The sequence below is a fragment of the Caldimonas mangrovi genome (assembly GCF_023721835.1).
GTDB classification, from domain to species: domain Bacteria; phylum Pseudomonadota; class Gammaproteobacteria; order Burkholderiales; family Burkholderiaceae_C; genus Caldimonas; species Caldimonas mangrovi.
The window spans coordinates 1-56,282 of record NZ_JAMKFE010000016.1 but is presented as its reverse complement, the minus strand read 5'-3'; the positions used below and the strand labels follow the sequence as shown (position 1 = coordinate 56,282).

General features: G+C 67.3%; 51 protein-coding genes and 1 pseudogene (1 of these 52 running past the window's edge). 21 read left to right on the top strand and 31 right to left on the bottom strand.

Going from position 1 to position 56,282, the window contains the following annotated elements; genetic code table 11:
• Positions 1-459: the 3' portion of a rhodanese-like domain-containing protein gene (locus tag M8A51_RS21360; protein ID WP_251780567.1), read on the top strand. The gene continues 63 nt to the left of window position 1, outside the view; only the last 459 of its 522 coding nucleotides appear in the window; its start codon lies beyond the left edge, outside the window; its stop codon occupies positions 457-459.
• A gap of 70 nt (positions 460-529) precedes the next feature.
• Here the strand turns inward: M8A51_RS21360 and M8A51_RS21355 are convergent, their stop codons facing one another.
• The 8 genes from M8A51_RS21355 to M8A51_RS21320 form a co-directional block, all read right to left on the bottom strand.
• Positions 530-1,795: a phenylacetate--CoA ligase family protein gene (locus tag M8A51_RS21355; protein WP_251780566.1), complete on the bottom strand. Its 1,266-nt coding sequence runs from the start codon at positions 1,793-1,795 to the stop codon at positions 530-532.
• Positions 1,792-2,079, bottom strand: a complete 288-nt coding sequence (locus M8A51_RS21350; protein ID WP_251780565.1) for a hypothetical protein — start codon at positions 2,077-2,079, stop codon at positions 1,792-1,794. The genes M8A51_RS21355 and M8A51_RS21350 overlap by 4 nt, the downstream gene beginning before the upstream one ends.
• A gap of 14 nt (positions 2,080-2,093) precedes the next feature.
• Positions 2,094-2,906, bottom strand: a complete 813-nt coding sequence (locus M8A51_RS21345; RefSeq protein ID WP_251780564.1) for an ABC transporter ATP-binding protein — start codon at positions 2,904-2,906, stop codon at positions 2,094-2,096.
• A gap of 98 nt (positions 2,907-3,004) precedes the next feature.
• On the bottom strand, positions 3,005-4,333 hold the full coding sequence (locus tag M8A51_RS21340) for an ABC transporter substrate-binding protein (protein WP_251780563.1): 1,329 nt from the start codon (positions 4,331-4,333) through the stop codon (positions 3,005-3,007).
• 58 nt (positions 4,334-4,391) lie between these two features.
• Positions 4,392-5,456: a branched-chain amino acid ABC transporter permease gene (locus M8A51_RS21335; RefSeq protein WP_251780562.1), complete on the bottom strand. Its 1,065-nt coding sequence runs from the start codon at positions 5,454-5,456 to the stop codon at positions 4,392-4,394.
• 16 nt (positions 5,457-5,472) lie between these two features.
• Positions 5,473-6,402, bottom strand: coding sequence for a branched-chain amino acid ABC transporter permease (locus M8A51_RS21330; protein WP_251780561.1), 930 nt, complete (start codon positions 6,400-6,402; stop codon positions 5,473-5,475).
• Between the two features lie 138 nt (positions 6,403-6,540).
• Positions 6,541-7,371, bottom strand: a complete 831-nt coding sequence (locus M8A51_RS21325) for an ABC transporter ATP-binding protein (protein WP_251780646.1) — start codon at positions 7,369-7,371, stop codon at positions 6,541-6,543.
• Positions 7,372-7,403: 32 nt separating this feature from the next.
• The gene (locus M8A51_RS21320; protein WP_251780560.1) at positions 7,404-9,350 is read right to left on the bottom strand and encodes an AMP-dependent synthetase/ligase; all 1,947 of its coding nucleotides are present in this window, start codon (positions 9,348-9,350) and stop codon (positions 7,404-7,406) included.
• Positions 9,351-9,474: 124 nt separating this feature from the next.
• Between M8A51_RS21320 and M8A51_RS21315 the strand changes: the two genes are divergently transcribed.
• Together M8A51_RS21315 and M8A51_RS21310 are read left to right on the top strand one after the other, a co-directional pair.
• Entirely contained in the window at positions 9,475-10,194 is a 720-nt protein-coding gene (locus M8A51_RS21315) for a Crp/Fnr family transcriptional regulator (RefSeq protein ID WP_251780559.1), read from the top strand.
• Positions 10,195-10,325: 131 nt separating this feature from the next.
• A complete protein-coding gene (locus tag M8A51_RS21310) occupies positions 10,326-12,185 on the top strand; it encodes a M48 family metalloprotease (RefSeq protein WP_251780558.1) in 1,860 nt (619 codons plus the stop codon).
• A 268-nt stretch (positions 12,186-12,453) separates the two neighbouring features.
• Here M8A51_RS21310 and M8A51_RS21305 read toward each other — a convergent pair whose 3' ends face one another.
• Positions 12,454-13,362: a 5'-nucleotidase gene (locus M8A51_RS21305; protein WP_251780557.1), complete on the bottom strand. Its 909-nt coding sequence runs from the start codon at positions 13,360-13,362 to the stop codon at positions 12,454-12,456.
• Between the two features lie 111 nt (positions 13,363-13,473).
• Between M8A51_RS21305 and M8A51_RS21300 the strand changes: the two genes are divergently transcribed.
• Together M8A51_RS21300 and M8A51_RS21295 are read left to right on the top strand one after the other, a co-directional pair.
• The gene (locus M8A51_RS21300) at positions 13,474-14,442 is read left to right on the top strand and encodes a hypothetical protein (protein WP_251780556.1); all 969 of its coding nucleotides are present in this window, start codon (positions 13,474-13,476) and stop codon (positions 14,440-14,442) included.
• Positions 14,443-14,706: 264 nt separating this feature from the next.
• A complete protein-coding gene (locus M8A51_RS21295) occupies positions 14,707-15,642 on the top strand; it encodes a hypothetical protein (RefSeq protein WP_251780555.1) in 936 nt (311 codons plus the stop codon).
• 72 nt (positions 15,643-15,714) lie between these two features.
• Here the strand turns inward: M8A51_RS21295 and M8A51_RS21290 are convergent, their stop codons facing one another.
• From M8A51_RS21290 to gspG, 12 genes are all read right to left on the bottom strand, one after another.
• Positions 15,715-16,707 carry an AAA family ATPase gene (locus M8A51_RS21290; protein ID WP_251780554.1) on the bottom strand — a complete coding sequence of 331 codons (993 nt, stop codon included), beginning with the start codon at positions 16,705-16,707 and terminating at the stop codon, positions 15,715-15,717.
• 173 nt (positions 16,708-16,880) lie between these two features.
• Complete coding sequence (gene gspF, locus M8A51_RS21285) at positions 16,881-18,098, bottom strand: type II secretion system inner membrane protein GspF (RefSeq protein WP_251780553.1); 1,218 nt, start codon at positions 18,096-18,098, stop codon at positions 16,881-16,883.
• Positions 18,099-18,111: 13 nt separating this feature from the next.
• The gene (gene gspE / locus M8A51_RS21280; protein ID WP_251780552.1) at positions 18,112-19,533 is read right to left on the bottom strand and encodes a type II secretion system ATPase GspE; all 1,422 of its coding nucleotides are present in this window, start codon (positions 19,531-19,533) and stop codon (positions 18,112-18,114) included.
• Between the two features lie 5 nt (positions 19,534-19,538).
• Positions 19,539-21,794, bottom strand: coding sequence for a type II secretion system secretin GspD (gene gspD / locus M8A51_RS21275; RefSeq protein ID WP_251780551.1), 2,256 nt, complete (start codon positions 21,792-21,794; stop codon positions 19,539-19,541).
• A 2-nt stretch (positions 21,795-21,796) separates the two neighbouring features.
• Positions 21,797-22,720, bottom strand: a complete 924-nt coding sequence (gene gspN, locus M8A51_RS21270) for a type II secretion system protein N (protein ID WP_251780550.1) — start codon at positions 22,718-22,720, stop codon at positions 21,797-21,799.
• Positions 22,717-23,208, bottom strand: coding sequence for a type II secretion system protein GspM (gspM, locus tag M8A51_RS21265; protein WP_251780549.1), 492 nt, complete (start codon positions 23,206-23,208; stop codon positions 22,717-22,719). Before gspM ends, gspN begins: the two co-directional genes overlap by 4 nt.
• Positions 23,205-24,452, bottom strand: a complete 1,248-nt coding sequence (gspL, locus tag M8A51_RS21260; RefSeq protein WP_251780548.1) for a type II secretion system protein GspL — start codon at positions 24,450-24,452, stop codon at positions 23,205-23,207. The genes gspM and gspL overlap by 4 nt, the downstream gene beginning before the upstream one ends.
• A gap of 96 nt (positions 24,453-24,548) precedes the next feature.
• Complete coding sequence (gene gspK / locus M8A51_RS21255; RefSeq protein WP_259372112.1) at positions 24,549-25,520, bottom strand: type II secretion system minor pseudopilin GspK; 972 nt, start codon at positions 25,518-25,520, stop codon at positions 24,549-24,551.
• Complete coding sequence (locus M8A51_RS21250; protein ID WP_251780546.1) at positions 25,517-26,176, bottom strand: PulJ/GspJ family protein; 660 nt, start codon at positions 26,174-26,176, stop codon at positions 25,517-25,519. Before M8A51_RS21250 ends, gspK begins: the two co-directional genes overlap by 4 nt.
• Positions 26,173-26,553, bottom strand: a complete 381-nt coding sequence (gene gspI / locus M8A51_RS21245) for a type II secretion system minor pseudopilin GspI (protein WP_251780545.1) — start codon at positions 26,551-26,553, stop codon at positions 26,173-26,175. The genes M8A51_RS21250 and gspI overlap by 4 nt, the downstream gene beginning before the upstream one ends.
• On the bottom strand, positions 26,531-26,992 hold the full coding sequence (locus M8A51_RS21240; RefSeq protein WP_251780544.1) for a prepilin-type N-terminal cleavage/methylation domain-containing protein: 462 nt from the start codon (positions 26,990-26,992) through the stop codon (positions 26,531-26,533). Before M8A51_RS21240 ends, gspI begins: the two co-directional genes overlap by 23 nt.
• A 1-nt stretch (position 26,993) precedes the next feature.
• Positions 26,994-27,443: a type II secretion system major pseudopilin GspG gene (gene gspG / locus M8A51_RS21235; RefSeq protein WP_251780543.1), complete on the bottom strand. Its 450-nt coding sequence runs from the start codon at positions 27,441-27,443 to the stop codon at positions 26,994-26,996.
• A gap of 121 nt (positions 27,444-27,564) precedes the next feature.
• On the opposite strand from gspG, the gene M8A51_RS21230 reads away from it, so the two are divergent.
• Both M8A51_RS21230 and M8A51_RS21225 read left to right on the top strand, forming a co-directional pair.
• The gene (locus M8A51_RS21230; protein ID WP_251780542.1) at positions 27,565-28,098 is read left to right on the top strand and encodes a hypothetical protein; all 534 of its coding nucleotides are present in this window, start codon (positions 27,565-27,567) and stop codon (positions 28,096-28,098) included.
• 45 nt (positions 28,099-28,143) lie between these two features.
• Positions 28,144-30,039, top strand: a complete 1,896-nt coding sequence (locus tag M8A51_RS21225; protein WP_251780541.1) for a DUF294 nucleotidyltransferase-like domain-containing protein — start codon at positions 28,144-28,146, stop codon at positions 30,037-30,039.
• Here the strand turns inward: M8A51_RS21225 and M8A51_RS21220 are convergent.
• Both M8A51_RS21220 and ilvA read right to left on the bottom strand, forming a co-directional pair.
• Entirely contained in the window at positions 30,032-31,078 is a 1,047-nt protein-coding gene (locus tag M8A51_RS21220; RefSeq protein WP_251780540.1) for a nicotinate-nucleotide--dimethylbenzimidazole phosphoribosyltransferase, read from the bottom strand. The genes M8A51_RS21225 and M8A51_RS21220 overlap by 8 nt on opposite strands.
• 39 nt (positions 31,079-31,117) lie before the next feature.
• A complete protein-coding gene (gene ilvA, locus M8A51_RS21215; protein WP_251780539.1) occupies positions 31,118-32,683 on the bottom strand; it encodes a threonine ammonia-lyase, biosynthetic in 1,566 nt (521 codons plus the stop codon).
• A gap of 457 nt (positions 32,684-33,140) precedes the next feature.
• Here ilvA and M8A51_RS21210 point away from each other — a divergent pair, with 457 nt between their 5' ends.
• Positions 33,141-33,563 (top strand): OsmC family protein, encoded by a 423-nt coding sequence (locus M8A51_RS21210; RefSeq protein ID WP_251780538.1) that lies wholly within the window; start codon positions 33,141-33,143, stop codon positions 33,561-33,563.
• A 19-nt stretch (positions 33,564-33,582) separates the two neighbouring features.
• Here the strand turns inward: M8A51_RS21210 and coq7 are convergent, their stop codons facing one another.
• Positions 33,583-34,221, bottom strand: coding sequence for a 2-polyprenyl-3-methyl-6-methoxy-1,4-benzoquinone monooxygenase (gene coq7 / locus M8A51_RS21205; RefSeq protein WP_251780537.1), 639 nt, complete (start codon positions 34,219-34,221; stop codon positions 33,583-33,585).
• 244 nt (positions 34,222-34,465) lie between these two features.
• On the opposite strand from coq7, the gene M8A51_RS21200 reads away from it, so the two are divergent.
• The 8 genes from M8A51_RS21200 to M8A51_RS21165 all read left to right on the top strand — a co-directional run bounded on the left by M8A51_RS21200 (position 34,466) and on the right by M8A51_RS21165 (position 44,205).
• Positions 34,466-35,416 (top strand): porin, encoded by a 951-nt coding sequence (locus tag M8A51_RS21200; RefSeq protein WP_251780536.1) that lies wholly within the window; start codon positions 34,466-34,468, stop codon positions 35,414-35,416.
• Between the two features lie 214 nt (positions 35,417-35,630).
• Entirely contained in the window at positions 35,631-37,229 is a 1,599-nt protein-coding gene (locus M8A51_RS21195; protein WP_251780535.1) for an ABC transporter substrate-binding protein, read from the top strand.
• 109 nt (positions 37,230-37,338) lie between these two features.
• Positions 37,339-38,322 (top strand): ABC transporter permease, encoded by a 984-nt coding sequence (locus M8A51_RS21190; protein WP_251780534.1) that lies wholly within the window; start codon positions 37,339-37,341, stop codon positions 38,320-38,322.
• Between the two features lies 1 nt (position 38,323).
• The gene (locus M8A51_RS21185; RefSeq protein ID WP_251780533.1) at positions 38,324-39,529 is read left to right on the top strand and encodes a M20 aminoacylase family protein; all 1,206 of its coding nucleotides are present in this window, start codon (positions 38,324-38,326) and stop codon (positions 39,527-39,529) included.
• 105 nt (positions 39,530-39,634) lie between these two features.
• On the top strand, positions 39,635-41,203 hold the full coding sequence (locus tag M8A51_RS21180) for an ABC transporter substrate-binding protein (protein WP_251780532.1): 1,569 nt from the start codon (positions 39,635-39,637) through the stop codon (positions 41,201-41,203).
• 94 nt (positions 41,204-41,297) lie between these two features.
• A complete protein-coding gene (locus tag M8A51_RS21175) occupies positions 41,298-42,212 on the top strand; it encodes an ABC transporter permease (protein ID WP_251780531.1) in 915 nt (304 codons plus the stop codon).
• A 17-nt stretch (positions 42,213-42,229) separates the two neighbouring features.
• Complete coding sequence (locus M8A51_RS21170; protein WP_251780530.1) at positions 42,230-43,213, top strand: ABC transporter ATP-binding protein; 984 nt, start codon at positions 42,230-42,232, stop codon at positions 43,211-43,213.
• Positions 43,210-44,205 (top strand): ABC transporter ATP-binding protein, encoded by a 996-nt coding sequence (locus tag M8A51_RS21165; protein WP_251780529.1) that lies wholly within the window; start codon positions 43,210-43,212, stop codon positions 44,203-44,205. The genes M8A51_RS21170 and M8A51_RS21165 overlap by 4 nt, the downstream gene beginning before the upstream one ends.
• On the opposite strand, the gene ybeY is transcribed toward M8A51_RS21165, so the two are convergent.
• The gene (ybeY, locus tag M8A51_RS21160; RefSeq protein ID WP_251780528.1) at positions 44,202-44,654 is read right to left on the bottom strand and encodes an rRNA maturation RNase YbeY; all 453 of its coding nucleotides are present in this window, start codon (positions 44,652-44,654) and stop codon (positions 44,202-44,204) included. The genes M8A51_RS21165 and ybeY overlap by 4 nt on opposite strands.
• Positions 44,651-45,610 (bottom strand): PhoH family protein, encoded by a 960-nt coding sequence (locus M8A51_RS21155; protein WP_251780527.1) that lies wholly within the window; start codon positions 45,608-45,610, stop codon positions 44,651-44,653. Before M8A51_RS21155 ends, ybeY begins: the two co-directional genes overlap by 4 nt.
• Before the next feature lie 85 nt (positions 45,611-45,695).
• Between M8A51_RS21155 and M8A51_RS21150 the strand changes: the two genes are divergently transcribed.
• The 4 genes from M8A51_RS21150 to ruvB all read left to right on the top strand — a co-directional run bounded on the left by M8A51_RS21150 (position 45,696) and on the right by ruvB (position 50,022).
• The gene (locus M8A51_RS21150; RefSeq protein ID WP_251780526.1) at positions 45,696-47,561 is read left to right on the top strand and encodes a sensor histidine kinase; all 1,866 of its coding nucleotides are present in this window, start codon (positions 45,696-45,698) and stop codon (positions 47,559-47,561) included.
• 120 nt (positions 47,562-47,681) lie between these two features.
• A complete protein-coding gene (locus M8A51_RS21145; RefSeq protein ID WP_251780525.1) occupies positions 47,682-48,347 on the top strand; it encodes a response regulator in 666 nt (221 codons plus the stop codon).
• Between the two features lie 27 nt (positions 48,348-48,374).
• Positions 48,375-48,947 (top strand): Holliday junction branch migration protein RuvA, encoded by a 573-nt coding sequence (ruvA, locus tag M8A51_RS21140; RefSeq protein WP_251780524.1) that lies wholly within the window; start codon positions 48,375-48,377, stop codon positions 48,945-48,947.
• Positions 48,948-48,954: 7 nt separating this feature from the next.
• Positions 48,955-50,022: a Holliday junction branch migration DNA helicase RuvB gene (ruvB, locus tag M8A51_RS21135; RefSeq protein ID WP_251780523.1), complete on the top strand. Its 1,068-nt coding sequence runs from the start codon at positions 48,955-48,957 to the stop codon at positions 50,020-50,022.
• A 54-nt stretch (positions 50,023-50,076) separates the two neighbouring features.
• On the opposite strand, the pseudogene M8A51_RS21130 reads toward ruvB, so the two are convergent.
• The 5 genes and pseudogenes from M8A51_RS21130 to M8A51_RS21110 form a co-directional block, all read right to left on the bottom strand.
• Positions 50,077-51,156 (bottom strand): annotated as a pseudogene (locus M8A51_RS21130) (sterol desaturase family protein); the annotation flags it as partial.
• A gap of 109 nt (positions 51,157-51,265) precedes the next feature.
• The gene (locus M8A51_RS21125) at positions 51,266-51,937 is read right to left on the bottom strand and encodes a histidine phosphatase family protein (RefSeq protein WP_251780522.1); all 672 of its coding nucleotides are present in this window, start codon (positions 51,935-51,937) and stop codon (positions 51,266-51,268) included.
• 69 nt (positions 51,938-52,006) lie between these two features.
• Positions 52,007-52,633, bottom strand: a complete 627-nt coding sequence (locus tag M8A51_RS21120; RefSeq protein WP_251780521.1) for a YbhB/YbcL family Raf kinase inhibitor-like protein — start codon at positions 52,631-52,633, stop codon at positions 52,007-52,009.
• Positions 52,634-52,664: 31 nt separating this feature from the next.
• Positions 52,665-52,988 carry a DUF1840 domain-containing protein gene (locus M8A51_RS21115; RefSeq protein WP_251780520.1) on the bottom strand — a complete coding sequence of 108 codons (324 nt, stop codon included), beginning with the start codon at positions 52,986-52,988 and terminating at the stop codon, positions 52,665-52,667.
• Positions 52,989-52,990: 2 nt separating this feature from the next.
• A complete protein-coding gene (locus tag M8A51_RS21110; protein ID WP_251780519.1) occupies positions 52,991-54,226 on the bottom strand; it encodes a class I SAM-dependent methyltransferase in 1,236 nt (411 codons plus the stop codon).
• Between the two features lie 155 nt (positions 54,227-54,381).
• Here M8A51_RS21110 and ptsP point away from each other — a divergent pair, with 155 nt between their 5' ends.
• Entirely contained in the window at positions 54,382-56,157 is a 1,776-nt protein-coding gene (ptsP, locus tag M8A51_RS21105) for a phosphoenolpyruvate--protein phosphotransferase (protein WP_251780518.1), read from the top strand.
• Positions 56,158-56,282 lie beyond the last annotated feature (125 nt).

Sequence of the window (56,282 nt, the reverse complement as noted above, 5' to 3'; positions counted from 1 at the left end):
CAGCAAACGCTGGCACGCGGCGCGACGGCCTGGGACGTGCGCAGCGCCGCAGACTATGCGCAAGGCCACCTGCCGGGGGCCGTGCGCGCGGAGTGGGGCGGCGAGTTGACGCTCACGGCGCTGGAGGCAGCGGTGTCCCAGGCCGGCATCGACCTGTCGCGCGAAGTGCTGGTCTACGGCAGCGCCGGCGAACCGCGAGCGCGCCGGCTGTACGAGGTGCTGCAGCGTGTAGCGCCTGGCCGTGTGCACTGGCTCGTCGGCGGCGTGCAGGAGTGGGCGCTGGCAGGGCAGCCGCTCAGCCGGGTCCCGGCAGTTCGGGCACCGGTGCCGCAGCGACTGGTCGTGTTGCGCGAAGACGGGGTCGCCGGCGAATTGCGGATGGCGGCCGATGCGCTGCGGCGCAGCCGTCCCTGGCCGCAGCCGGAGTCGGTGGCGCTGATGCAGGCGCGTGCCGACTGAGAGAAGAAGCACTCGATTTCGAAGCCGAGGCCTGCGCTTGCAGGCCTTCGTTTTCTGTCCCCGGGAAGGCCTACTCGTAGCTGCGAGCGTCCTCGATCACCTTGCCGTCGTTCGGCAGGCTGCCGGGCGCCAGGAACTGCACGTCGCAGCGCAGCTTGGTCACGTCGCGCACACTGTCGGCGACTCGCTGGCCCAGTCCCTCCGGCGTGCCTTCGACTTCGGCGTGCAGCGTCATGCGGTCCTGCGCCATCGCGCCGCTGACCACCAGGCGCGCACGCTTCAGTTCGGGGTGGCGGCCGACCACCTCGGCCACCTGGCTCGGGTGCACGAACATGCCGCGTACCTTGGTGGTCTGGTCGGCACGGCCCATCCAGCCCTTGATGCGCGTGTGGGTGCGGCCGGTCGGGCAGCGGCCCGGCAGCACGGCGGACAGATCGCCGGTGCCGAAGCGGATCAGCGGGTAGTCGGGGTTCAGTGTCGTCACCACAACCTCGCCCACTTCACCGTCCGAGACCGGCTCGCCGGTGCCGGGCCGCACGATCTCCACGATGATCTGCTCGTCGAGCACTAGGCCTTCGCGCGCAGGCGTCTCGTAGGCGATCAGCCCCAGGTCTGCCGTGGCATAGCACTGGTAGCCGTCGACGCCCTGTTGCTTGAACGCTTGCTGCAGCGACGGCGGGAAGGCCTCGCCCGAAACCAGGGCCTTGCGCAGGTGCGGCAGCGGCTGGCCCGATTCGACCGCCTTGTCGAGCAGGATCTTCAGGAAGCTCGGTGTGCCCAGGTAGCCGTCGGGCCGCAGGTCGTGCATCGCCTGCAGCTGCAGCTCGGTGTTGCCGACCCCGCCGGGAAAGACCGTGCAACCGACCGCCTGTGCGCCGGTTTCCATCATCGAGCCGGCCGGTGTCAGGTGGTAGCTGAAGCTGTTGTGCGCGAGGTCGCCGTGGCGAAAGCCCGCGGCGAAGATCGCGCGAGCCATGCGCCAGTAGTCGGGCGCCCGGCCCTCGGGCTCGTACAAGCCGCCGGGCGACTGGAACACACGGGCCGCGCCGCTACCGGCGCCGGTGGCGCGCCAGCCGATCGCCGAGTGGCCGCCGAACGGGTCCTGTGCACGGCGGGCCTTCTGCCGCTCCATCAGGTCGTGCTTGCGCGTGACCGGCAGGCGCGCCAATGCCGCTCGCGACGTGACGTCGCGCGCATCGACGCCGTGGAGCACGGCGGCCATCGCCGGTGCGCGCCGCTGTGCCTGCTCGATCTGCCGTGGCAGCGCCTGCAGCAGCTGTTCCTCGCGCTGCTGCGGGTCGCGGGTTTCGAGCGTGTCGTAGTGGTCGGTGCTCATTCGTCGCTCCAACGGCTGAGACGCCGCTTGACCTCGTCGGTGAACTGGCGCACGTCGGCACTGCTCTTCAGCGTGCGTGTCTCCCACTCGGGCGAGCGGGAGGGCTGCTTGACGATGCGCGCCTGCAGCGCCGCGCCATCGAGGTTCAGCTCGACCAGGCGCTGTCCCTGCAGGTCGAAGCCGTTGCCGCGTTCCGCCAGGGGGCGCAACTCGCGCAGGCTGCGCCTCAGCTGCAGCAGCGCGTCGTCCGGTTTGAACGGGGGCGGGGCGAAGAAGTCGTCCATCGCGGTCTCCCGGGTCAGGCCAGCCAGCGCTTGCGGCGCTTGTAGCTTTTGGCGTCGCGAAAGTTCTTGCGGTCGCCTCCGCCCATGCCCAGATAGAACTCCTTGACGTCCTCGTTCTCGGCCAGGGCCTTCGCGGCGCCGTCCATCACGATGCGGCCGTTCTCGAGGATGTAGCCGTAGTCCGCGTAGCGCAGCGCCATGTTGGTGTTCTGCTCGGCCAGCAGGAAGGTCACGCCCTCGCGTGCGTTCAAGTCCTTCACGATGCCGAACACCTCCTCGACGATCTGGGGCGCCAGACCCATCGACGGCTCGTCGAGCAGCACCATCTTCGGGTTGGCCATCAGCGCCCGGCCGATCGCGCACATCTGCTGCTCGCCACCGGAGGTGTACGCCGCCTGCGAGTGGCGGCGTGTCTTCAGGCGCGGGAAGTAGGCGTAGACTTTCTCCAGCGTCTCGTGGACCGCCACCTTGCCGTCGCGGCGCGTGTAGGCGCCGGTCATCAGGTTGTCCTCGATGGTCAGGTGGCCGAAGCAGTGGCGGCCTTCCATCACCTGGATCACGCCGCGGTGCACCAGATCAGCCGGGGTCAGCGCCTCGATGCGCTCGCCGCGCAGCTCGATCGAGCCCTTGGTGACCTCGCCGCGCTCGCCGCGCAGCAGGTTGCTGACCGCGCGCAGCGTGGTCGTCTTGCCGGCGCCGTTGCCGCCCAGCAGGGCGACGATACTGCGTTCGGGCACGTTCAGCGAAACGCCCTTGAGCACCAGGATCACATGGTTGTAGATGACCTCGATGCCGTTGACGTTGAGCAGTGTTTGCGGTGTCGTCATGTGTTGCCCTTGAACTCATGCAAGCACCGCACGCGGTGCTTGCATGAGGGCTCCTCGCGGAGCCCGGCACGCGGCGGGAGCGCCCGCCGCGGCTGGCGCTACAGGGCGCCGCAATCGGACGCGGCGCGTCGCTCCAGCTTCTTCTCGCCGGCGTACTTGTCGGCGGCCGCCTTCACCATCGGCTTCAGGATCTGCTCGTCGGCCTGGTACCAGTCGGACGTGAAGTTCCACTTGGCGCCGTCCCAGGTGTGGATGCGCGCCCACGCCGAGCCCATGTGGTCGCTGCACGAGGTGCTGACCGGGCGCATCACGCCGGCGAAGCCTAGCCCGTCGAGCTTCTTCTGGTCGAGTGCGAGGTTCTCCAGGCCCCAGCGCACCTGCTCGCCGGTCATCACCTTGCCTTTCCCGAAGCGCTCCTGCGCGCGCTTGACGCCTTCGACGCCGAGCATCGCGGAGATCAGGCCGCGCATGTACAGCACCTGGCCGACTTCTTCTTTCGGGCCGGTGCCCTGGCCCTTGCCATGGACCATCGCCAGCACGTCCTTGACGACCTTGGCGTTCGGCTCGGCACCGTGCTGCATCGCCAGGCCGTGATAGCCCTTGGCCGCGTCGCCGACGTCCTTGACGTCCGGCTCGGCCGCCGCCCACCAGACGCCGTACATCTTGTCGCGCGGGAAGCCGGTGGCCACGGCCTCCTTCAGCGCCGTGGAGTTCATCACGCCCCAACCCCACAGGAAGACATAGTCCGGGCGCTGCTGCCGGATCTGCAGCCAGGCGGCCTTCTGCTCGACCCCAGGGTGCGTGACGGGGATCGTCAGCAACTCGAAACCATGCATCTTGGAGCGCTCCTGCAGCAGCGGGATCGGCTCCTTGCCATAGGGCGAGTCGTGATAGACCAGCGCGACCTTCTTGCCCTTGAGCTTGTCGAGCCCGCCCAGTTGCTTGCCGACGTGCTGCACCAGCACATCGGCGGCCACCCAGTAGGTGCCCAGCAGCGGGAAGTTCCACTTGAACACGCCGCCGTCGGCGGATTCGGAGCGGCCGTAGCCGGAGGTGATCAGCGGGATCTTGTCGCCCGGCGCCTTTTCGGTCAGCGCAAAGGTGATGCCGGTCGACAACGGCTGGAACACCGTGGCGCCCTTGCCTTTCAGGCGTTCGTAGCATTCGACGCCGCGATCGGTGGCGTAGCCGGTTTCGCATTCCTCGAACGTGATCTTCACGCCGTTGATGCCGCCTTGCGCGTTGACCAGTTTCAGGTAGTCGACGTAGCCGTTGGCGAACGGCACGCCGTTCGGGGCGTAGGCCCCGGTGCGGTACACCAGCACCGGGAAGAATTGTTCCTTGGCCTGCGCGTGCGCGGCGGGCGCCAGCAGCGAGCCGGTGGCGGCCACCAGGGCGGCGGCGAGAGCGAGCGACTTCAGTTTCATGCCTTGTCTCCTTGGGGGCGATGCACTTTCAGGTGCTGTTGATGTGTCTCTCGGAAAGTCAATGCGGGAAGGGCCAGAGGCGCAATTTCTCTTTGGCGGTGGACCACAAGCGCGCCAGACCATGCGGCTCGACGATCAGGAAGAACACGATCAGCGCACCGAAGATCATGAATTCGAGGTGCGAAGCCGTTGCGGTCGACATCGGGATGCCGAGCCAGGCCGGCACCTGGTTCAGCGCGATCGGCAGCACCACGATGAAGGCCGCGCCGAAGAAGCTGCCCATGATGGAGCCGAGGCCGCCGATGATCACCATGAACAGCAGCTGGAACGAGCGGTCGATGCTGAAGGCTGCCGGCTCCCACGAGCCGAGGTGCACGAAGCCCCACAGCGCGCCGGCGACGCCGACGATGAAGGAGCTGACCGCGAAGGCGGTGAGCTTGGCGTACACCGGGCGGATACCGATCACCGCGGCGGCGACGTCCATGTCGCGGATCGCCATCCACTCGCGGCCGATGGTGCTGCGCACGAGATTCTTCGCGAGCAGGGCGAACACGACGACGAAGGCGAGGCAGAACAGGTACTTCTGCACCGGCGTGTCGATCGGCTGGCCGAAGACCTGCAGCCCCGAGACGTTGACCGAGCCGGAGGCGGAATCGTTGGTGAACCACCGGATGCGAAGGAAGGCCCAGTCGACGAAAAACTGAGCGGCCAGCGTCGCGACGGCGAGGTACAGGCCCTTGATGCGCAGCGACGGAATGCCGAACAGCACGCCGACCCCCGTGGCACACACCCCGCCCATCAACAGCGAGGCGATCAGCGGCATGCCTTCGATGCGCACCTGGAAGTTGTAGGCCGCATAGGCGCCGACTGCCATGAAAGCTCCGGTGCCGAGCGAGATCTGGCCGCAATAGCCGACCAGGATGTTGAGGCCCAGCGCGGCGAGCGACAGGATCAGGAAGGGAATCAGGATGGCGCGAAACAGGTACTCCGGCGCCAGCCCCGGCACGACGATGAAGGCGACCGCCAGCAGCAGCCCGATGGCGATGCGGTCCTGCAGGATCGGGAAGATCTGCTGGTCGGCTCGGTAGGAGACCTTGAACTGGCCGTTTTCGCGGTAGAGCATCCGGTTCTCCTTGCCTTCAGACGCGGTCGATGATCTTCTCGCCGAACAGCCCTTGCGGCCGAACGAGCAGGAAGATCAGCGCCAGTACATACGCGAACCAGATCTCGATGCCGCCACCCAGCATCGGGCCGATGTAGACCTCGGACAGCTTCTCGCCGACGCCGATGATCAGCCCGCCGATGATGGCGCCCGGGACCGAGGTGAGCCCGCCGAGGATCACCACCGGCAAGGCCTTGAGCGCCACCTGCGACAGCGAGAACTGCACGCCGAGCTTGGAACCCCAGATGATCCCCGCCACCAGCGCGACGAAGCCGGCCACCGACCAGACGATGACCCAGATGCGGTTGAGCGGGATGCCGATGGACTGCGCGGCCTGGTGGTCGTCGGCCACCGCGCGCAGCGCGCGGCCGGTGGCGGTCTTCTGGAAGAACAGCGCGAGCGCGCCGACCAGCGCTGCGGCCACCAGCGCAGCGACGAGGTCCTCCTGGCTGATCAGGATGCCGCCCTCGAAGGTCTGCTCGGCCAGGAACACCGGGTCCTTGGGCATGCCGACGTCGATCTTGTAGATGTCCGAGCCGAACAGCGTCTGGCCGAAACCGTCGAGAAAGTAGGCAACACCCAGCGTCGCCATCAGCAGCGTGATGCCCTCCTGGTTGACCAGCTTGCCGAGCACCAGTTTCTCGATCAGCCACGCGACGACGATCATCAGCGCCATGGCGCCGATGAAGGCCAGCAGGTTGGCCAGCAGCTTGCTCTCGAAGCCGAGCCACTGCGGGATCCATTCGGACAGCCGCGCCATCGCGAGCGCAGCGAACAGCACCATTGCGCCCTGCGCGAAATTGAACACACCGCTGGCCTTGAAGATCAGCACGAAGCCGAGCGCGATCAGCGAATACAGCATGCCCGCCATCAAGCCGCCGAACAGAGTTTCGAGGAAGAATCCCATGCGAATCTTCTCCTTCAGTGCGTGATCGTCAGCACGCAGCGAGCGTCAAAGTCAGCAGCCACCGCGGAACCGGCTTTGCCGGGCCGCTGGTGGCGCCCCCTCAAGAGGGCGCGCGAAGCGCGTAGGGGGTGGGCCATGTCAGTGCGAGGTGCCGAGGTAGGCTCGGATCACGTCTTCGTTATTGCGTACTTCGCCGGGCGTGCCATCGCCGATCTTCTTGCCGTAGTCGAGCACCACGACGCGGTCGCTGATGTCCATCACGACGCCCATGTCGTGCTCGATCAGCACGATGGTGGTGCCGAACTCGTCGTTGACGTCGAGAATGAAGCGGCACATGTCCTGCTTCTCTTCCACGTTCATGCCGGCCATCGGCTCGTCGAGCAGCAGCACCTGCGGCTCCATCGCCAGTGCGCGGCCGAGGTCGACGCGCTTTTGCAGGCCGTAGGGCAGGCGGCCGACCGGCGTCTTGCGATGGGCCTGGATCTCGAGGAAGTCGATGATGCGCTCGACGAAGGCGCGGTGCGCCATTTCCTCGCGTTCGGCCGGGCCGATGCGCAACGCCTGCAGGAAGAGGTTGCTCTTTATCTTCAGGTTGCGCCCGGTCATGATGTTGTCGAGCACGCTCATGCCCTTGAACAGCGCCAGGTTCTGGAAGGTGCGCGCCACCCCCATCTCGGCCACCTGGCGCGAGTTCATGTGTTTGAAGGTCCTGCCTCGGAAGGTGATCGAGCCCTGCTGCGGCGCATAGACGCCGTTGATGCAGTTGAGCATCGAACTCTTGCCGGCGCCGTTGGGGCCGATGATGGCGCGGATCTCGTGTTCGCGGACGTTGAAGCTGATGTCGGTCAGTGCCTTCACGCCGCCGAACGCGAGCGATATGTTCTGCACGTCGAGGATGACGTCGCCGACGCGCCGCATGGCGGCCGGGACATCCTGCGTCTGCTCACGCTCGGCGGCGATGCTCGGCATCGTCGCGGCGCGCAAGGCGGTGGCTGCTGCGGTCATGCGGCGCTCCTCATCGCGGGATAGGTCTTGGCATCGGCGATGCGAAGCTCGGCCGACACCATGCCGGTGCGGCCGTCCTCGAACTTCACCTGCGTCTCGATGTATTGCGTGGCCTTGCCTGCATACAACGCGTCGACCAGCACCTGGTACTTCTCGCCGATGTAGCCGCGGCGGACCTTGCGCGTGCGCGTCAGCTCGCCGTCGTCGGCGTCCAGCTCCTTGTGCAGGATCAGGAAGCGTGCAATCTGGCTGCCGGCCAGTTTCTCGTCAGCTGCCAGGTCGGCATTGACCTGCTCGACACACTCGCGGATCAGCTCGTACACCTCGGGTTTCTGGGCCAGGTCGGTGTAGCCGGCATAGGGCAGGTTGCGCTTCTCGGCCCAGTTGCCGACCGCCTCGAAGTCGATGTTGATGAAGGCACACACTTTCTCGCGGCCGTCGCCGAAGGCCACCGCTTCCTTGATGTGCGGGAAGAACTTCAGCTTGTTCTCGACGTATTTCGGCGCGAACATCGCGCCGTCGTTGGCGCCGCCGTGCAGGCGGCCGACGTCCTTGGCGCGGTCGATGATCTTCAGGTGGCCGTTCGCATCAAGGAAGCCCGCGTCGCCCGAGCGGTACCAGCCGTCGTCGGTCTTGACCTCGGCGGTGGCTTGCGGGTTCTTGTAGTACTCCTTCAGCAGGGCCGGCGTACGGATCAGGATTTCACCGCTCGGCTCCACCCTCAGCTCGACACCGTCGATCGGTACACCGACCGTGTCGGCCTTGACCTGGTGGTCGGGCTGCAGGCAGACGAACACCGCCGTCTCGGTCGAACCGTAGAGCTGCTTCAGGTTGACGCCGATGGAGCGGTAGAAGGTGAACAGGTCGGGGCCGATCGCCTCGCCGGCCGTGTACGCCACGCGAATGCGGCTCATGCCCAGCGTGTTGCGCAGCGGGCCGTAGATGCACAGGTCGCCCAGCGCGTAGAGCACGCGGTCGCCGACCGACAGCGGCTTGCCGTCCATGCGCGCCGGCCCGACGCGGCGCGCGACGTCCATGAAGCTGCGGAACAGCCAGCGCTTGATGCGGCCGGCGTCTTCCATGCGGATCATGACGCTGGTCAGCAGCCCTTCGAAGATGCGAGGCGGGGCGAAGTAATAGGTGGGGCCGATCTCTTTCAGGTCGATCGTCACGGTGGCCGCCGACTCGGGGCAGTTGACCACGTAGCCGCAGGCCAGCCATTGCGCATAGCTGAAGCAGTTCTGCCCGATCCAGGCCGGCGGCAGGTAGGCCAGCACTTCCTCGTCGGCGCTCAGCTTGTCGAAGCTCGCACCGGCCTGTGCCCGGTTCAGCAGCGCGAAATGGGTGTGCACCACGCCCTTTGGGTTGCCGGTGGTGCCGGAAGTGAAGAACATCGCAGCCACGTCCTCGGGGCGCGCCTTCTCGACTTCCGCCAGGTAGAACCCGGGGGCGCGCCGCTCATGGCGGCGGCCCGCTTCGATCAGCGTGTCGAGGCTGGCGAGCCCCGCGTCGCGATAGTTGCGCAGCCCACGCGGATCGTCGTACCAGATCTGCCGCAGCTGCGGGCACTGCGAGCGGATCTCGAGCAGCTTGTCGACCTGCTCCTGGTCCTCGACGATCGCGAACGCGATCTCGGCGTTGTTGATGGGGAAGACGAATTCGGCCCCTGCCGCATCCTGGTACAGCGGCACCGGGACAGCACCGAGCGACTGGGCGGCGAGCATTGCCGCATACAGCCGCGGCCGGTTCTCGCCGACCACGACGAGATGCTCGCCGCGTTTCAGCCCGGCATCGGCCAGCCCACAGGCCATCTCGCGCACCAGCCCGGCCAGTTGCGCCCAGGTGAACGTTTGCCAGATGCCGTATTCCTTCTCGCGCAGCGCCGGCGCATCGGGCCGGCGGGCAGCATGTTCGAGCAGCAGGCGCGGAAACGTCGTTTGCACCTTGTCTCCTTTGGCGCGCAATGCTTTGCGCTTTTGATGGAGTGTGATGCTAGGAAGAAGTTTGACGTCAAGTTGTCGTTCTGACGACAATCCTAGGGTCCGCCCCCAGGGGAATTACCCGCGCATGGTCGAAGCCTCCGTCACCCCCTTGCACCGCCGCGCACGGGCGCCGACACCACGCGAGCTGGCCGACGTGCCGTGGCTGCAGGTGCTCGACGCACGCGACAGCGACAGCATTTCGCGGGCGATCCAGGTCGCCGACGCCGAGCCGGGGGAACTGCTGTGCCGCATCGGCCGCCCGCCGACCTACTGGTTCGGCGTGATCGACGGGTTGCTGAAGATGAACAACGACTCGTCGACCGGAGCCATGGTCACCTTCACCGGCATTCCGCCGGGTGCGTGGTTCGGGGAAGGCACCCTGCTCAAGCGCGAGCCGTATCGCTACAACGTGCAGGCCCTGCGCAAGAGCGTCGTGGCGGGCCTGCCGATCGACAGCTTCCATCGCCTGCTCGACAACAGCATTCCGTTCAACCGCTTCGTGATGCGGCAGCTGAACGAAAGGCTCGGCCAGTTCATCGCCGCGCGCGAGATCGACCGGCTGAACGACCCGGACCTGCGCGTGGCACGCAGCCTGGCCGCGTTGTTCCACCCCATCCTCTACCCGGGTGTCGGCAGCATGCTGCGCATCACGCAGCAGGAACTGGGCATGCTGGTCGGGCTGTCGCGCCAACGGGTCAACGAGGCGCTGCATACGCTGCAGCGCAGCGAGCTGATCCGCATCGAATACGGCGGCGTGCGCGTCCTCGATCTGGAAGGGCTGCAGCGACAGGTATTTCACGGCTGAAGCGCGCCTTGCTGCGGCTTGGAAGGGGGCCGTCGATATACTGAGCCGGTTCACCGCGCGTGGAGACGAGGGGCGCGGTGCGGGCTCATCAACACAAAGGCGGCCTGCGTGGCACGCCGGACATCCGCCCCATGGAACACGTCGACTTCATGCACCTCGTACGCCTCAGCGAGCAGGCGTGCGAGCAGGATGCCACGGCCTACCGGCGCAGCGTCTGGTGGTTTGCGGTGCTCGGCTATGCCATGGTGATCCTGCTGGCGCTGGCGGCGTTCGGTGTGCTGATCGCCATCTGGCTGGCCCATGGCACGCAAGGCTTTCGCGGCTGGATGGTGTGGGGCGGCGTCGCCGCACTGGCCTTGCTGTGGGTCTGCCTGCGTGCCTTGATGACGCGCTTCGAGCCCCCCGAAGGACACCGCCTGCAAGCGGACGACGCCCCCGAGTTGTTCAAGGCGCTCGAGCGCATCCGCCGCGCCGTCAAGGGCCCGGCCATCGACGTGGTGATGATCGACGCGTCCTTCAACGCGTCGATCATGCAGCGTCCGCGCTTCGGCCTGTTCGGCCACACCAACTACCTGACCATCGGCTGGCCGATGCTGTGCGCGCTCGAGCCCAAACGCCTGCTCGCGGTGATCGCGCATGAATATGGACACCTGCGCGGCGAGCATGGCAAGTTTTCTGCCTGGGTCTACCGCACGCGCACGGCCTGGTGGCGCATGTACACCACCTACGAAGATGACGACAGCCCGGTGTCGTGGCTGCTGCGGCGCTTTTTCGTCTGGTACATCCCGCGCTTCAATGCGCGCACCTTCGCACTGGCGCGCCAGGACGAATACGAGGCCGACCGCATCGCTGCACGCATCTGCGGCGCCGACGTGGTCGGCCAAGCCTGGAACGAGATCGAGATCAAGAGCCGCTGGTACGACGCCGAATACTGGCGCCGGCTGTGGCGTCGGGCCGCACAGCAGGAACAGCCCGATCCGATGCCGCACGCAGACATGGTGCAGCGGCTGCTCGAGCCGCCTCCACAAGCTTTCGCCCAGGAGGCCCTGCGCCAGGCGATGCAGCAACTGCCCAGCTATGACGACACACACCCGGTGCCCAAGGACCGGCTGGCCGCGCTGGGCGCGAAACCCGAGGTGCCCGGCTGGTCGCGCAAGCCGGCGCTCGCGCTGCTGGGGCCGGCGGCGCGTCGGGTCGCGCAGCACTTCGACCGCGAATGGTGGAACGAGATGCGGCGCGACTGGGCGCGCCACCGCGAGCACCTGACCGGCTGCCGCGACCGCATCCGGGACCTCAAGGCGCGTGCGGCGGAGCTGTCGGCCGACGAATGGGTCGAGTGGGCACAGTGCTTCGAGGCGCTGTCGACCGACGACCCCAGCGCCTTCTACCAGCGCGCCTTGCAGCGCGACCCCCGGCATGCCGAGGCGATGCGCCGTCTGGCGGCGCACCACGTGGATGCCGGCGACCCACACGCTCTGGCCCTGCTGGAACGGCTGCAGGCCGAGCACGTGCACCATGGCTATGCCGCCTGCACGATGGCGCAGGAACTGATGGACCGGCTGCACCATGCCGGCGAAGAGGTGACCTCGCAGGCGCGGCGCGTGTGGCGCGAGCGGCGCGAACGCTTCGAGCAGATCGAGCAGCAGGCCTGGGAAAGCTTCAGCACCACCCATCCTTGCACCGATGCCTGCGCACCGCGCTGGAGCGAGCCCGAGCGCAAGCAACTGGTCGACGAGCTGATCCGCACGCCGGACGTGGCCGCGGCCTGGGTCGGCGGCAAGCAGGTGGCGGCCATGCCGGGCCGGGCCTACCTGGTGCTGTTCGTGCGGTTGAAGAAGGTCGACGAGGCGCTCGGCCGCGAACTCGTGCGCCAGCTGATGCACCGGCTGCCGTTCGGCGGGCGGCTGCTCGTGACGATGGTCGACCTGTACGTGCGCGAGGCCGACATGCTGGCGGCCGGCGCCCAGCCGGTCTACCAGCGCCAGCGTTGAACTAGGGCCTGTTAACACTACGGAGGGCTGATGCGTTGTTGTCCCAAAGGTCGTGAGCAAGGCGAAAAACGCAGCCGGGTAGGCCTACCCGGCGAGGCTTTGCAACGCCGCGCACGGCCTTTTGGACAACAACCCGCAGGGAGCGGCCTGCCAGGGCGCAGCGCGTCGTTGGGCTCCTCGCCCAGACGCCCAGTCTGGGCAGCGTCGCCCGCCTAGCTCTGCGCCCTGGCAGGCACGCTCGCACAGCCCTCCGTAGTGTTAACAGGCCCTAGCCGGCGTTGCTCACGCCGGCCGCCACATGGCCGGCCGGCACGTGCAGCGACGCGTTCTCGATGTGGCGCATCTGGTCGTCGAAGAAGAAGTCGGGCTCGAACTCGCGCAGGAACTCGCCTTTCTGCAGGCCGCCGAGGAACAGCGCTTCGTCGACCTCGATGTTCCAATTCATCAACGTGCGGATCGCACGCTCGTGAGCCGGGGCACTGCGCGCGGTGACGAGCGCCGTGCGGATACGCATAGCCGGGCTGCCGCTGCGCTGCAGCCGGTGCAGCGCTTCGAGCAGCGGCTTGAAGGGGCCCGCGGGCAGCGGGAAGTTCGCGCGGCTGCTCTCGTGCTCCTGGAAGGCGTCGAGCCCGCCGGACTGGAAGATCTGCTCGGCCTCGTCGGAGAACAGCACCGCGTCGCCGTCGAAGGCGATGCGCACCTCGGTCGGGTGCGCGTCGGAAGCGCGCGCCGACAGCGGATACACGCGCGCGGCCGGAAAGCCCACTTCGAGCGCCGAGCGCACGTCCAGCTCGTTGGCCGACAGGAACAGGTTGGCGTTCAGGGGCCGCAGGTAGCGGTAGGGCGACTGCCCGCGCGTGAACACGCCACGCTGGATCGGCAATCCGTAGTGCTTGGCCGAGCGGAACACCCGCAGCCCGGAGTAGGGGTCGTTGCGCGACAGGATCACCACCTCGACGCGCGGCTTGCCGTCGGCGGTCTGGTCGTTGAACGCGAGCAGCTTGTGCACCAGCGAGAACGCCACGCCCGGCTTGGCCGGTACGTCTAGCCGCTGCATCTGCAATTCCATGTAGGCATGGTCGTCGGTCGCCTCGAAGAGCTGGTTTTCCTCTTCGAAGTCGAACAGCGCGCGTGAGGAGATGGCGACGACCAGCTGGCCGGCAAGGGTGATGCTCATGGGGCGGGATGATAGAAGCTTCACGCCGACGGGGCGGGCGGGGCCATGACGTCCGCGGGATTTGGTGGAATGATGGCGTGGCGAAAACGGTCGCCACCAGACGGAGAGATCATGATGAGACGAACCCTGTGCAGGGGGCTGTGCGGTGCGGCGGCCGGGATGCTGATCGCCTGTGGCGGCGGAGGTGGTGGGGGCTCGGACGACGGGCCGAGCGGCAACTTCTCTGCAACCGACTACCACCTCACGGCCGATCTGGCCGCAGCGTCGGTGCTGGCCAGCGGCTCGATGGACGAGCAGCTCGAGCAGGCGCTCGGCGACGGCCGGGACGGGCCGCCCGTCCATCTGCACACCATCGCAGGCGTCCGGTCCTTCGTGCTGTCCACCTCGGTGGCCCCGCCGTCCGACCGCGAGCAGGCGCAGCTCACGACCTCGGTGAGCGAGACCTCGTCGTGCGACCACAGCGGCACACTGACGATCCGGATGACCTTCGAGGTGCCGCTTGTCATTCCGCCCGGGTTCGTGCTGGGCCGGCAGGCGGGCGACAAGGTCAAGGTCACGGCCGACGACTGTGCGTTCTCGGCAGGCGACCGCCCGGTCAACGGCAGCTTCACGGCGACCTTCGTCAGCTACGTCGACGACGACGACTACAAGTTGTCGTTGAGCTTCGACCGGTTCGGCACCGACATCCTGCAGCTGGACGGGACGGTGCGTGTCACCTCGGTCGGCACCACGGGCAGCATGACGCTGGCCTATCGGGGCCTGACGGCCACTTTCGAGGATTCCACCGTCACCTGGCACCACTCGGTGCAAACCGAGTCCGGTACGGCGGCGCAGGCCTCGTTCTCGGGCGAGTTCGAGTCAGCGGACGGCGCCACCTTCGACTGGGCACAAGCGCAGCCGTTCGTGCTGTCCCCTGCCACCGGGTATCCCACCAGCGGCGTGCTGACCCTCCGCGATGCGCAAGGCGATCGGGTCGAGATCGTGGCGGGTGCGGAAGGCTTCACCTACAACTTCTACACGGCAGGCAACACCAGCAGCACGCCCACCGCGACCATGCAGGGCCGCTTGTACGCCGACTGACCGCGGGACACCGAACGAGAACCGCCGGCGCGGCGGCTGTTCTGTTCCGCTTCCTCGGCCGGCCGCCGCCAGCCCCCCGCAGAGCGCGAGAAAAGCTGCCAACGATTGCACGGTACACGCCCGTGGCAGGAGAAACGGAGCCCCCCTGATCGGGGGATGTTTGCTCCAGGGAGGATTTTCCATGGAATGATGCGCCCCGCGCACCGACGCACGGTCGGCGTGGTGCGCACGTGTTCATCAAAGACGACCGAATTGGAGAGGCTTATGTCGATATCGAAGGGCGCGCGCTGGATCGCGTTGGGAGTGATGTCCGTGCTGGTCGCGGCATGCGGCGGCGGTGGCGGCGGCAGTGGCGGGTCGGAGGGCTCGACGCCGACAACGGCGACCGGCGATTTTTCCGAGACCACCTACAGCGCGACGGCGGACGCCGCGGCGACGACGGCGCTGAGCAGCGGCTCCATCGATTCGTTCACCGGCGTGCCGCTGGGGCTTTCTGCCTCTGACCGCACTGTCGATCTGAGCAGCCCGGCCGGCGTGCGCGCCTTCGTGCTGCAGCAGGCCGGGCGCCATGTGCTCGAGCAGTCGCTGGCGACGGAATCCCAGACCACGGACTGCGACGTCAGCGGCACGTTCAGGGTGACCGTGACCTACAGCGATCCCGACGAGGTCCAGGCCGGCGACAAGGTCAGCTTCGCGATGAACGACTGCGTGTTCGCCTCGGGCGACGCGCCGCTCAACGGCAGCTTCACCGCCACCTTCCGGTCGTATACCGACGAAAACGACAACAGCATGTCGATCGTCTTCAACGACTTCGGCAGCGCCGACGCCATGCTCGATGGCCGGTTGACAATCACCTCGTCGCAGAACGGCGCCCAACTCACGATCGCCTACCAGGACTTGACCGCCACCATCGATGACGAGCCGGTGACCTGGTACCACACCATCGCTGTCGGGACGGATCTGTCTCTCGGCGGTTTCATCGAGGTCGACGGCGAGGCCTATCGACTGACGCAGGTCGAGCCGTTCACGCTGTCCGGCACGGGCTACCCGAGCAGCGGCACACTGCGGATCACCGATGCCCAAGGCGATCGGGTCGAGATCGTGGCCGGTGCGGAAGGCTTCACCTACAACTACTACGTCGCCAGCAACACGACCGGCACGCCGACGGCCACCGTGCAGGGGCGCCTGTACGCCGACTGACCCGAGGGAACCCGATGAAAAACAGCCGCGACAGCGGCTGTTTTTGCGTGGGGCGAACGCCGAGGGTGCTGTCTACTGCACGAAGCCGATCGGCTGCCGTCGCGGGCCCAGGTCCGGCAGGTCTTTCTCCTCGATGCGTCCGCGCTGGTCGAGCTTGGCGTTGCCGAAGGCCGTCATCCAGGCGCGGCGCATCTCGCGCGGCGCCAGTTCGCTCATGCGCTCCAGCACCGCTTCGCCCGGCTCAGGCTCGAAGCGCGTGCCCCAGTCGTGCTCGCCGCGGATCGATGCATACAGGCGCAGCGCGATCTTGCGCGCAGCGTCGCGGTCGGGCGCCGGCACCTCGTAGACATTCATGCGATTGAGCAGCGGGTCGGGAATCGCGCGCTCGTCGTTGGCGGTCGCCACCCAGATCACCTGGCTGGCGTCGATCGGCACTTCGGCAAATTCGTCGGTGAAGACGCCGGCGGTGTCGTACTCCAGCAGACTGTACAGCGCGCCGAGCGGGTCGTAGGTCGCTTCGCCGCCGGCCTTGTCGATCTCGTCGACCACCATCACCGGGTTCGCGTACTGACCGTCGACCAGCGTCTCGAACACCTTGCCGGGCCGCGCACCCTTCCACTGCGACGAGGCCCCCGACAGCACCCAGCCGGCCGTGAGCGAACTCATCGGCACGAACCCCATGCCGGTGCCGAGCAGTTGCGAAAGGCGCCGCGCGAAATGCGTCTTGCCGACGCCGGGCGGCCCGAGCAGCAGCATCGGCGTGATCTCGAGCGCGTCGCGGCTGTCCTCGCACAACGCGAGCTGTCGCTTCACGTCGTCGAGCACTTCCCAGAAGTTCGGCAGCTCGTCGTAGAGGCTGTCCATCACCGGCAGCCCGGAAGGCTTGACCTGGAAGCGCTCGGGCCCGCGTTCGAGCATGCGTTCATACGTCGACCGCAGGTTTTCGTGTTCCTTTTGCGGCAGCTTGTCCAGGCGCCGCTCGACGTCGGTGACGCGGTAGAGGGCGCGCATGTGGGCGATCGGGATGTGAGCGCCGCGCACGGGAACCAGGTCGTTGGAACTCATCTTCAACCTCCACGGCAACTGCTGCAGGTGAGAACCATTGAAGCAAAGCGTACCGGGGCCAATCCCTCGGAACAAACGGGGAAATCCCGGCTTCATACAAGCATGATGCGTGCCGGCCGCGGGCGGGCGTGACGGTTGTCACGCGGACCGGTCAGTGCGGAGTGCGTGCGACGTCAGCGCACCCAGGAATTGAGCTGGATGATCGGCAGCAGCACGGCCAGCACGATCAGCATCACGACGATGCCCATCACGACGATCAGCAGGGGCTCGAGGATGGTCGCCATCTGCAGGGCCCGGCGTTGCACTTCCTGGCCCAGCTGGCCAGCGGCCCGTTCGAGCATGCGCGGCAGCGTGCCGGTCTGCTCGCCCAGGCGCGAGAACATCGCCAGCAGCCCGGGGAAGCGTTTCTTGCCGGCCAATGCAGCGGCCAGCGGCGCACCTTCGCGCACCTGCACCAGCGCATCGAGCGCATCGGCGCGCATGGCCCGGTTGTTCAGGGTTTCGGCGGCCGCCTGCAGCGCCTTCAGGATGGGCACGCCGGCGCCGGCCAGCATTGCCAGCGTGCCGGCGAAGCGCGCCGCGTTGTAGCCGCGTGCGAGCCGCCCGACCAGCGGCAGGCCGAGCCAGGCGGCGTCGAAGCGTTCGCGGAAAGCCTCGTTGCGCAGCATGATCGACAGCGTGCCGAGCCCGGTAGCGATCACCACGGCCGTGAGCCAGCCCCACTGGCGCACGAAGGCACTGATGGCCAGCATCGCCACGGTCAGGAAGGGCAAGGTCTGCTTGGTGCCGGAGAACACAGACGCCACCTGCGGCACCACATAAGTGACGAGGAAGATGACGATCACGACCGCCACCAGCGAGACGATGGCCGGGTAGAGCGCTGCCGACACCAGCTTGCCGCGCAGCGCCTGGCGTTCTTCGAGGTCGTCGGCGAGCTTCTCGAGCACCAGGCCCAGGTTGCCGCTTTGCTCGCCGGCGGCCACCACGGCGCGGTAGATGTCGTCGAACTCGCGCGGGGCGGTGCCGAGCGCCTTCGCAAACGTGGAGCCTGCGTTGACCTCGCTGCGCAGGTGGGCGACGAGTTCGCGCTGGCGCTCGTCTTCGGCCTCGTCGCTCAAGGCGGTCAGCGCGCGCTCCAGCGGCAGGCCGGCGGTGACCAGCCCGGCGAGCTGGCGTGTCCAGATCGCGAGGCCGGTGGTGCCGAACACGCGGCGCCGCAGCGCCAGCCCGGAGGCCGCCTCGGCCGCTTCGGTGACGACCACACCGACTTCCAGCGGCACCAGCTTCTGCGCGCGCAACTGAGCTCGCGCGGCTTTCGCGTTGTCGGCCTCGATCAGCCCGGTGCTGGTGCGGCCGGTGGCGTCGAGCGCTTCGAAGCGGTAGGCAGGCATCGGAGCAGTCGCGTCAGTCGCCGGTCACGCGCAGCACTTCCTCGAGCGAGGTGATGCCGGCGCGTACCAGGCGTTCGCCGTCCTCGCGCATCGTGCGCATGCCGCTTTGCTCGGCGGCGACGAACAGCTGCGACTCGGCGGCGCGGCTGTGGATCAGCGCGCGCACCTTGTCGTCGGCCACCAGCAACTCGTAGACGCCGGTGCGGCCCTTGTAGCCGCTGTTGGCGCATTCGGGGCAGCCGACCGGGTGCCAGCGGCCGGCCTCGTCCTGCTTCTTGCAGACCACGCACAGCTTGCGCACCAGACGCTGTGCCAGCACACCCAGCAGCGACGACGACAGCAGGAAGGGCTCGACGCCCATGTCGGTCAGGCGGGTGACGGCGCTGGGTGCGTCGTTGGTGTGCAGGGTGGCGAGCACCAGGTGGCCGGTCAGCGAGGCCTGGATCGCGATCTGCGCGGTCTCGAAGTCGCGGATCTCGCCGATCATGATGACGTCCGGGTCCTGGCGCAGGATGGCGCGCAGCGCCTTCGCGAAGGTCAGGTCGATCTTGGCATTGACCTGCGTCTGGCCGATGCCGGAGAGTTCGTATTCGACCGGGTCTTCGACGGTCAGCACGTTGGTGGTCGCGGTGTCGACGCGGCCCAGCGCGGCATACAACGTGGTCGTCTTGCCGGAGCCGGTCGGGCCGGTGACGAGCACGATGCCGTGCGGTTGCTGGATCAGCTTGTTGAACTTGACCAGCGTGTCGCCGCCCATGCCCAGGCTTTCGAGCGAGAACTTCGACTCGCCCTTGTCGAGCAGGCGCAGCACTGCGCGTTCGCCGTGCGCCGAGGGCAGCGTCGAGACGCGCACGTCGATGGCCCGGCCGCCGATGCGCAGCGAGATGCGGCCGTCCTGCGGCAGCCGTTTCTCGGCGATGTCGAGCTCGGCCATGATCTTCAGGCGCGAGATCAGCGCGGCGTGCAGCGCCTTGTTCGGCTGCACCACTTCGCGCAGTGCGCCGTCCACGCGGAAGCGCACCGACGAGCTGCGCTCGTAGGGCTCGATGTGGATGTCGGAGGCACCGTCCTTCGCGGCTTGCGTCAGCAGCGCGTTGAGCATGCGGATGATCGGCGCGTCGTTGGCCGCTTCGAGCAGGTCTTCGACCGCCGGCAGCTCCTGCATCATGCGCGAGATGTCGACCGCGCTCTCGACCTCGCCGACCACCGCCGCCGCGCTCGACTCGCCGCCGGCATAGGCCGCTGCAATGCGCTGGCTCAGCGTGGCGGCCGCCTCGCGCTCGAAGGTGTCGACGTCGAAATGGCGCAGCACTTCGGAGAGGGCTTGCGGCGACACAGCCTCGTCGGCCCACAGCACCAGCCGCTCGCCGTCGTCTTCGAGCAGCACGGTGTGGGCCTTTGCGAAGGCGTAGGGCAGGGGATGGCGGGCGCCCATGATGATCAGCGTTCGATCGGGGTGTTGGGGGTCAACGGCGGCAGCGTGCCTTCGCGGCCCGGTTGAGGCGGCGTGGCGCTGTCGGGCGCCTGCGGCACCGACAGCGGCGGCAGCTGGGGCGCCTCGTTGACAGGCACCAGCACGCGCGGCGAAGGTTGCGTTTCCTTCTGCTGCGCGCGGATCAGGTCGTAGCGGTCGAGCGAGAACTTGTTGGTGGCCTCCTGGTCGCGCATCACCACCGGGCGCAGGAACAGCATCAGGTTGCGTTTTTCCCGCGTGCGGTTCTCGGTGCGGAACAGGCCGCCGATCACCGGGACGTCGCCGAGCACCGGAACCTTCGAGCGGCCGTCTTCATAGCTGTCCTGCATCAAGCCCCCCAGCACGATGATCTGGCCGTCATCGACGACGACGGTCGACTCGATCGAGCGCTTGGTCGTCGCCGGCCCGGCGTTGCTGGTGCCGGGCACGTTGGCGGCTATCACGTTCGACGACTCCTGGAAGATCGTCAGGCGCACTGTGCCGTTCTCGCCGATCTGCGGCTTGATGCGCAGCGTCAGGCCCACGTCCTTGCGCTCGATGGTCTGGAACGGGCTGGTCGTGCCGGTGCCGGTGTTGGTGTACTGGCCGGTGATGAAGGGCACGTTCTCGCCGACGACGATCTTGGCTTCCTCGTTGTCCAGCGTGATCAGATTGGGCGTCGACAAAATGTTGGCGCCGGTGTTGTTCTCCAGCGCGCGCGCCAGCAGGCCGAGCGTGTAGTACTTGCCGAACTTGCGCACGATGCCGAGGTTCAGACCGTTGCCGGGCAGCTCGGCATCGGCCAGCCCGTCGATGCCGCCCGCCAGCGCGCGCGTCGCGTTGAGGATGTTGCCGCCGCCATCGCCCCAGTTGGTGCCGACACCGCCCAGGTACTCGTTGCCGCTGTTGCCGATGATGCTCTGCCACTGGATGCCGAACTCGGCCGCCTTGTCGGCGTTCACCTCGACGATCATCGACTCGACATACACCTGCGCACGCCGGGTGTCGAGCTGGTCGATCACCGAGCGCAGCTGCCGGTACAGCGGCTCGGGCGCGGTGATGATCAGCGCATTGGTGGCTGGGTCGGCCTGGATGAAGCCGCCGGTCGACGGTTGCGCGGCGCCGCTGACCGGCGCCGTGGCCTGTGGTGAGGCCCCGCCGTTGGTGCTGCTGCTGCTGCCCAGATTGGCCATCTGGTTGTTCGCGGTGTTGATCGACGACGTGCCGCCCCCGCCGCCGCCGCCCGCGCCGCCGGGCTGACCTTGCGTCGTGAAGGCGGCGCGCAGCACCTGCGCAAGCCGCACGGCGTCCGCGTTCTTCAGATAGACGACATAGATGCCGCTGCCGCCAGCCCCGGCCTGGCCCGGCCGGTCGAGCTGCTGCACCAGCGAGCGGATCATGTTCATGCGCGCCGGGTTGGGCGCACGCACCAGCAGCGAATTGGTGCGCGCATCGGCCAGCACCGTGCCGCCGCTGCCGCTGCCGCCGGCGGGCGCAGGCGCCTGCCCCCCGGCAGGGGCGCCGCCGGGGCCGGTGGCCTGCAGGTCGCTCAGCCGTTGCACCAGCACCGCAATGTCGCTCGCGACCGCATGCTGCAGCGGAATCACTTCGACGTCGGTGCTGTTCGGCAGGTCGAGCGCGGCGACGATCTTCGCCAGTCGGCGCAGGTTGTCGGCATAGTCGGTGATGACGAGCGAGTTGGTGCCCGGGTTCACGTTGATCGTGTTGTTCGGGCTGATCAGCGGCCGCAGCACCGTGACGAGGTTGTTCGCGTTCTCGTGGTTCAGCCGGAAGATCTGCGTCAGGATCTGATCGCCGCGCACCTGCGGCGCGGGGCCGGCCGAGACGGTGCCGGTCTGCAGCTTCGCATCGGCCTCGGGCACGATCTTGTAGAGCCCGTCGACCTGCACCACTGCAAAGCCCAGTCCGCGCAGCGCGGCCAGGAAGCTGAGGTAGGCGTCGGAGCGGCTCATCGGCTGCTCGCTGTAGAGCGTCATCGTGCCCTTGACGCGCGGGTCGACGACAAACTGGCGCTTCAGGATCACGCCCATTGCTCGCGCGACGCCTTCGATGTCAGCATTGACGAAGTTCAGCGTGACCTGGGTCGCGGCCGACGCATCGGCGCGTTCGGCCGGGGCCGGCTGCTGGGCCAGGGCGGGCGACAGGAGGAGGGCCGCCAGCGCGGCGGCGACCGTCGCACAGGTCAGCCGGGTCGCAAGGCGGTGAGGCCGGTTCAACTTCATGCTTATCCGATCGAAATGATCGAGCGGTCGCCGTTGCGACGCCCAATGATGTTCAACAGGTTGTTCAGGGCTTCCTCGTTGCCTTCGCTGGCGCGTGCTTCGCCGCGGAAGCGCATGCCGGTCGGCGCCCAGACCCCTTCGCCGCTCAGCTGCAACGCGCCTTCCGTCGTGCTGAGGACGCTTTGTACCTGTCCTTCGGGGTTGCTGAACAGGCTGAGCCTGTAGCTGCCCAGCTGGTCCACCGTGGTGAGCGGCGAGGACGCGTTCAGCACGTCGATGTCGGCTCGCCCCTGAACCTGCCAGCGGCCGGCGACCTGCTGGAAGCTCATGCCCGGCGAACTGAGCCGGATCGCACCCCCCAACTGCAAGGTGTTCCACGGCGTGCCGAGCCCGCCCAGCAGGCCGCTGGGCCATTGCGCGACCCAGTCGGGCCGGGGCAGCAGCGTGATCTCGGTGCGGCCGAGGCCGGGGCGGATCTGCAGCGACGCCGTGCCGTTGATGCAGCAGTCCTGGCGCAGATCGAGTTGCAGCGCAGTGCCGGCCAGCCGCAGGGTCCATGCGAGACGCCCGGGCAGCGTCGCGGCGTCGCGACTGCCGGGGCCACCGGTCAGCACCAGCACGGCATTGCCGGACCAGATCGTGCCGTCGGCCTGGGCCAGCAGCACCCGGTGCTCGGTTGCGCGTGCCACGGCACTGGCAAGCCAGGTGGCCGGTGCAAAGGCGATCAGCGCCAGCACCGCGCCGAGCAGCGCGCCGGCCATCGCCCAGCGCCGCGCCACCACCTGACGCCGGGTGGTTACCGTGGCACGTGTGGCGTCGAAACGCGACGGGCTGAACTGCGAATGGCCGAAGCGCGAGACGCCAAAACGTGACGATTCGTTGCGGCGCCGGCGCCAGCCGGCGAGCGAAGGCAGGCGCAGCTTCATGAGCCCCCCCCGGGCAGGCTGAGCACGACGGTGCCGTTGTAGCCGTCGCCGCTGCGCGTCACCTGGGCTTGCACCACGCGGGCTCGGCCGGCGCTGCGCGCTTCATTGAGCCAGCTCAGCATCGCCTCGGGCGGTACGCCCTGCAGCGTCAGCGTTGCGCGGTCACCCTGCAGGTTCAGCCGGCTGCGCTCGCCGAGACGTTCAGTCGCGGCCTGCAGCGCCCGCGCCGACTGGCCCTGGTTGATGGTCGGAGCGCTCTTGAGTTGTTGCGACTCGGCCGCCAGTCCACGCATCACGCGCAACTCTTCGTCGAGCTGCGCGATCCGCGGCGGTGCTTCGCGCAGCGTGCGCAGGGCCGGCTGCAGCCCGACCCACCACAGCAGTGCCATGGCGACAAGAGCGCCGGCGGCGAGCAGCATCTGGCGCTCGCGCGCACCGAGTGCACTCCAGCGGGCGGCCGCCTGGGCCCGGGCTTCGTTCAAATTCATGCGCCTGCTCCCTGTGCGGCGCGCCGCAGCGTCACCCGGCTGCCGTCGCGCTCGACCCGCCAGCCGGATGGCTGGAGGCTGGCGCGCAGGCGTTCGATCTCGTCTTCGGCCCAGCCGTTCACCGACAGCGTCAGCTGTCCCGGCTCGAACTGCAGGCCCTCCAGCACCCGGTGCTCGGGCCAGGCGCTGGCCGCCGCCTGCAACATGGGCTCCAGGTCGGTGTCGCCGGCCTTGCCCGCCTGCAGGCGCAGCTGCTCGACCTCGCGGCGCATCTGCACCGGCGCGTCGAGCACTGCCCGCACCTGCGGGAAGGTGGTCTGCAGCAGGCTCACCTGGGCGCGTTTGCGCTGCTCGACCTCGTTGCTCTGGTGCCAGGCCCAGGCGTTGATGCCGACAAGATGGATCACGGCCAGCACGGCCAGCCCCCAGCGGGCCGGCCGCCAGGCCGGGCCGCCGAGTTGGCGCCACACGTCGCGGAAGGCGCGCACACCCCGGTGCTTCAGCCCCAGGTCGAACTGCCGCAGGTTCCAGCCGGTTTGGGCGGCCAGCAGCGCCATTTGCGGGGCCGGATACACCTCTACCGGCTGGCCGAGCCATTGTTCGGCGGCTTCCACAGCGGCCGGCTCGGCCGTCCACTGCATGCCCTCTGGCAGCGGTTGCGGCAGCCAGCTGCGCACCAGCGTGCCGCCTGGGCGCAGCACCATCACGCCGTCCGGTCGCGCCCACACCAGGCGCAGGTCGCGGCCGACGTCCGCGTTGGCATCGTGTTCGAAATGTCCGCGCGGCGGGTCCATGGGCTCGGCCTGAGGCACCAGCCGGTCGACGATGACGCGCGAGCCCTCCAGGGCCGTCAGCTGGGTTCGAAGCCAGGCCTTGTGGGTCACCGCGATCCAGGTGTCCGAGCCCGGTTGCGCCTGCGGCGCAACCGCGCAGTGGGCGTCTTCGGTGTCTTCGAGCAGGACGTCCTCGAGCAGGCCGGCCAGCGCTGCGCGCAACTTGCCGGCGGGCGCCTTCGGCAGCGTCACCCGGTGCCAGGCCAGATCGGCCGCCGGCACCACGCCGACGACCGTGTCGGCCTTCGGCAGCAGCGCGGGGGCGCAGCGGCCGTGGCTGTGCACCATGGCGCCGTCCTTGCTGAGCACGTAGTCGAACTCCGTCGGCGCACGCGGCGTTTCCCCTCCCGAGGGGCCGGAGCGCGGGCCCAGGTGAGGGCGCGGCGCGAAATGGATGACGAGAACGCTCATGCGGCCAGGGAATAAGGATGGCGGATTGTATGAAGCAAAAGATGAAGATTCATCGGTAAATGCCTGACCACTGGCGTCATTTGTCGTGACCCTGCATCAAGGTGTAAGCCCGCTGCCGACCGTGAAGCTGGTTCTTTCGCGGCGCAGCGTGGTCACCCGGCGGCCCTGGCGTTGCACCAGCGAACGCTCCTCGACGACACGCTGCTCGATGCGCATGCGCCCGCGCACCTCGAAAAAGCTGGACGCGATGCCGGCGCGGGACTCGCTCGGCACCAGGCCCGGAGGCAGGTGCTGCTGCACGTCCGCCAACTGCTTGAACGGCGTACGTTGCCTCACCTGGATCAGCCGGTCGGCGGTGCCGATGTCCGTGTTGAGCACGGCCGCGATCACTTCGCGCGATGCGGTATTCAGGTTGATCGATGTGCGCACCGGCAGCAGCGTGACATAGGGCGCCAGGCGGGCGCTGGAGGCCTCGTCCACGCCCAGCCAGCGCAGTTCGTCGACCGTGGGCGGCAGCAAGGGCGCGTCGCTGTCGCCGGCCGGTGCGCTGGCGCTGCGCCCGGGCAACGCGAGCCGCAGCGCCGAGGTCAAGGTGCTGGCGACGCCGGAGTCGATGTTCACCAGTTCGCACAGCCGCTGCAGCGCATTGATGTCTTCCTCGGACGGCGCGCCTTCGTTGACGAGGTTGGTCAGGTTGAAGCGCGACTGCGCATCGATGATCTGCCCGGCGAGGAAGGCTTCCGGCGCGTCCTCGACATGGCTCTCGTCGGCGGCCAGGAAGGTCGACAGCCGCGCCTCGGCCAGCGGTGTCGCCCACGGCTCGGAGAGGTGGTCGGCGCCGCCGGTGCGGGCGTCTTCCATCAGGATCAGCCGGGCCCAGTCCAGCGCGCCGCTCAGGATCCACGCCGATTGAGCGCGGGTGCGCTCGGCGATCTCGATCTGCACCGAGCGCCACTGGCGCCAGTACATCGCACTGGCCAGCGTTGCGACCAGGGTGACGATGATCATTGCCGTCAGCAGGGCGGCACCCCGTTGACTGCGGCGATGGGCGGAAAAGGCGGTCTTCATTCCGAGCGGGTGCGCAGCACCAGGTCGCGGGTATAGGCGCCGTTGAGCCCCGAGCCGGCCGCCATCGACAGCACCAGGCGCACCCCTTGCGGCAGTTGCTGCTTGCTGCCGGCCGCCGCGCCGCCTCCCTCGGCCGGGGGCGGCGGCTCGACGTCGCCGGTCGATTGCGGGTTGGTCCAGGCGTTGTTGCGCCAGAAATAGACCTGCCACTGCGCCAGCCCGGGCAGGGCGCGCACCGTGCCGGTTTCGTTGCCGAGCAGCTGCTGCGAGCGCAGCCACACGTCCTGCAACTCGCTGCTGCGCGTGACCGGCGGTGCGGTCCAGCGGTGCCAGATGCCGTCTCGCAGGGTCCAGACGACCATCTGCACCCCGAGGTCGGTGCGCCGCGTCAGCCGCAGCGAGGCGCCGTCGAACTGCAGCGGCGGCACCACGGCGGTGTCGTGCAGCGTCGACAGGTCGGCGTCCCACTGCGCCAGCACGGTGTTCAGCCGCAGCATCGTGTCGAGCCGTTGCTCGCTGATGGCCTTGGTGCGCACGATGCCGTCGATGCCCTGCCACGCCATGCCGGCCAGCACCGCAAGGATGGTGATGGTCACCAGCACCTCGATCAGCGTGAAGCCGCACGGGCGCGTACGGGCCGGGGCGTGCACGCTCATCTCCTCGGCACGATGGTCGACAGCACCAGCAGCGGTTCGCCGGTCTCGGTGCCGACACGCGCGTCGACGCGCCGGAAGTTCGGGTTCGGCGTCGGCCGCACCACCAACTGCCCGGCGTAGGCTCGGCCGCCCTGTTCGCAGCCGAAGCTCGCGTCGCCGACCGCGGGAAACTGCCGCATCAGTACCAGCGCGCTCAGTTGGTTCTCGGCGCACCATTGCGCGGCCATCATGTCCGACAGACGCTCGGCGTTGCGCGTCAGCGCGCCGCCTGCCTTGACGCCGGCGGCCAGCGCGATGCTGACGATGCTGAGCGCGACCAGCACCTCGATCAGCGTGAAGCCATGCGGGTGCTTGTCACGGGCCACGGGGCACCTCATTGGCGATCGCGAACGGCAGCAGCCCATCGGTCTCGAGCGTGATGCGTCGGTCTTGCAGCGCCAGCGTCAACCGCTGCGCGCCGATGATGGGGTCGGGGCCGAGCACCAGTGCCGGGGCGCCGATGACGTGCGCCTGCACTTCCGGGTTGAGCCAGTGCGTCGGCAGCTGCAGCGAGTCCGGCAGTCCGACGAAGCGGAAGTCCTGTCCCGAGGTATTGTTCTCGATGCGTGCCGGCTGCCACAGCACGCTGAGGCCGGCCGCCCGCGCTTCGGCCCGTGCGGCTTCCAGCAACGCTGCGAGACGCTCGGCTTCGCGCTCGAGCTGGGTGGCGGCCGGGTCGCGGATGGCCAGGCTGACGGTACCCACCGCGACGGCGAGCAGGGCCAGCACGACCAGCAGCTCCAGCAGCGTGAAGCCGCGAGTCGGCCGGCCGGGCAAGCTATTGCCAGGAGCCGACGTCGGCGTTGTTGCCTTCACCACCGGTTTGCCCGTCGGCGCCATAGCTGAACACATCGACCTCGCCCTTCACCCCGGGGTTGACGTACTGGTAGGGGCGGCCCCAGGGGTCGTTGGGCAGCTTGTCGAGATAGGGCTTCCAGTTCGGCGGGATCGGGCCCGAGGTCGGCTTGGACGTCAGCGCCTGCAAGCCCTGCTCGGCGGCGGGAAAGCGCTGGTTGTCGAGCTTGTAGAGCTTGAGCGCCTGCATCAGGTTGTTGACATCGGTGCGTGCGGCGGTCACGCGGGCGTCGTCGGCGCGGTCGAGCACGTTCGGCACGATCAGCGCCGCGAGGATGCCGATGATGACCAGCACCACCATCAGCTCGATCAGGGTGAAGCCGCGCGCGAGCGGCGAGCCGGCCAAACGGGTACGACGGGACAGGCGGGTCATGATGGGTCGTCGGGCAAAAAGGGTCATGGGATCGACCGTGTCTTGTGAGGGGGGTGAACTGCACTACCTGCGCACACAAGGCGGGGGCGAGAAAAAACTGGCCTTGAATCATAATCGCCCGATGGTTTCGCGACTGCTTGCATTTGTGGTCTGGGCGCTGGCTGCCGGCGGTGCGGTGTTCTGGACGCTGCGCCTGGCGGCCGAGCCGTTGCCCGTGCCGCCCCAGGCGATGCCCGTCGTCGGGCAGGTCGGCAGCCCCGGTGCTGTCGTGCGCATGCTGGGTGGTGGGCGGGCCCCGGCGGAGCAGGCAGCGGCTGCGCCGCCGCCCGAAAGCTCCCGTTTCCGGCTGATCGGCGTGATGGCGCCGCGCGAGGGCTCCCGGGGCACCGGCGTCGCGCTGCTGTCCATCGACGGCAAGCCGCCGCGGGCCTATGCGCTGGGCAGCGCCGTCGAAGGCGACCTGCTGCTGCAGGGCCTGGGTCAGCGCAGCGCGACCTTCGCGCGCGGTGCGGCCGGACCGGCTTTCACGCTCGAGCTGCCGCCGCTGCCGCCGCCGCAGACCGGCATGCCGCAAGGGCTGCCACCTGACCAGGGCGTGTCGGCCGTGCCGCCACCCCCGCCCCCGCCGCCGGGCAACGCTCCGGTGCTGCAGTAGGGGCAGCGGTTTCACGGTTTCGGTCACCTCCAGGTGTCGATCGCCGTGGCCGCCGCAAGCTCTTCCCTCCCCGACGCGCTGCGCGCCGAAGCGCAGGCCGAACTGCAGCGCTTTCCGCCTTTCTCCCAGATGGCGACCGAACCGCTGCAGCGGTTGCTCGACGGCGCACTGCAGCAGCACTACGCCGCCGGGCAGACCGTGCTCGAACCGGACGACGGCCCGGTGCGCCATCTCTGGTACGTGCGGCATGGCGCGATCAGCGGCCAACAGGGGCTGGCCAGCATGGCGACGGCCGGTTTCCAGTACGAGGCGGGCGACCTGTTCCCGGTCGGGGCGGTCACGGGCGAGCGCGCGGTCACGGCCACCTACCTCGCGACGCAGGACACCACCTGCCTGCTGATCCCGGCCGCACTGGTGCGCGAACTGGCCCATGCCAGTGCACCTTTCGCCGATTTCCTGAACCGGCGCATGCTGCAGTTCGTCGAGCTGTCGCGCCGGGCGGTCCAGGTGGCCTATTCGTTGCAGACGCTGGCCGAGCAGTCGCAGGAAACGCGGCTCGGCACGCTGTCGCGAGAGCGGCCGGTCAGTTGCCCGCCCGGCACGCCGCTGGCCGAGGCCCTGGCCACCATGCACGCATTGCACATCGGCTCGATGCTGGTGACGGACTCGCAAGGCTGCGTGGCAGGCATCCTGACGCGCCACGACGTGCTCGGACGTGTGACGCTCGCCGGCAGATCGCTTGACACACCGATCGCGCAAGTCATGACGACGCCGGTGCAGATCCTGAGCACCGAGCACACCGCGCAGGACGCTGCCGTGCTGATGTCGCGCCACGGCATCCGCCATGTGCCGGTGACCGAATCCGGTCGCCTCGTCGGGTTGGTCAGCGAGCGTGACCTGTTCGCAATGCAGCGTCTGTCGCTGAAGCAGGTCGGCACCGCGATCCGCTCGGCGCGCGACCTGGCCACGCTGCAGGTGGTCGCGCAGGACATCCGCCGCTTTGCCGGCAACCTGCTCGGCCAGGGGCTCGGCGCGCGCCAGATCACCGAGCTGATCAGCCACCTCAACGACGTCCTCACCGCGCGCGTGGTCGAGTTGGTGGCCGACCAGCACGGCGCCGACCTGCGTCGAGCGTGCTGGATGGCGCTGGGCTCCGAAGGCCGCTGCGAACAGACCATTGCGACCGACCAGGACAACGGGCTGGTGTTCGTCGCTGACGAGCCCGCCGTGCAGCGCGCGGCCTGGCTCGCCTTCGCGAAAACGGTCAACGAGGCGCTCGCCGGCTGCGGCTTTCCGCTGTGCAAGGGCGGCGTGATGGCGATGAACCCCGCGTGGTGCCTGACCGCCCGGGAATGGTGCGAGCGCTTCGACAACTGGATCGAGCGCGGCGCACCGGAAGATCTGCTCAATGCCAGCATCTTCTTCGACTTCCGGCCGCTGGCCGGTGTTTTCGAGCTGGTGAAGCCGATGCGCGACTTCGTCGGCCGCCGTGCGCGCGCGGTCCCGCGCTTCCTGCGCCAGATGGCGGAAGTTGCCCTGCAGCACCGCCCGCCGCTGAACTGGCTGGGCGGTATCGAGACGACGAACGAAAACGGCCGCGAGGTGGTCGACCTGAAACTGCAGGGCGTGTCGGTGTTCGTCGAGGCGGCACGCATCTATGCGCTCGCCCACGGTATCGAGCACACGTCGACGCGATTGCGGCTGCAGGGTTTTGCGGCTGCAGCGGGCGTCGCTGCTGCTGAAAGCGAGGCCTGGATCGAGGGCTTCGAGTTCCTGCAGTTCCTGCGGCTGCGCGCGCAACTGGGTGCCGAGGGCTGGCAGACGCGGCCGAACGCGGTCGACGTGCGCACGCTCAATGACATCGACCGCCGCATCCTGAAAGAGACCTTCCGCATGGCCCGCCGCCTGCAGCAGCGGCTCGAGCTGGACTACCTCAGGTGAGCGGCGCCGGCTGCGTCGGGCCCGGGTCCTCGCCTTCGGCCACTTCGGTGAGCAGGGCGCCCGCGGCATTGACCAGCGGCCAGGCGAGTGCCGCCCCGGTGCCGTCCAGGCTTTCGAGACCCAGTTCGAGCAGCGGCCCGGCCTTCAATTGCTGCAGCGCCACGCTCAAGCCTTGCCGGCCGTGGCTGCGCGCGAAGATGCAGTAGTCGGTGACCGGCGCGGCGATGCGCGCGGCCACCATCAGCGCCGCACAGGCCGGCAGCCCGTCGACGACGATGACGTGGCGCTTGCCGGCCGCCACCAGCATCGCGCCCGCCATCATCGCGATCTCGAAGCCGCCGAGCGCCGCCAGCGTCTCGACCGGATCGCCGACCGTCTTGTGCCGGCCCTGCGCGCCTTCGAGCACCACCATCAGGTGCGCCAGCAGGTCCGGGCTCATGTCGGGGCCGCTGACGACCAGATCGCGCACCGGCAGGCCGGCCAGGCGCGAGATCACCAGCGCTGCGCTTTCTTCGCTGCCTTCGCCCAGGCCGGCGCAGGCCAGCACGTTGCCGGGCAGCGTGTCGGCGATCTCCATGCCGGCACGGATGGCGGCCTGCGCCTGGTCGAGCGTCATCGCCATGCCGACACGCGTGTTGCGGGTGCCGTGCGCGATCTTGCGGGCCTGCACCATGGGGTGCCGTGGCGTCGGGTCGGCCATGCCGCAGTCGATGACCGTGAAGTTCATCCCCTGGATGCGCGCGAACACCGCCAGCGGGGTGCGCACCGAGACGATGCTGTTGACCAGCGCCAGCGTCGGCTCGCCGGTCGGTGTCGTGATGCCGTCGACCGCCAGCCCGTGGTCGGCCGTGAACACCACCAGCTGCGGGTCGTGCAGGCGCGGCTTCAGCGTGTTGCGGATCAGTCCCAGACGCACCGCGAGCGGCTCCAGCTCGCCCAGGCTGCCCGATCGCTCCTGCCGGCGCGCGAGCTTTTGTTTCAGCGCCTGCTCCAGCGGCGGATGAAACGTCGGCGCGATCAATGAACGATTGAGCGACATGGGACGGGCCTCGAAGAAGGTGCGACGGGAACGTGCGGCTCAGCGCAGGAACAGCTTGTACACCGGGTTGTCGGTCTCGTCGACGCACGGGTAGGCCAGCGTGTCGAGGAATTCCTTGAACGCCTTCTTGTCGCCCTTGGGGACCTGGATGCCGACCAGGATGCGGCCGTAGTCGGCGCCCTGGTTGCGGTAATGGAACAGGCTGATGTTCCATTCCGGGTGCATGCTGGACAGGAAGCGCATCAGTGCACCGGGCCGCTCGGGGAAGATGAAGCGGTACAGCAGTTCGTCGCGTGCCAGCTCGGTGCGCCCGCCGACCAGGTGGCGCACGTGCTGTTTCGCCAGTTCGTCGTGCGTCAGGTCCAGCGTCGGAAAGCCGTGCTTCTTGAACAGTGCGGCGATCTTGCTCGACTCGCCGCGGTTCGCGGTCGTCACCCCGACGAACACGTGCGCGAGCTTTTCGTCCGAGATGCGGTAGTTGAACTCGGTGACGCTGCGCTGGCCCAGCAGCTCGCAAAAGCGCCTGAAGCTGCCGCGTTCCTCGGGGATCGTGACGGCGAACAAGGCTTCGCGTTCCTCGCCGACCTCGGCGCGTTCGGCCACGAAGCGAAGGCGGTCGAAATTCATGTTCGCGCCGCAGGTCACCGCGACGAAAGTCTTGCCCTTGCAGCGGTGTCGCTCGACGTACTGCTTGACGGCGGCCACGCCCATCGCACCCGACGGTTCCAGGATGCTGCGCGTGTCCTGGAACACGTCCTTGATCGCAGCACACACCGCGTCGGTGTCGACCAACACGTAGTCGTCGACCAGCTCGCGCGCCAGGCGGTAGGTTTCCTCGCCGACCAGCTTCACCGCCGTGCCGTCGGCGAACAACCCCACGTCGTGCAACTGCACGCGCTTGTTCTGCTGCACGGAGCGCACCATCGCGTCCGAGTCGGTCATTTGCACGCCGATCACCTTGATCTCCGGGCGCACCGCCTTGACATACGCGGCCACGCCCGAGATCAGCCCACCCCCGCCGATCGCGACGAAAATCGCGTCGATCGGCCCCTGATGCTGGCGCAGCACCTCCATCGCGATGGTGCCCTGGCCGGCGATCACGTCCGGGTCGTCGAATGGGTGCACGAAGGTCAGCCCGCGCTTCTTCTCGAGTTCCAGCGCGTGCAGGTAGGCGTCGGAATAGCTGTCGCCGTGCAGCACCACCTCGCCCCCGAGCGAGCGCACCGCCTCCACCTTCACCTCCGGCGTCGTCACCGGCATCACGATCACCGCGCGGCAGCCCAGCTTGCTGGCGCTCAGCGCGACGCCTTGTGCATGATTGCCGGCCGACGCACAAATGACACCGCGCTTCAGCTGAGCCGGGCTCAGGTGCGCCATCTTGTTGTAGGCGCCGCGCAGCTTGAAGCTGAACACCGGCTGGTTGTCCTCGCGCTTGAGCCACACCTCGTTGCCGAGCCGGCGCGTCAGGTTGTGGGCCAGCTCCAGCCCGGTCTCGATCGCCACGTCGTAGACCCGCGCGTTCAGGATCTTCTGCAGGTAGTCGGCCGGTTTGAGGGCTCTTTTTCGCGTCGCTGCGGACGAGGGCGGGGTGGTGGCGCGTGCCATGCTGGGGTTTCTCCGACGAGGGGCACGCATCATAAGGCAGCGTCCGCGGAGACTCAGCGCGCCACCTGCAGACGGTCTTTGCGTGTACGGCGCGTGCCGGCCCAGCGGCCACCGTGGGTCCGGCTCCGCCGGTCCGCCAGTGGCGCCCCCTTGAGGGGGCCGGCGAAGCCGGTAGGGGGTGGGGGAAAGAAAAAGGCCCAAGGCGGTAAAGCCTTGGGCCGAATCCACCAAAGGAGGAGGGTGGAGGAGACAACCGGCGTGAGTGGTGCGAAGGGCTTCAGTGCTGAAGAACTCAATCACTTACATCACATGAACAATAGTTTAATGGGGCGCATGGTGCGGCGCAACAGGAAATTCGTGCTTTTGTCGCGCGCACGGCGCAGGTGCTCGGGGCAAAATCTCACGCACCGCACAAAAATGCGACTTTCTCCACACCTGCTGAACGAAGCGACACCCCATGGAATGCACCGTGAACTGGATGCCGGCCTCCGGCATGGCCTTTTCCGCCGAAACCGGCAGCGGCCACCTGCTGACGATGGACGGCGCCCCCGACGGCGGCGGCCGCAACCTGGCGCCGCGGCCGATGGAAACCGTGCTGGCCGGCACCGGCGGCTGCACTGCTTATGACGTCGTGCTGATTCTCAAGCGCGGCCGCCACGACGTGCGCGGCTGTCAGGTGCAGGTCAAAGCCGACCGCGCCGAGGTCGACCCCAAGGTGTTTACCAAGATCCATATGCACTTCGTCGTCACCGGCCAGGGGCTGGCCGACACGGCGGTGCAGCGCGCCATCCAGATGTCGCACGACAAGTACTGCTCGGCCAGCATCATGCTGGCCAAGACGGCGGAGATCACGACCAGCTTCGAGATCGTGGAGGGCTGAGCCGGCGTTTGCCGCGCCGTCAGATCCGGTGCGCGGTGGTCGTCATGACCTTGGCCGCTGCGCGCATCGCCCACCGCACCGGCGGCGGCAGCTCGGCGGCGCCCGCCTGTTGCGCTTGCAGGGCATGCCGCGCCTCGTCGTCCTTCATCTGCAAGACGATGGCGCGCGACGCGTGATCCTCCGCCGGCAGGCGGTCCAGATGGCTCTCCAGGTGCTGTTCGACCTGGCGCTCGGTCTCGACGACAAAGCCCAGGCTCACCCGGTCGCCGCCCAGCCGGCCCGCCACCAGGCCGATGCCCAGCGCGCCGGCGTACCACAACGGGTTCAACAGGCTGGTGCGGTCGCCCAACTCGCGCAGGCGCTGCTCGGTCCAGGCCAGGTGGTCGGTCTCCTCGCGAGCGGCCGCCTCGAAGTGCGCCTTGAGCGCCGGGTCCCGTGTCACCAGCGCCTGGCCGGTGTAGAGCGCCTGGGCACAGACCTCGCCGACATGGTTCACGCGCATCAACGAGGCAGCCAGTTTCCGCTCCGCTTCTTGCAGCGGCTGCCCGGGCTCCCCGGCGGATCGCGGAGTCTCGCGGGACGCGTGGTGCGCGCCGAACACGGTGCGCAGGGCGTTGTCGGCGGTGCTGAGCAATGCGTCGATGGGGGAGCGTGACATGGTGGGCATCGGTGTCGCGAACCCCCGCATTGTGCCGCGCCGACCGCTGTGTTACGCATTGCCGCGCGGCCGCCCTCCCGTTGCAGACAGACAACAGGCTCGTCGTTTTTATGGGGCAAATGCTGGCCTGGGTCGGGTCGGTCTGGTGGAATAGCGAGCAACTTCCGATGAGGAGGTTGGCTTGAAGCGCATCGCGAAGAATGGCGCGCTCGAGACCTCTTGTTCAACCTAGGAGATAGTTGCAATGAAAAAATCTCTTCTCGCTCTCGCCGTGCTGGGTGCCTTTGCCGGCACAGCGTCTGCCCAGTCCAACGTCACGCTGTACGGCCGCGTTGACCTGAGCGTCGCCCGCAACATCGGCACCGACTACTGGCAAATGCAGAACGGTTCGGGCAGCCGCCTGGGCGTGCGCGGTGCCGAAGATCTGGGTGGCGGTCTGAAGGCCATCTTCAACATCGAGCATCGTTTCAATGCTGATACCGGCGAACTGACCACGGCCAAGTTCTGGCACGGCCGTTCCTATGTCGGCCTGGCCGGCGGTTTCGGTGAAGTGCGCTTCGGCCGCGACTACACCCCGTCCTTCCTGTTCGTCGAGTTGGCGGCCGACCCGTGGGGCTTTGACACGGTCGCAACCCCGGGCACGGGCCTGCGCGGCTCCATCGAGCCGGTTCGCAAGGACAACAGCATCAACTACTCCTCGCCGAACTGGGGTGGCTTCCGCATTCATGGCCAGTGGTCTATGGACGAAGTCCCGGGCAACGACACCAACGGCACGTGGGGTTTTGCGGCCACCTACGCCGCGGGTCCGCTGTCTTTCGGCCTGGGTTACGACAAGTCGGCTGACGAAGATGGGACGTGGCTGATCGGTACGGCTGCGTACGACTTCGGCATGTTCAAGCTGATTGGCGCGCTCGGCCAAGGCCGCACCGCTGGTGCTGCCGGCGTCGACGGTGACAAGATGCGCGATTACCACATCGCGGCGACCGCTCCCATCGGCGCGGGCGAACTGCGTGGCTCGTACAACCGCCTGACGAACCGCGACGCGGACGTCAAGGTCATGAACAAGTTCAGCGTCGGCTACCACTACCCGATGTCCAAGCGCACCACGGTCTACACCGACCTGGCTCGTGACAGCGCCGACCACATCGACGACAACAAGTGGGGCTTCGACGTCGGTATCAAGCACAACTTCTGATCCGGCGCTTGCCTCGCGCAAGCCTCGAATCGCCATTGTGCGAAAGCCGCCTTCGGGCGGCTTTTTTCATGTCTCCTTCGCGACAGCGCATGAATCGAAGAGACACAACTCGCTCGGCCCTGTCCCGCGAAACAAGGACACCCCAGGGCTTCCCCCTTTGACGAGTGGCAAGCGATTTGCTGAAGATTGAGCTTTCAATATTCAGGATTCCTCCATGGTGCATCGCAAGTCCTTTGCGGCGGGCGTCGCTTCGACCCTGGCCGCTGCAGCCCTGTGTTCGGTCGCGTTGCCGGCCGCAGTCCAAGCCAAGTCGTTCAAGTGGTCGAGCTCGAGCGACATTCCGACCTGGGACATCCACTCCCAGAACAATGCGCTCGCCAACGGCATCCACGCCTCCGTCTACGAGTCGCTGTTCTATTACGACCGCAAGTTCCAACTGGAACCCGTGCTCGCGACCGGCCACCAGCAGGTCAGCCCCACCCAGGTGCGCGTCACCTTGCGCCGCGGCGTGAAGTTCCATGACGGAGCGGACTTCAACGCCGACGACGCGGTGTTCTCGCTGAACCGCGCGATGGACAAGTCGTCGAACTTCGGCGTGTACACACAAGGCATCGACAAGGTCGAGAAGGTCGATGACTACACCATCGACATCTTCACCAAAGGCCCTAACCCGGTGCTGCTGCGCCAGCTGACCGAGCTGCGCATGATGGACAAGGGCTGGGCCGAGAAGAATCGCTCCACCACACCCAAGGACATCAAGACCCCGGAAGAAAACTTCGCCCACCGCAACGCCAACGGCACCGGCCCCTTCATGCTCAAGAGCTGGGACCAGGACGTGAAGATGGTGCTGGTGCGCAACCCCGGCTGGTGGGGCAAGATGGACAGCAACCTCACCGAGATCGTCTACAGCCCGATCAAGTCCGAGGCCACGCGCATGGCCGCGCTGTTGTCCGGTGAAGTCGACATGGTGCTCGACCCCGCGCCGTCCGACATGGCGCGCATGCGCCACAACCCCGCGCTGAAGGTGGTGGACGGTGTCGAGAACCGCACCATCTTCTTCGGCATGGACCAGTTCCGCGACGAACTGCCTGGCTCGAACGTGAAGGGCAAGAACCCGCTGAAGGACGTGCGCGTGCGCAAGGCGCTGTACCAGGCCATCGACGTCAACGCGATCCAGAAGACCATCATGCGAGGCATGAGCCAGCCGACCGGTACGCTGATCGCGCCGCAGGTCAACGGCTGGACCAAGCGCGCCGACCAGCGCTACGCCTACGACGTGAGCGCGGCCAAGAAGCTGCTCGCCGAGGCGGGCTACCCCAACGGCTTCGAGGTCGATTTCGCGTGCCCGAACAACCGCTACATCAGTGACGAGCCGATCTGCCAGGCGGTGACCGCAATGTGGGCCCGCATTGGCGTGAAGGCCAGGCTGCGCACGCTGCCGCTGGTGACGTACTTCCCGATGATCCAGCGCTACGAGGCCAGCATCTACATGCTGGGCTGGGGCGTGCCGACCTTCGACGCGTTGTATTCGCTGCAGTCGCTGGTGCGCTCGGTCGGTGCGCAGGGTGACGGCAACTACAACGTCGGGCGCTACAGCAACCCGCAAATGGACGCGCTGGTCGAGCGCATCAAGAAGGAAGTCGACCAGACTAACCGCAACCAGTTGATCGAGCAGGCACTGCTGTTGTCGCATCAGGATGTCTCGCACATCCCGCTGCACAATCAGGTGATCCCGTGGGCGATGAAGAAGAACATCGAGCTGTACCACCGCGCCGACAACCGCATCGACATGCGCGCCGTCAAGGTCAACTGACCGAGCCGTTCGCGACCCTTCGCCTTGCCTGCCCTACCCGGGCGGCAAGGCATGTATTCACGCAGTGCCGCAGGCGACCCCTTGGCGCTGTAGTCAACCAAGACTGTCCATGCTGGTTTTCATACTTCGCCGCCTCGCGCAGGCCGTCATCGTCATGCTGACGGTGGCTTTCATCGCGTTCATGCTGTTCCAGTTCGTCGGCGACCCTGTCACGAATCTGCTGGGGCAGGACGCGACGCCCGAAGAGCGTGCCCGCATGCGTTCCGATCTCGGCCTCGACCAGCCGTTCTTCGTGCAGTTCGGCCATTTCGTCGGCAATGCGGTGCAGGGCGAGTTCGGCCTCAGCCTGCGCCAGGGGCGCAAGGTCTCGTCGCTGATCGTCGAGCGCTTCCCGGCAACTCTGGAGCTGTCGCTGACGGCGGCTGTGCTTGCGCTGGTCGTCGGCATTCCGATGGGGGTGTATGCCGCGCTACGGCGCGGCAGCTTCCTGTCGCAGGTGCTGTTGACGATCTCGTTGCTCGGCGTGTCGCTGCCGACCTTCCTGATCGGCATCCTGCTGATCCTGGTGTTCTCGGTCACGCTCGGTTGGCTGCCGAGCTTCGGGCGCGGCGAGACGGTGACGCTCGGCCTCTGGAGCACCGGCTTCCTGACGCTGGACGGCTGGAAGCACCTGGTGCTGCCGTCGATCACGCTGGCGATCTTCCAGCTCACGTTGATCATGCGATTGGTGCGCGCCGAAATGCTGGAGGTGCTGCGCACCGACTACATCAAGTTCGCCCGGGCGCGCGGCCTGTCGGACCGTGCCGTGCATTTCGGCCACGCGCTGAAAAACACGCTGGTGCCGGTGATCACGATCACCGGCCTGCAGCTGGGGTCGCTGATCGCGTTCGCCATCATCACCGAGACGGTGTTCCAATGGCCCGGCATGGGGCTGCTGTTCATCCAGGCGGTGACGTTCGCCGACATCCCGGTGATGGCCGCCTACCTCTGCCTGATCGCGCTGATCTTCGTGCTGATCAACCTGGTGGTCGACCTGCTGTATTTCCAGGTTGATCCGCGGCTGCGGATCAGCAACGCCGCCGGAGCCCACTGACATGCGGCCCATCTCGCAAGGCGTGTTCACGCACATCGCCGGCTTCCACCCGGAGCTCACCGCCTTCCGGCGCGACCTGCACGCCCACCCCGAGCTCGGCTTCGAGGAGGTGCGCACCGCCAGCCGGGTCGTCGAGGCCTTGAAGCTCACGCGGGTCGACGAGATCCACACCGGCATCGCGAAGACGGGCGTGGTGGGCGTCATCCATGGACAAAGCCGCGTCTCGGGCCGCAGCATCGGGCTGCGCGCGGACATGGACGCGCTGCCGATGCGCGAGGAGAACGACTTCGCGTGGCGTTCGGGCAAGACCGGCCTGATGCACAGCTGCGGCCACGACGGCCACACGACCATGCTGATCGGCGCGGCGCGCTACCTCGCCGAGACGCGTCGCTTCGACGGCACCGTCTACCTGGTGTTCCAGCCCGGCGAGGAAGGCTTTGCCGGTGCGAAGGCCATGATCGACGATGGCCTGTTCGAGCGCTTCCCGGCGCAGTCGGTCTATGCCATGCACAACTGGCCGCACCTCACGGCGGGCCAGGTCGGCGTGGCCCCGGGACCGATGATGGCGGCCGCCGACCGGATCGAAATCACCGTGACCGGCAAGGGCGGGCACGGCGCGCACCCGCATCTGGCGGTCGATCCGGTGCTGGTGGGGGCGCACATCGTCGTCGCCGCGCAAAGCCTGGTCTCGCGCAACGTCAGCGCCTTCGACAACGCGGTCGTCAGCCTGTGTGCGGTGCAGGGCGGCGACGTCGGGGCGATGAGCGTGATTCCGCGCCAAGCCAGGTTGGTCGGCACCGTGCGCACTTTTCGCCCGCAGGTGCAGGACCTGATCGAGGAGCGTCTCGGCCGTCTGGTGGAGTCCATAGCGGTCGGGTTCGGGGCGTCCGCGGCGCTCGACTACAAGCGAGTCTATCCGGCCACCGTCAACTCGCGGGCCGAGGCCCTCTTCGCGGCTGACGTGGCCGAATCGCTGCTGGGCACCGAGCGCGTGGTGCGCGACCTGCCGCCGAGCATGGGGGCGGAGGATTTCTCGTTCATGCTGCAGGTCAAGCCCGGCGCCTATCTGCGCATCGGACAGGGCCGGGATGCCAACGATCCCGGCTGCTTTCTGCACAGCAGTCGCTACGACTTCAACGACGAGATCCTGCCGCTCGGCTCCGCGCTGTTCGCGTCTCTCGCCGAAAAGGCCATGCCCTTGCCATGAACGCAAGTGCGGCAGACCCACTATCGGCCCTGGCCGCCGCCGGCGACCATGGGGCCTGCAGGTTCACCCAGTCCTGACCTCGTTCGCTTACCCAGGAGGATCCCCATGAAGCTACAACCCACTCTGCTGGCGCTTGCGCTGGCGCTGGCCTGCGGCCTTGCAGCCGCGAAGACCGTGCGCATCGCCAACCAGGGCGACGCGCAGTCGATGGACCCGCACTCGCTCAACGAGTCGATGCAACTGAGCTTCACCGGCAACGTGTACGAGCCGCTGGTGGCGCGCGACAAGAAGCTCGCGCTGGTGCCCGGCCTGGCGACCAGCTGGAAGCAGACCTCGCCCACCGTGTGGCGCTTCGAGTTGCGCCGCGGCGTCAAATTCCACGATGGCACACCGTTCGGCGCCGACGACGTGGTGTTCTCGTTCAAGCGGGTCGCCGGCGAGGGTTCGGACATGAAGAGCTACGTTTCTTCGGTCAAGGACGTGCGCAAGGTCGATGACCACACCGTCGAGATCGAGACCGTCACGCCTTTCCCCATCCTGCCGGACGTGCTGACGTTGGTCTACATGATGAGCAAGAAGTGGTGCGAGGAGAACAAGGCCGAGCTGCCGGTCGACCGGCGCAAGGGCATCGAGAACGCCGCGAGCTTTCGCGCCAACGGTACCGGCCCGTTCCGGCTGAAGGAGCGCCAGCCGACCACCCGCACCGTGCTCGTGCGCAACGCCGGCTACTGGGACAAAGTCGAGAGCAACGTCGACGAGGTCGTGTTCACGCCGATCGGCAACGACGCGACGCGTGTCGCGGCGCTGCTGTCCGGCGAGGTCGACGTGATGGAGCCGGTGCCGCTGCAGGACGTGCAGCGCCTGCGCTCGAGTTCCGACATCAAGCTGCTGCAGGGGCCGGAGCTGCGCACCATCTTCCTCGGGATGGACCAGAAGCGCGACGAACTGCTGTTCTCCAGCGTCAAGGGCAAGAACCCCTTCAAGGACAAGCGGGTGCGCCAGGCCTTCTACCAGGCCATCGACATCGAGACCATCAAGACGCGCGTGATGCGCGGCGCCGCGACACCGACCGGCCTGATGATCGCGCCGGGCATCAAGGGTTTCCCGGGCGAGTTGAACAAGCGTCTGCCGTACGATCCCGAGGCGGCGAAGAAGCTCCTGGCCGAGGCCGGCTATGCCAACGGCTTCGAGGTGAGCATGAACTGCCCCAATGACCGCTATGTCAACGACGGCGACATCTGCCAGGCGGTCGCGGCCAACCTGGCGCGCATCGGCGTCAAGATCAACCTGCAGGCCGAGACCAAGGTCACCTACTTCCCCAAGATCCTCAGTCGCAACACCAGCTTCTACATGCTGGGCTGGACACCCGGCACCTACGACTCCCACAACGCGCTCAACGCGCTGATGGCCACGCCCACCGACAAGGGCCAGGGCCAGTTCAACCTGGGCTCCTACAGCAACGCCAAGCTCGACGAGCTGACGTTGAAGATCCAGTCCGAGACCGACCAGGCCCGGCGCAACGAGATGATCCGCGAGGCCTTCAAGATCCACCAAGACGACGTCGGCCACATTCCGCTGCACCAGCAGGCGCTGGCGTGGGCCACGAAGAAGAACGTCGAGCTGGTGCAACTGCCCGACAACTTCATGTTCTACAAGTGGATCGTCGTCAAATGACGGCACGGGCCGGTGGCGCGGTCTGCCGCCGGTCCACCGTGTCCGATGCCGGCCTCTCGGCGAGCCGGTGCCCCTGTCTCAACAGCGCTCTTCGATGACCACCACTGCATTGCAACGCTTCTTCGGCGGCGACGTCTGGTACAGCTTTCGCACGTCGCCGGTCGCCATCCTGGCCGCCGTGATGGCTTTCGTCTGCATCTTCGCCGCCGTGTTCGCCGGCTGGGTCGCCCCGCACAACCCGTTCGACCTCGCGACGCTCGAACTCGGCGACGCCCGGTTGCCGCCCGCGTGGATGGACGAGGGCAGTTCCAAATACCTGCTCGGCACCGACGGCCAGGGTCGGGACATACTCTCCGCGTTGATGTACGGCGCGCGCATCTCGCTGTTCGTCGGTTTCGCGTCGGTCGCGCTGTCGATGCTGATCGGCGTCAGCCTCGGGTTGCTGGCCGGCTTCCTCGGCGGCCGTCTCGATGCGCTGCTGATGCGCGTGTGCGACGTGATGCTGTCGTTTCCCGCAATCCTGATCGCGCTGCTGATCGACGGCGTCGGCCGTGCGATGTTCCCCGACGCGCACGAGACGCTGGCCTTCGCGGTGCTCATCCTTGCGATCACGCTGACCAAATGGGTCGACTACGCCCGCACCGTTCGCGGCTCCACCATGGTCGAGCGCAACAAGGACTATGTGCAGGCCGCGCGCGTGATCGGCGTCAGCCCCTTGCGCATCATGCGCAAACATGTGCTGCCCAACGTGATGGGCCCGGTGCTGGTGCTGTCGACGATCCAGGTCGCGCAGGCCATCATCATCGAGGCCACGTTGTCCTTCCTGGGCGTGGGCGCGCCACCCACCTCGCCGTCGCTCGGCACCCTGATCCGCGTCGGCAACGACTTCCTGTTCAGCGGCGAGTGGTGGATCACCGTCTTCCCCGGTGTGATGCTGGTGCTGATCGCGCTCAGCGTGAACCTGCTCGGCGACTGGCTGCGCGACGCGCTCAACCCGCGCCTGCGCTGACGAAGAAAGCTGTCACGATGACTTCTCCCCTGTTGCAAGTGAAGAACCTGCGTGTCGAGTTTCCGACACGCCATGGCACGCTGGTCGCCCTCGACGACGTGTCCTTCGACATCTCGGCCGGCGAAATCCTTGGCGTCGTCGGCGAATCGGGCGCCGGCAAGTCGCTCACCGGCGCATCCATCATCGGCCTGCTCGAGCCGCCCGGCCGGGTGGCGGGCGGGCAGATCGTGCTCGAAGGCCAGCGCATCGACAACCTGCCGTACGACGCGATGCGTCGCGTGCGCGGCCGCCGAATCGGTGCCATCTTCCAGGACCCGCTGACCTCGCTGAACCCGCTGTACACCGTCGGGAGGCAACTGATCGAGACCATCCAGACGCATTTGCCGCTCGGCCATGCCGAAGCGCGCCAGCGTGCCATTCAACTGCTGAAGGACACCGGCATTCCGGCGGCCGAGGCACGCGTCGACCACTACCCCCATCAGTTCTCGGGCGGCATGCGCCAACGGGTCGTGATCGCCTTGGCGTTGGCGGCCGAGCCGCAACTGATCGTCGCCGACGAGCCCACCACCGCACTCGACGTGTCGATCCAGGCGCAGATCATTTCTCTGCTCAAGCGCCTGTGCAAGGACAAGGGAGCCGCGGTGATGCTGGTGACGCACGACATGGGCGTGATCGCCGAAACGTGCGACCGGGTTGCTGTGATGTACGCCGGCCGCATCGCCGAGATCGGTCCGGTGCACGACGTGATTCACTCGGCGGCGCATCCTTACACCGCCGGCCTGATGGGTTCGATCCCGTCGATCGAGGACGACCGTGCAAGGCTGGCGCAGATCGAAGGGTCGATGCCGCGCCTGAACGCCATTCCGCCGGGCTGTGCCTTCAATCCCCGCTGCCCGCACGCTTTCGACCGTTGCCGCAGCGAGCGGCCCGACCTTCTCGACGCCGGTCGTACGCGCGCCGCGTGCTGGCTGCATGCCGAACCGATCCGGAGGGCTGCATGACCGCGCCGCTCGTGCAGGTGAACGATCTTGCCAAGACCTTCGACGTCTCGGCGCCCTGGCTCAACCGCGTCGTCGAGCGCAAGCCGCGGCAGTTCGTGCATGCCGTCGACGGCGTCAGCTTCTCGATCGAGCGCGGCAAGACGCTGGCATTGGTCGGCGAGTCGGGTTGCGGCAAGAGCACCGTCGCGCGGTTGCTGGTAGGGCTGTACACCCCCAGTCGCGGCGACGTCGTGTTCGAAGGTCGGCCGACGGCGGCCGTGCTCGCGTCACGAGAGGGTCGCGGCCTGCGCCGGCGCATGCAGATGATCTTCCAGGACCCGTATGCCAGCCTGAACCCGCGCTGGAAGGTGCTGGACATCGTCGGCGAGCCGTTGCGCGAGCACGGCCTGCTGAACGACACCGCGGCGCTGCGGCAGCGGGTGGGCGAGCTGTTGCAGTCGGTGGGACTCTCCGCTGCCGACGTCGAGAAATTCCCGCACCAGTTCTCCGGCGGGCAGCGCCAGCGCATCTCGATCGCGCGGGCGCTGGCGACGCAGCCCGAGTTCCTGGTCTGTGACGAGCCCACCTCGGCGCTCGACGTGTCGGTGCAGGCGCAGGTGCTCAACATCATGAAGGACCTGCAGCGCGAGCGCGGGCTGACCTACCTGTTCATCTCGCACAACCTCGCGGTCGTGCACCATGTGGCCGACGATGTGGGCGTGATGTACCTGGGCCGGCTGGTCGAGGTGGCGCCCAAGCGCGAGCTGTTCGATCGGCCGCAGCACCCGTACACGCGCATGCTGCTCGACGCGATCCCCGACATCCACATGACGGGTCGCGCGCGCACGCCGGTGCAGGGCGAGGTACCGAACCCGCTGAACCCACCCAGCGGCTGCGCATTCCACCCGCGCTGCCCGTACGCCAACGAGCGCTGCTCACGCGAACGGCCGGTGCTGCTGGAACTGCGCGGCGTGAAGGTGGCCTGCCACGCGGTGGAGGAGGGCCGGATCTAGCGCGAATAGGGATCCGGGAAGCCGAGCGAGAGCATCACCGCGCTCTCGCGCGCCTCCATCACCTCGGCCTCGTCCTCTTCCTCGTGGTCATAGCCTTGCGCGTGCAGCGTTCCGTGCACCAGCAGATGGGCGTAGTGCGCCTCGAGCGTCTTGCCCTCGTCACGCGCCTCGCGCTCGACCACCGGCGCGCACAGGATCAGGTCGGCCACGACGACCGGCTCATGTGCATAGTCGAAGGTCAACACGTTCGTCGCGTAGTCCTTGTGCCTGTAGTCGCGGTTCAGCGCCTGGCCTTCGTCGGCATCGACGATGCGCACCGTGATCTCGGCCGGCACTTCCAGTGCCGCGCGCATCCAGCGCATTGCCTTGTGGCGCGCCAGATGACCACGGTGCCTGGCGTCGGCGAACTGCAGCGACAACCGCAGGGTCGGTCGAACAGGGCGGGTCATGTGTCGGTGGTCTTCTTGGCGGCGTCGTAGGCCTCGACGATGCGCGCGACCAGCGGGTGCCGCACCACGTCGGCGGCCGTGAAGCGTGTCATCGCGATGCCGCGCACGCGCTTCAGGATGCGTTCGGCCTCTATCAGCCCGCTTTTCTGGCCCTTCGGCAGGTCGATCTGGCTCACGTCACCCGTCACGACCGCCTTGCTGCCGAAGCCGATGCGAGTGAGGAACATCTTCATCTGTTCCGGCGTCGTGTTCTGCGCCTCGTCGAGGATTACGAAAGCATGATTCAGCGTGCGCCCGCGCATGAAGGCCAGCGGTGCGATCTCCAGCGTCCCCTTCTCGAACGCCTTGGTCACGCGGTCGAACCCCATCAGGTCGTACAGCGCGTCATACAGCGGGCGCAGGTAGGGGTCGACCTTCTGCGCCAGGTCGCCGGGCAGAAAGCCCAGGCGCTCGCCGGCTTCCACGGCCGGACGCGTCAGGATGATGCGCTGCACCGCGCTGCGTTCCAGCGCGTCGACCGCGCAGGCCACCGCCAGAAAGGTCTTGCCGGTACCTGCCGGGCCGATGCCGAAGGTGATGTCATGGCCGAGGATATTGCGCAGGTAGCTGGCCTGGTTGGGCGTGCGTCCTTGCAGGTCGGTGCGGCGGGTGCGCAGAACCAGTTCGTCGTCGTCGCCCTTGGACGCCCCGACGTCGTCGGCCTGTACCGCCTCGACCAGCGCCAGCTGGAACTCGTCGGCCGGGATCGGCTTGCGCGCCCGGTCGTACAACGACTGCAGCAGGGCCACCGCACGTTCCGCGGGTTTCCTCGCGCCCTCGATGCGGAAGGACTCGTTGCGACGCGTGATGCTGACGTCGAAGGCCGCTTCGATGCTGCGCAGGTGCTCATCGAGCGTCCCGCACAGGTGGGCCAGGCGGGCGTTGTTGAGGGGAATGAAGGCGTGGCGAAGGATCACGTAGCAGCTACTTTGGGGCCCGGCCGGGGTGGCGGGCAACGGGGCAGATTGTCCCTCGCGGGCGGCTCCAGCAGAATCCACTTCCATGAGTCCCTTGTTGCCGATGCGGGGTTTGCACCGCAGTGGGTTGTTTTTTTGCCTCGCCGCCCTGGGGCTCATGCTGTTGCTGGCCGGTGCCGCGGGCTCTGCCACCGCGGCCGAGATCGAGTTGCGCGAGGCGGTGGTCGTCGAGGAACAGGCTTTCGACGGGCCGGTGCAGGCGGTCCACCAGCAAGTCGGCCTGCCGGACGACTGGGCGGAGACCCGCCCCGGTTTCGAGGGCACCGTCTCCTACCGCGTCGAGTTCGACGTCGCTGCGCCGTCGCAGGACCTGCTGGCGCTGTACGTCGAGCGCGCCTGTACCAATCTGGAGGTACGACTCAACGGCGAGTTGCTCGCACGCGACGGCCGCATGCGCCCCCCCATCACCCGCAACTGCTACCGCCCCCACCTGATCGTGCTGCCGACCACCTTGCTGCGCCCCAGCGGCAACCGGCTGGAGATCAAGGTGGCCGGCCACACCTTGCAGCGGGTGGCGGCACGCCAGCGTGCGGGCGGGCTGTCAGAGCTGGTGATCGCGCCGCAGGCACAGCTGCTGCAGCATTACGAAAGCCAGCTGTTCTGGAACGTCACGATGGCCCAGGTCCTGGGCATCACCATCGTCGTTCTCGGGTTGTTCATGCTCGGGCTCGCCTGGGCCCGGCGCAGCGAATCCGCCTACCTGTACTTCGGGCTGCTGCTGGTCGGCTGGGCGATCATCGCGTCGCGCCTGTGGGCACGTCACATTCCGATCGAACACCACCTCGGCGAAGTGCTGTTGACCTGCCTGATGGCCCCCGTGATCGCCTGCGCGGTGCTGTTCTTGCAGCGCTACGGGGGGCACCGGTATCGCTGGGTCGATGCGACGATGCTGTCGCAGTGCCTGCTCGTGCCGGCCAGCATCGCGCTCTTGCCGCAGGAGGACTTCTTCGCCGTGGCCACGGTCTGGTCCACCCTCTATCTTGTCGAGGTCTCGTGGGCTGCGGTCTACTACCTGCGCCACGTGTGGCGTGAACGACGCTCCGAGTTCTGGATCATGAGCGGCGCACTCATGGTCATGATGCTGCTTGCAACGGTCGAAACGATGGTGCAGCACGGCTGGGTGGATCTGCCGCGCGTACACCTGATCCATTTCGCGATGCCGCTGCTGTTCTTCGCCGTGGGTCTGCGTCTGGTGCAGCAGTTCGTGCAAGCGCTGCAGGCGGCCGAAACGGCGCGCGTCAACCTGGAGCAGCGCATCCTCGAGAAGACCGCGGAGATCGAGCGCAGCTACTCCGACCTGGCCGAGGCACGCATCGAGCAAGTCGCCGAGGCGGAGCGCAAGCGCATCGCCGGAGATCTGCACGACGACCTGGGTGCGAAGCTGCTGACCATCGTGCACACCAGCGGCGACGAGCGCATCTCCACGCTGGCACGCGAGGCACTCGAGGAAATGCGGCTGTCGGTGCGTGGCCTGACCGGCAAGCCCGTCAAGATCGCCGATGCGCTCGCGGACTGGCGCGCCGAGGTGGTCTCGCGTCTGGGCCAGGCGGCGGTGCAGATCGATTGGACGACGGCCCACGAGAACGACGAGCGCCACCTCTCGGCACGGGCCTACGTGCAGACCACCCGCATCCTGCGCGAGGCCATCAGCAACATCATCAAGCACAGCGGCGCCAGCGCCTGCACGATACGCTGCGTCATCGACACCACCGATTTCAACCTGGTGATTCAGGACAACGGCCGCGGCATCCCGCTCGAACTCGACGGCAAGCTCGACCGCGGCCACGGCATGGCGAGCATGAAGCGGCGCGCCAAGCAGTTGGCCGGGCAGTGCCTGGTCGAGTCGGGGCCGGGGTACGGCACGGTGATCCGGCTGACGTTGCCGCTGTGAAGCCGGGTACCCGGGAGTCCCTTTCCCCCATCGGGACGATGGGGCGCGCCGTTTCACACTGGTACCATCGACGTCACCTGTTCCTCCCTGCGGGAGCGGGCATTCAAGCCCGCGCTGACGATGCACATCCTTCTGCTCGAAGACCTTCCTGAAATCCGCCAGTGGCTCAAGACCTTGGTGATGCAGGTCTTTCCTGCAGCTCGTGTCTCGGAAAGCGCGCGTGTCCACGATGCCCTGGAGCAGATCACCGCCTTGCGGTTCGACCTGGCGTTGATCGATCTCGGTCTGCCCGACGGCTCCGGTGTCGAGGTGGTGGCGGCGCTGCGCGAGTCCCAGCCGGATGCGCAGTCGGTGGTCGTCACCATCCACGACGACGATGATCACCTGTTTCCCGCGCTGCAGGCGGGCGCCTTCGGCTACCTGCTGAAAGAGCAGGCCAAGGACCAACTGGCCGAGCAATTGCAGCGCATCACGCAGGGCGAGCCGCCGCTGTCGCCGTCGATCGCCCGCCGCGTGATCGCGTATTTCGCGTCACAGGCCCGTACTCAGCCGGCTGAGGCCCAACCGCTGCTGCCGACCGTTTCGCTCACCGAGCGCGAGAACGAGGTGCTGCTGCGTGTCGCCAAGGGCTTCACGCTGCCCGAGATCGGCGTCCAGCTCGGTCTGTCGCGTCACACGATCGCCGACTACGTCAAACAGATTTATCGCAAGCTCAACGTTTCTTCCCGTGCGGAAGCCGCGCTCGAGGCACAACGTCTCGGCCTGTTCCGCAAATCGCCTCGTTGACGGGCCGCGCGCCCCGATAATCGCCCGATGATCGGTCGTCTGACGGGCGTGATCGCGGAGAAGGCCCCTCCGCTGGTGTTGATGGATGTCAACGGTGTCGGCTATGAAGTCGACGTGCCGATGAGCACCTTCTACAACCTCCCCAACCTGGGCGAGCGCGTCACGCTGCTCACTCACTTCGTCGTGCGCGAGGACGCGCAGATCCTGTTCGGCTTCGGCACGCCGGCTGAGCGCGAGACCTTCCGCCTGCTGGTCCGTATCTCCGGCGTCGGCCCCCGCACTGCGCTGGCCATCCTGTCGGGCATGAGCGTCGGCGACCTGGCCCAGGCGGTCAGCCTCCAGGAGGCCGGCCGCCTCGTGAAGGTGCCCGGCATCGGCAAGAAGACCGCCGAGCGGTTGCTGCTGGAATTGAAGGGCAAGTTGGGCGCCGACATCGCCCAGCCGTCGACGGTGGTCAGCGACGCGCATGCCGACGTGCTGCAGGCTTTGGTGGCATTGGGCTACAGCGACAAGGAGGCGGCAGCTGCGTTGAAGGCGCTGCCGGCTGAGGTCGGCGTGAGCGAAGGCATCAAGCTGGCGCTGAAGGCGCTCGCCAGGTGAGCAGGCAATGAGCATCCAGACGGACGACTTCACCCCGCCGCCACGCCAGCGCGTGGTCTCGGCCGCGCCCAGCTCGCCGAACGAGGAAGCCATCGAGCGTGCGCTGCGGCCCAAGGGCCTGCAGGAATACGTCGGCCAGGCCAAGGCGCGCGAGCAGCTCGAGATCTTCATCGGCGCTGCCCGCAAGCGCGGCGAGGCGCTCGACCACGTGCTGCTGTTCGGCCCGCCCGGCCTCGGCAAGACCACGCTGAGCCACATCATTGCCCACGAGCTGGGTGTCAACCTGCGCCAGACCTCCGGCCCGGTGCTCGAAAAACCGAAAGATCTCGCCGCACTGCTGACCAACCTCGAGCGCAACGACGTGCTTTTCATCGACGAGATCCACCGGCTCAGCCCGGTCGTCGAGGAAATCCTCTATCCCGCGCTCGAGGACTACCAGATCGACATCATGATCGGTGAGGGGCCGGCCGCGCGCTCGATCAAGCTCGACCTGCAGCCCTTCACGCTGGTCGGCGCCACCACCCGCGCCGGCATGCTGACCAACCCGCTGCGCGACCGCTTCGGCATCGTCGCCCGGCTGGAGTTCTATACCGCTGACGAGCTGTCCCGCATCGTCACGCGCTCTGCCAGGCTGCTCGGCGCACCGGTCGACGCCGCCGGCGCGCTCGAAATCGCACGCCGGTCGCGCGGCACGCCGCGCATCGCGAATCGCCTGCTGCGCCGCGTGCGCGATTACGCTGAAGTCAAGGCCGACGGCCGGATCACCAAGGGCATCGCCGACAAGGCGCTCGCGATGCTGGATGTCGACCCGCAAGGCTTCGACGTGATGGACCGCAAGCTGCTCGACGCAGTGATCCACAAGTTCGACGGTGGCCCGGTCGGGCTCGACAACCTCGCCGCAGCCATCGGCGAGGAGCGCGACACCATCGAAGACGTGATCGAGCCCTACCTGATCCAGCAGGGCTATTTGCAGCGCACACCGCGCGGGCGCATTGCGACGCTGGCGGCCTACCGCCACCTCGGCGTCACGCCGCCAGGGCGCATGGACGCTGCCGGCGACCTGTTCCAGGAATAGGGTGCGGGCGACTCAGCGCCCGGTCGACACGCCGGCTGCGGCCGACGCCTGAGAAGCAGACGCGGGCGCGGAGGCCCCCGTGCTGATGAGCCCCACCGCCCACAGCCCGGCCACGATGCCCAGTGCCGAGCCGGTCAGCGCGCCGAACGACAGCGTATGCGCGGTCCACAGGAACCATGAGGTCGCCCCCAGCAGCAGCACAAACAGCACGACGGCTGCTCCTTGCGCACCCCGGCTCATCGGGGGGTCGTAGCGCGTCACCTGAGCGATGTCGAACGCCGGCTTCGGGTAGCGGGCAGCGACGTCGGCGGGCCGCCAGCCGGGCGGCTTGATCCATACGAGCAGCTTGTCAGCCCAGCGTTCGGCATGCCAGCTGTCCTTTGCCAGTTCCCAGTAGACCTGCAGGTTCGCCCACACCGGGTTCCAGCTACGCAGCGGCCCACGTGTGCCGTACACGCAGGGGTCGCGGTCGTCCTCTTCCTCGAAGGTGCCGAACAGGCGATCCCACAGGATCAGGATGCCGCCGTAGTTCTTGTCGATGTACTTGTCGTTCACCGCATGGTGCACGCGGTGGTTGCTCGGCGAGCAGAACACACGGTCGAACCCGCCGAGCCGGCCGATCTGCTGCGTGTGCACCCAATATTGATACAGCAGGTCGATCAGCGCGACCACCGCGAACACCAGCGGCGGCACGCCCAGCACGGCCATCGGCAGGTAGAAGATCCAGCTGCCGATCCAGCCGGTGCTGGTCTGGCGCAGTGCGGTCGAGAGGTTGTAGTCCTCGCTCTGGTGATGCACCACGTGCGCGGCCCAGAACAGCGCCGACTCGTGCCCCAGGCGATGGTTCCAGTAGTAGAAGAAGTCGTACAGGATCAGCGCGCCCCCCCAAACCCACCAGGCGTCGGCCGGCAACTGCCACAGCGCTGCCTGCTGGTGGACGACGGTATAGATGCCCACCGTCATCAGCTTCGTGAACACGCCGGCCAATTGGCTCATGATGCCCAGCCCGATGCTGTTCATCGCATCGTTCAGCCGGTAGGTGTTGCGCCCGCGCACGATGCCGACCGCGTATTCGATCGCGATCAGCAGCAAAAACACGGGGGTGGCGAGAACGATGACTTGGGCGCCTTCCATGACGGCATGTCCTCCGAGTCGGGCAGGCCCTCAGTTTTGCACGATCGTTCGCTTTTTTGCAGTCGGAGAATCCTAGGGGCTGCACCGATTGCGGCCGGCGCCGAGGCGCTCAGGCGGCGCGGCCGATCCGGTCGCCATCGGACGATTCGTCCAGCACGTCCGTCGCAAGGTGCCCGGTATCCGACCAGCCGACGAGGATGAAACCCTCCCCGGTGAACAGCAGCCGATTGATGCTTGCGTTACCCAGCTGCCAGGTGCGCGGCGCCTGCAGGTCGACCCGCGAGGCGGCCCGGTACAGGCAGTCCAGCACGCCGCCGTGCGCGACCATCGCGATGGTCTGCCCCGGGTGCCTCTGTGCCAGCGTGGTGGCGGTGTCGACCACCCGCGCATAGAAGCCGGCCAGCGTCTCGCCACCCGCCGGCCCGAAAGAGGGGTCGCGCTTGCGCCACCGCAGTGCGTCGTCCGGCCACCGCGCCTCGATCTCCTTGAAGGTCAGCCCTTGGAAATCGCCGAAGCCTCGCTCGCGCAGGCCGGCGTCGGTGTGCACTGCAATGCCGACCGCCTGGCCCAGCGCGAGAGCGGTTTCATGCGCACGCGACAGATCGCTGGAGTAGATCGCATGGATGGTCTCGTCGGCCAATGCCGCCCCCATGCGCTGTGCCTGCCAGCGGCCGGTGTCGTTCAGCGGAATGTCCAGGTGGCCCTGGATGCGCGTGTCGACATTCCAGGCGGTTTCGCCATGGCGCACGACGAAGAGACGGGTGGCATCGGGGTGGGGCATCGGCAGGCAGAAGGCAGGGGACGGCCTGCCATTGTCGCTGCTGCTGCCTTTCGTCGCCCGCCTGAGGGTTCAAGCCAGGCGCCGGTTGAGCGTGTAGGTGCCGGTAAAGCTCGCCTCGCCCAGCACATGCCCGGCTATCGCTTCACGCACCTGCGCGCCGGTGAACGAGCCTTCGACCGGGCAATGCTCGATGTCGAGCGCATACAGCGTGAAGATGTAACGATGCTCCCGAGCATCGTTGAACGGCGGGAAGGGGCCGTCGTAGCCGAAGTACTGCCCGCCCAGGTCGTCGTTGCCGGCAAACCAGCCCGTGTAGTCGTTCAGTCCGTGCCGTGCGCCGCGCAGCGTCGCCGGTCCGCTCTTGCCGCGAGGCGTGAATTCGCGACTGAACTCGCCTTCGCCGATCTCGCGCAGCGAAGCCGGCAGGTCCACCATCGCCCAATGGAAGAAGTCGACGCGTGGCAACTCGGCCGGGACCTCTCGGTCCGGCTGGTTGACATCGTCGCCGCGACTCGGCACGTCGGGGTCGTGGCAGATCAGCGCAAAGGACCGTGCGCCTTGCGGTACGTCCGACCAAGTCAGATGCGGGTTCACGTTGTCCGAAAAGGTCACGCCGCCCTGGCCGTCAGTTTGACCTGCCGCATAGCGAGCGGGAATGCGCTGGCCTTCGCGCCAGCTGTTGCTCGAGAGTTTCATCCGCGTCTCCAGTGTGCAAGAGGATGTGGGGTCACACGCCCCAGACGATGTCCTTGCCCGCTGCATGCGCGCGCCGCATCATCTCGATCAGGGGCCATGCGCGCTGCCGCAGCGTGACCGTCTCGCGCGGCGACAGCGTCCGGCCTTCGGCCTGCGCCTCTTCCTCCGCACGCTTGCGCTCGGCCTCCTCGTCGAGGATCGCCTTCTCCAGCGCGGCGATCGCCGCCGGCATGTCGGCGGGCAGGATGATGCCCTTCGGCGCGGGCTCCTTGCCGATCAACTGCACGATGTGGTCGCCGGCCGGTCCCGTCATGATCACGTCACCGGCCGCCTTCGACTTGAACTTGTAGAGCATGTTCAGCGGTAGATATAGCTGCGATTGAATGGAAAGTCCGATTGTGCGCCCCGCATGAGCCCATCCTCTTCGCGTCCCGACGGCCGTGCGGCAAGCAGTTGAAACAGCGAGATCCAACCGCGCTCGAAACTCATCGCACACCCCGCCAGGTAGATTCGATACGCCCTGACCGTGCGCTCGTTGGTCAACGCGCGTGCGGTGTCCAGGTGTTGTTCCAGCCCGTCTGACCAGGCCCACAGCGTGCGGGCGTAATGGGGGCGCAGGTTTTCGGCGTCGAGCAGTTCCAGCCCGCCTTCCGACAGGCTTTCTGTGACACGCGCGACATGCAGCAACTCGCCCCCCGGGAAGATGTATTTCTCGATGAAGTCGCCCATGCCACCTCCCAACTGGCTGTTGCGCAGGCCACCAGCCGTGATGCCGTGATTCATCACCAGGCCACCCGGGCGCAACAGCTGCCGGATCTTCGCGAAGTACGAGACCATGTTCGCCCGGCCCACATGTTCGAACATCCCGATCGAAGCGATGCGGTCGTAAGGCTGGTCTTCTGGCAGGTCGCGGTAGTCGAGCAGATGCATCTGCACCCTGCCGGCAAGGCCGCGCTGTTCGATCAGGCGGTTGACATGTGCATGCTGGTTCTTGGAGAGGGTGATGCCGATTGCCTCGACGCCATAGTGTTCCGCCGCCCACAGCAGCAGCCCGCCCCAACCGGCTCCGAGGTCGAGGAAGCGCTGCCCGGGTGCCAGACGCAGCTTGCGGCAGATGTGATCGAGTTTGGCTTCCTGCGCCTGGGCCAACGTCATTTCCGCATCGCGGAAGTAGGCGCAGGAGTACACGCGGCGCGGGTCAAGCCAGAGCGCATAGAAGTCGTCCGAGACGTCGTAGTGAAACTCGATCTGACGCGCGTCGCGATCCCTGCTGTGCCGCAGCAACGAGTGCAGTTGCCCAGCCCACCGTTGCCACGGCGAAGTCGCATCGTCTCGTACCGGGTCTCCCACCAGCCGCGCGGCCACGGCCATCACCTGGCGCATGCCGCCTTCGATGTCGACCTGCCCCTTGACGTAGGCGTCGGCCAGATCGCCGATCTGCCCGCTCGCGAGTGCACCCAGCCAGCGCGACTCGTTCAACTTGAGCCGTACGTCGGCGTTCGGGGTGCCTGCGCGCCCGCCGGGCCACTCCAGCGCCACGCTGCACGGCAGCGCCGCAAGGCGCTGTTCGATCAGGCCAGACCATCCCTGCATCGTCTTCCCCTTCCGGCGGGTACTGCGGATACAACTGATGCCCGAAGTCTCCGGTATTGCCGGTACCCGTGCAAGCGGCTGGGAAGCGGCCCGGCGAGCGAAAACACGTCGAAAGTCCCAGGCCGTTCCGGGCTGACCCGCGCTAGCATTCCGGCATGACACTCCAGGTTTTCGGTCTGCCCGTCGCGCGCGGGGTCGCCATTGGCAAGGCGGTCCTGGTCGCATCCAGCCGCGTCGATGTCGCCCACTATTTCATCAATGCCGACCAGATCGAGGCCGAGATCGGCCGTGTGCGCCAGGCGCGCAACACGGTGGCCGACGAGCTTTCGACTCTCAAGCGCGAGATGCCTGACGATGCTCCGCCAGAACTGTCCGCACTGCTCGACGTGCACCTGATGCTGCTGCATGACGAATCGCTGACCGGCGCCACCAAGCAATGGATCCGGGAGCGCCACTACAACGCCGAGTGGGCGCTGTCCGCGCAGCTCGAAGTGCTGGCGCGCCAGTTCGACGAGATGGACGACGACTACCTGCGCGAGCGCAAGGCGGACGTGGAGCAGGTGGTCGAGCGTCTGTTGCGCGCACTCGCGCGCGGCGAAAGTTCTGCGCTTGCACCTGCTGCCGGGAAGGTCGTGGAGGATTGGGGAGGCGAGGAACCGCTGGTGCTGATCGCCAACGACATTGCTCCAGCGGACATGCTCCAGTTCAAGCAGAGCGTGTTCAAGGGCTTCGTCACCGACGTGGGCGGCAAGACCTCGCACACCGCGATCGTTGCTCGCAGCATGGACATTCCGGCCATCGTCGGCGCGCGTGAAGCAAGTCGGCTGATCCGCCAGGATGACTGGGTCATCATCGATGGCGACGCGGGTGTGGTGATCGTCGACCCGTCGCCGATCGTGCTGGAGGAGTACCGTTTCCGCCAGCGGCAAAGCGAGCTAGAACGCGAACGTCTGGCGCGCCTGCGGCATACACCGGCCATCACGCTGGATGGCGAGCAAGTCGAGCTGCTCGCCAACATCGAGTTGCCGCAAGATGCGCCCGCGGCACTTCAAGCGGGAGCCGTCGGCGTCGGATTGTTCCGCAGCGAGTTCCTGTTCATGAACCGGGAAGGCGAGCTGCCGGGGGAGGACGAGCAGTTCGAGGCTTACCGGGCTGCCGTGCAGGCGATGCAAGGGCTGCCGGTGACGATCCGCACGGTGGACATAGGCGCCGACAAGTCGCTCGAGCGACTGTCACTGAGCGAACTGCGCCACGAACACACGCTCAATCCAGCGCTCGGGCTGCGCGCCATCCGGTGGAGCCTGTCGGAGCCCAGCATGTTCCGCATGCAGCTGCGTGCGATCCTGCGCGCCAGCGTGTTCGGAAAGGTGCGCCTGCTGATTCCAATGCTCGCTCATGCCGGCGAGATCCGCCAGACCTTCGAAATCATCGCGCGCGCCAAGCAGCAGTTGCGCGATGCCGGTACGCCGTTCCTCGACGTGGAAGTGGGCGCAATGATCGAAGTGCCGGCTGCCGCACTGATGATCCCCTTGTTCTTGCGCTACTTCGATTTCGTTTCGGTCGGCACCAACGATCTGATCCAGTACACGCTGGCGATCGACCGTGCTGACGAGAGCGTGTCATATCTCTACGATCCGTGGCACCCGGCGGTGCTGCGGCTTATCGCCGGCACGATCGCCGAAGCACGCGGTGCCAGCAAGGGCGTCAGTGTCTGCGGCGAGATGGCCGGTGACCCCGCGTTCACGCCGCTGCTGCTGGCGATGGGCCTGCGCAGTTTCTCGATGCATCCGTCACAGATCGCGTCCGTCAAGCAGCGCATCCTTCGCTCCGACACGTCCAAGCTCGCACTGCATGTCGCCCAGACGCTCGGCAGCGACGACCCCCAGGCTAGTTTCCGCAAGCTGGCCGGCGATGCAGGCCAAATCCACTGACCTGCTTGCGCCTTTCTTTTTTTCTGTGCTACAGTCACTGTCTTCGCTGAACGCGGTGCTGGTTTCGAAAAGAGGCGGGTGCCGAAAGCGGGAGGCGAAGAAAAAAGAGCTGAGTGCTTGACAGG

Excerpts from the sequence above, each read along its gene's own strand:
- M8A51_RS21355 (WP_251780566.1), bottom strand. The coding sequence starts at position 1,795 with ATGAGCACCGACCACTACGACACGCTCGAAACCCGCGACCCGCAGCAG.
- M8A51_RS21350 (WP_251780565.1), bottom strand. The coding sequence starts at position 2,079 with ATGGACGACTTCTTCGCCCCGCCCCCGTTCAAACCGGACGACGCGCTG.
- M8A51_RS21345 (WP_251780564.1), bottom strand. The coding sequence starts at position 2,906 with ATGACGACACCGCAAACACTGCTCAACGTCAACGGCATCGAGGTCATC.
- M8A51_RS21340 (WP_251780563.1), bottom strand. The coding sequence starts at position 4,333 with ATGAAACTGAAGTCGCTCGCTCTCGCCGCCGCCCTGGTGGCCGCCACC.
- M8A51_RS21335 (WP_251780562.1), bottom strand. The coding sequence starts at position 5,456 with ATGCTCTACCGCGAAAACGGCCAGTTCAAGGTCTCCTACCGAGCCGAC.
- M8A51_RS21330 (WP_251780561.1), bottom strand. The coding sequence starts at position 6,402 with ATGGGATTCTTCCTCGAAACTCTGTTCGGCGGCTTGATGGCGGGCATG.
- M8A51_RS21325 (WP_251780646.1), bottom strand. The coding sequence starts at position 7,371 with ATGCCGAGCATCGCCGCCGAGCGTGAGCAGACGCAGGATGTCCCGGCC.
- M8A51_RS21315 (WP_251780559.1), top strand. The coding sequence starts at position 9,475 with ATGGTCGAAGCCTCCGTCACCCCCTTGCACCGCCGCGCACGGGCGCCG.
- M8A51_RS21310 (WP_251780558.1), top strand. The coding sequence starts at position 10,326 with ATGGAACACGTCGACTTCATGCACCTCGTACGCCTCAGCGAGCAGGCG.
- M8A51_RS21305 (WP_251780557.1), bottom strand. The coding sequence starts at position 13,362 with ATGAGCATCACCCTTGCCGGCCAGCTGGTCGTCGCCATCTCCTCACGC.
- M8A51_RS21300 (WP_251780556.1), top strand. The coding sequence starts at position 13,474 with ATGATGAGACGAACCCTGTGCAGGGGGCTGTGCGGTGCGGCGGCCGGG.
- M8A51_RS21295 (WP_251780555.1), top strand. The coding sequence starts at position 14,707 with ATGTCGATATCGAAGGGCGCGCGCTGGATCGCGTTGGGAGTGATGTCC.
- M8A51_RS21290 (WP_251780554.1), bottom strand. The coding sequence starts at position 16,707 with ATGAGTTCCAACGACCTGGTTCCCGTGCGCGGCGCTCACATCCCGATC.
- gspF (WP_251780553.1), bottom strand. The coding sequence starts at position 18,098 with ATGCCTGCCTACCGCTTCGAAGCGCTCGACGCCACCGGCCGCACCAGC.
- gspE (WP_251780552.1), bottom strand. The coding sequence starts at position 19,533 with ATGGGCGCCCGCCATCCCCTGCCCTACGCCTTCGCAAAGGCCCACACC.
- gspD (WP_251780551.1), bottom strand. The coding sequence starts at position 21,794 with ATGAAGTTGAACCGGCCTCACCGCCTTGCGACCCGGCTGACCTGTGCG.
- gspN (WP_251780550.1), bottom strand. The coding sequence starts at position 22,720 with ATGAAGCTGCGCCTGCCTTCGCTCGCCGGCTGGCGCCGGCGCCGCAAC.
- gspM (WP_251780549.1), bottom strand. The coding sequence starts at position 23,208 with ATGAATTTGAACGAAGCCCGGGCCCAGGCGGCCGCCCGCTGGAGTGCA.
- gspL (WP_251780548.1), bottom strand. The coding sequence starts at position 24,452 with ATGAGCGTTCTCGTCATCCATTTCGCGCCGCGCCCTCACCTGGGCCCG.
- gspK (WP_259372112.1), bottom strand. The coding sequence starts at position 25,520 with ATGAAGACCGCCTTTTCCGCCCATCGCCGCAGTCAACGGGGTGCCGCC.
- M8A51_RS21250 (WP_251780546.1), bottom strand. The coding sequence starts at position 26,176 with ATGAGCGTGCACGCCCCGGCCCGTACGCGCCCGTGCGGCTTCACGCTG.
- gspI (WP_251780545.1), bottom strand. The coding sequence starts at position 26,553 with ATGAGGTGCCCCGTGGCCCGTGACAAGCACCCGCATGGCTTCACGCTG.
- gspG (WP_251780543.1), bottom strand. The coding sequence starts at position 27,443 with ATGACCCGCCTGTCCCGTCGTACCCGTTTGGCCGGCTCGCCGCTCGCG.
- M8A51_RS21230 (WP_251780542.1), top strand. The coding sequence starts at position 27,565 with ATGGTTTCGCGACTGCTTGCATTTGTGGTCTGGGCGCTGGCTGCCGGC.
- M8A51_RS21220 (WP_251780540.1), bottom strand. The coding sequence starts at position 31,078 with ATGTCGCTCAATCGTTCATTGATCGCGCCGACGTTTCATCCGCCGCTG.
- ilvA (WP_251780539.1), bottom strand. The coding sequence starts at position 32,683 with ATGGCACGCGCCACCACCCCGCCCTCGTCCGCAGCGACGCGAAAAAGA.
- M8A51_RS21210 (WP_251780538.1), top strand. The coding sequence starts at position 33,141 with ATGGAATGCACCGTGAACTGGATGCCGGCCTCCGGCATGGCCTTTTCC.
- coq7 (WP_251780537.1), bottom strand. The coding sequence starts at position 34,221 with ATGTCACGCTCCCCCATCGACGCATTGCTCAGCACCGCCGACAACGCC.
- M8A51_RS21200 (WP_251780536.1), top strand. The coding sequence starts at position 34,466 with ATGAAAAAATCTCTTCTCGCTCTCGCCGTGCTGGGTGCCTTTGCCGGC.
- M8A51_RS21195 (WP_251780535.1), top strand. The coding sequence starts at position 35,631 with ATGGTGCATCGCAAGTCCTTTGCGGCGGGCGTCGCTTCGACCCTGGCC.
- M8A51_RS21190 (WP_251780534.1), top strand. The coding sequence starts at position 37,339 with ATGCTGGTTTTCATACTTCGCCGCCTCGCGCAGGCCGTCATCGTCATG.
- M8A51_RS21185 (WP_251780533.1), top strand. The coding sequence starts at position 38,324 with ATGCGGCCCATCTCGCAAGGCGTGTTCACGCACATCGCCGGCTTCCAC.
- M8A51_RS21180 (WP_251780532.1), top strand. The coding sequence starts at position 39,635 with ATGAAGCTACAACCCACTCTGCTGGCGCTTGCGCTGGCGCTGGCCTGC.
- M8A51_RS21175 (WP_251780531.1), top strand. The coding sequence starts at position 41,298 with ATGACCACCACTGCATTGCAACGCTTCTTCGGCGGCGACGTCTGGTAC.
- M8A51_RS21170 (WP_251780530.1), top strand. The coding sequence starts at position 42,230 with ATGACTTCTCCCCTGTTGCAAGTGAAGAACCTGCGTGTCGAGTTTCCG.
- M8A51_RS21165 (WP_251780529.1), top strand. The coding sequence starts at position 43,210 with ATGACCGCGCCGCTCGTGCAGGTGAACGATCTTGCCAAGACCTTCGAC.
- ybeY (WP_251780528.1), bottom strand. The coding sequence starts at position 44,654 with ATGACCCGCCCTGTTCGACCGACCCTGCGGTTGTCGCTGCAGTTCGCC.
- M8A51_RS21150 (WP_251780526.1), top strand. The coding sequence starts at position 45,696 with ATGAGTCCCTTGTTGCCGATGCGGGGTTTGCACCGCAGTGGGTTGTTT.
- M8A51_RS21145 (WP_251780525.1), top strand. The coding sequence starts at position 47,682 with ATGCACATCCTTCTGCTCGAAGACCTTCCTGAAATCCGCCAGTGGCTC.
- ruvA (WP_251780524.1), top strand. The coding sequence starts at position 48,375 with ATGATCGGTCGTCTGACGGGCGTGATCGCGGAGAAGGCCCCTCCGCTG.
- ruvB (WP_251780523.1), top strand. The coding sequence starts at position 48,955 with ATGAGCATCCAGACGGACGACTTCACCCCGCCGCCACGCCAGCGCGTG.
- M8A51_RS21125 (WP_251780522.1), bottom strand. The coding sequence starts at position 51,937 with ATGCCCCACCCCGATGCCACCCGTCTCTTCGTCGTGCGCCATGGCGAA.
- M8A51_RS21120 (WP_251780521.1), bottom strand. The coding sequence starts at position 52,633 with ATGAAACTCTCGAGCAACAGCTGGCGCGAAGGCCAGCGCATTCCCGCT.
- M8A51_RS21115 (WP_251780520.1), bottom strand. The coding sequence starts at position 52,988 with ATGCTCTACAAGTTCAAGTCGAAGGCGGCCGGTGACGTGATCATGACG.
- M8A51_RS21110 (WP_251780519.1), bottom strand. The coding sequence starts at position 54,226 with ATGCAGGGATGGTCTGGCCTGATCGAACAGCGCCTTGCGGCGCTGCCG.
- ptsP (WP_251780518.1), top strand. The coding sequence starts at position 54,382 with ATGACACTCCAGGTTTTCGGTCTGCCCGTCGCGCGCGGGGTCGCCATT.